Annotated in this window: 56 protein-coding genes (1 of these 56 running past the window's edge); 19 read left to right on the plus strand and 37 right to left on the minus strand. The window is 73.4% G+C overall.

Annotated features, from left to right (window positions below; all coding sequences use genetic code 11):
* Positions 1 to 161: transposase (locus ACGF0J_RS36550; RefSeq protein ID WP_393153741.1), on the minus strand; the 161-nt coding region annotated here is incomplete at its 3' end.
* Between the two features lie 154 nt (positions 162 to 315).
* Between ACGF0J_RS36550 and ACGF0J_RS36555 the strand changes: the two genes are divergently transcribed.
* A complete protein-coding gene (locus tag ACGF0J_RS36555) occupies positions 316 to 894 on the plus strand; it encodes a hypothetical protein (protein ID WP_393153624.1) in 579 nt (192 codons plus the stop codon).
* 14 nt (positions 895 to 908) lie between these two features.
* On the opposite strand, the gene ACGF0J_RS36560 is transcribed toward ACGF0J_RS36555, so the two are convergent.
* Positions 909 to 1,850 carry a LysR family transcriptional regulator gene (locus ACGF0J_RS36560; protein ID WP_393153626.1) on the minus strand — a complete coding sequence of 314 codons (942 nt, stop codon included), beginning with the start codon at positions 1,848 to 1,850 and terminating at the stop codon, positions 909 to 911.
* A 72-nt stretch (positions 1,851 to 1,922) separates the two neighbouring features.
* Here ACGF0J_RS36560 and ACGF0J_RS36565 point away from each other — a divergent pair, with 72 nt between their 5' ends.
* Positions 1,923 to 2,174, plus strand: coding sequence for a hypothetical protein (locus ACGF0J_RS36565; protein ID WP_393153628.1), 252 nt, complete (start codon positions 1,923 to 1,925; stop codon positions 2,172 to 2,174).
* Entirely contained in the window at positions 2,171 to 2,818 is a 648-nt protein-coding gene (locus ACGF0J_RS36570) for a cyclase family protein (RefSeq protein WP_393153630.1), read from the plus strand. Before ACGF0J_RS36565 ends, ACGF0J_RS36570 begins: the two co-directional genes overlap by 4 nt.
* Before the next feature lie 14 nt (positions 2,819 to 2,832).
* Here ACGF0J_RS36570 and ACGF0J_RS36575 read toward each other — a convergent pair whose 3' ends face one another.
* Positions 2,833 to 3,009, minus strand: a complete 177-nt coding sequence (locus ACGF0J_RS36575; RefSeq protein ID WP_393153751.1) for a hypothetical protein — start codon at positions 3,007 to 3,009, stop codon at positions 2,833 to 2,835.
* Between the two features lie 32 nt (positions 3,010 to 3,041).
* Here ACGF0J_RS36575 and map point away from each other — a divergent pair, with 32 nt between their 5' ends.
* The gene (gene map / locus ACGF0J_RS36580) at positions 3,042 to 3,890 is read left to right on the plus strand and encodes a type I methionyl aminopeptidase (RefSeq protein ID WP_393153632.1); all 849 of its coding nucleotides are present in this window, start codon (positions 3,042 to 3,044) and stop codon (positions 3,888 to 3,890) included.
* A 59-nt stretch (positions 3,891 to 3,949) separates the two neighbouring features.
* On the opposite strand, the gene ACGF0J_RS36585 is transcribed toward map, so the two are convergent.
* The 5 genes from ACGF0J_RS36585 to ACGF0J_RS36605 form a co-directional block, all read right to left on the minus strand.
* Positions 3,950 to 4,339, minus strand: coding sequence for a sensor histidine kinase (locus tag ACGF0J_RS36585; RefSeq protein ID WP_393153634.1), 390 nt, complete (start codon positions 4,337 to 4,339; stop codon positions 3,950 to 3,952).
* A gap of 203 nt (positions 4,340 to 4,542) precedes the next feature.
* Positions 4,543 to 6,555: a cytochrome c oxidase assembly protein gene (locus tag ACGF0J_RS36590; RefSeq protein WP_393153636.1), complete on the minus strand. Its 2,013-nt coding sequence runs from the start codon at positions 6,553 to 6,555 to the stop codon at positions 4,543 to 4,545.
* A complete protein-coding gene (locus tag ACGF0J_RS36595) occupies positions 6,552 to 7,181 on the minus strand; it encodes a copper resistance protein CopC (RefSeq protein WP_393153638.1) in 630 nt (209 codons plus the stop codon). The genes ACGF0J_RS36590 and ACGF0J_RS36595 overlap by 4 nt, the downstream gene beginning before the upstream one ends.
* Before the next feature lie 44 nt (positions 7,182 to 7,225).
* The gene (locus ACGF0J_RS36600; RefSeq protein WP_393153743.1) at positions 7,226 to 8,569 is read right to left on the minus strand and encodes a helix-turn-helix domain-containing protein; all 1,344 of its coding nucleotides are present in this window, start codon (positions 8,567 to 8,569) and stop codon (positions 7,226 to 7,228) included.
* A 276-nt stretch (positions 8,570 to 8,845) separates the two neighbouring features.
* Entirely contained in the window at positions 8,846 to 10,471 is a 1,626-nt protein-coding gene (locus tag ACGF0J_RS36605; protein WP_393153640.1) for a PucR family transcriptional regulator, read from the minus strand.
* 93 nt (positions 10,472 to 10,564) lie between these two features.
* Between ACGF0J_RS36605 and ACGF0J_RS36610 the strand changes: the two genes are divergently transcribed.
* Together ACGF0J_RS36610 and ACGF0J_RS36615 are read left to right on the plus strand one after the other, a co-directional pair.
* Positions 10,565 to 12,739, plus strand: coding sequence for a molybdopterin cofactor-binding domain-containing protein (locus ACGF0J_RS36610; RefSeq protein WP_393153642.1), 2,175 nt, complete (start codon positions 10,565 to 10,567; stop codon positions 12,737 to 12,739).
* A gap of 135 nt (positions 12,740 to 12,874) precedes the next feature.
* Positions 12,875 to 13,105, plus strand: a complete 231-nt coding sequence (locus ACGF0J_RS36615) for an EF-hand domain-containing protein (protein ID WP_393153644.1) — start codon at positions 12,875 to 12,877, stop codon at positions 13,103 to 13,105.
* A gap of 29 nt (positions 13,106 to 13,134) precedes the next feature.
* On the opposite strand, the gene ACGF0J_RS36620 is transcribed toward ACGF0J_RS36615, so the two are convergent.
* Positions 13,135 to 14,109, minus strand: a complete 975-nt coding sequence (locus tag ACGF0J_RS36620; protein WP_393153646.1) for an excalibur calcium-binding domain-containing protein — start codon at positions 14,107 to 14,109, stop codon at positions 13,135 to 13,137.
* A gap of 185 nt (positions 14,110 to 14,294) precedes the next feature.
* On the opposite strand from ACGF0J_RS36620, the gene ald reads away from it, so the two are divergent.
* The gene (ald, locus tag ACGF0J_RS36625; RefSeq protein WP_393153648.1) at positions 14,295 to 15,419 is read left to right on the plus strand and encodes an alanine dehydrogenase; all 1,125 of its coding nucleotides are present in this window, start codon (positions 14,295 to 14,297) and stop codon (positions 15,417 to 15,419) included.
* 4 nt (positions 15,420 to 15,423) lie between these two features.
* On the opposite strand, the gene ACGF0J_RS36630 is transcribed toward ald, so the two are convergent.
* Positions 15,424 to 16,125: a DUF3105 domain-containing protein gene (locus tag ACGF0J_RS36630; protein WP_393153650.1), complete on the minus strand. Its 702-nt coding sequence runs from the start codon at positions 16,123 to 16,125 to the stop codon at positions 15,424 to 15,426.
* A 131-nt stretch (positions 16,126 to 16,256) separates the two neighbouring features.
* On the opposite strand from ACGF0J_RS36630, the gene ACGF0J_RS36635 reads away from it, so the two are divergent.
* Together ACGF0J_RS36635 and ACGF0J_RS36640 are read left to right on the plus strand one after the other, a co-directional pair.
* Positions 16,257 to 16,889: a DUF305 domain-containing protein gene (locus tag ACGF0J_RS36635; protein WP_393153652.1), complete on the plus strand. Its 633-nt coding sequence runs from the start codon at positions 16,257 to 16,259 to the stop codon at positions 16,887 to 16,889.
* 1 nt (position 16,890) lies between these two features.
* Positions 16,891 to 18,306, plus strand: coding sequence for a phytoene desaturase family protein (locus tag ACGF0J_RS36640; RefSeq protein WP_393153654.1), 1,416 nt, complete (start codon positions 16,891 to 16,893; stop codon positions 18,304 to 18,306).
* 22 nt (positions 18,307 to 18,328) lie between these two features.
* Here ACGF0J_RS36640 and ACGF0J_RS36645 read toward each other — a convergent pair whose 3' ends face one another.
* From ACGF0J_RS36645 to ACGF0J_RS36680, 8 genes are all read right to left on the minus strand, one after another.
* Positions 18,329 to 20,329, minus strand: a complete 2,001-nt coding sequence (locus tag ACGF0J_RS36645) for a beta-galactosidase (protein WP_393153656.1) — start codon at positions 20,327 to 20,329, stop codon at positions 18,329 to 18,331.
* Positions 20,330 to 20,544: 215 nt separating this feature from the next.
* On the minus strand, positions 20,545 to 21,585 hold the full coding sequence (locus ACGF0J_RS36650; RefSeq protein WP_393153658.1) for a LacI family DNA-binding transcriptional regulator: 1,041 nt from the start codon (positions 21,583 to 21,585) through the stop codon (positions 20,545 to 20,547).
* 190 nt (positions 21,586 to 21,775) lie between these two features.
* Complete coding sequence (locus tag ACGF0J_RS36655) at positions 21,776 to 22,837, minus strand: threonine aldolase family protein (RefSeq protein ID WP_393153660.1); 1,062 nt, start codon at positions 22,835 to 22,837, stop codon at positions 21,776 to 21,778.
* A complete protein-coding gene (locus tag ACGF0J_RS36660) occupies positions 22,819 to 23,448 on the minus strand; it encodes an SDR family NAD(P)-dependent oxidoreductase (RefSeq protein WP_393153662.1) in 630 nt (209 codons plus the stop codon). Before ACGF0J_RS36660 ends, ACGF0J_RS36655 begins: the two co-directional genes overlap by 19 nt.
* Positions 23,445 to 25,511 carry a DUF6421 family protein gene (locus tag ACGF0J_RS36665; RefSeq protein WP_393153664.1) on the minus strand — a complete coding sequence of 689 codons (2,067 nt, stop codon included), beginning with the start codon at positions 25,509 to 25,511 and terminating at the stop codon, positions 23,445 to 23,447. The genes ACGF0J_RS36660 and ACGF0J_RS36665 overlap by 4 nt, the downstream gene beginning before the upstream one ends.
* A gap of 87 nt (positions 25,512 to 25,598) precedes the next feature.
* Entirely contained in the window at positions 25,599 to 26,255 is a 657-nt protein-coding gene (locus ACGF0J_RS36670) for a response regulator (RefSeq protein ID WP_393153666.1), read from the minus strand.
* Between the two features lie 87 nt (positions 26,256 to 26,342).
* On the minus strand, positions 26,343 to 27,851 hold the full coding sequence (locus ACGF0J_RS36675; RefSeq protein ID WP_393153668.1) for a serine/threonine protein kinase: 1,509 nt from the start codon (positions 27,849 to 27,851) through the stop codon (positions 26,343 to 26,345).
* The gene (locus ACGF0J_RS36680) at positions 27,851 to 29,356 is read right to left on the minus strand and encodes a hypothetical protein (RefSeq protein WP_393153670.1); all 1,506 of its coding nucleotides are present in this window, start codon (positions 29,354 to 29,356) and stop codon (positions 27,851 to 27,853) included. The genes ACGF0J_RS36675 and ACGF0J_RS36680 overlap by 1 nt, the downstream gene beginning before the upstream one ends.
* A 108-nt stretch (positions 29,357 to 29,464) precedes the next feature.
* On the opposite strand from ACGF0J_RS36680, the gene ACGF0J_RS36685 reads away from it, so the two are divergent.
* Both ACGF0J_RS36685 and ACGF0J_RS36690 read left to right on the plus strand, forming a co-directional pair.
* Positions 29,465 to 31,510, plus strand: coding sequence for a hydantoinase/oxoprolinase family protein (locus ACGF0J_RS36685; RefSeq protein ID WP_393153672.1), 2,046 nt, complete (start codon positions 29,465 to 29,467; stop codon positions 31,508 to 31,510).
* On the plus strand, positions 31,503 to 33,188 hold the full coding sequence (locus ACGF0J_RS36690; protein WP_393153674.1) for a hydantoinase B/oxoprolinase family protein: 1,686 nt from the start codon (positions 31,503 to 31,505) through the stop codon (positions 33,186 to 33,188). The genes ACGF0J_RS36685 and ACGF0J_RS36690 overlap by 8 nt, the downstream gene beginning before the upstream one ends.
* Here the strand turns inward: ACGF0J_RS36690 and ACGF0J_RS36695 are convergent.
* From ACGF0J_RS36695 to ACGF0J_RS36740, 10 genes are all read right to left on the minus strand, one after another.
* Positions 33,185 to 33,760, minus strand: coding sequence for a Uma2 family endonuclease (locus ACGF0J_RS36695; RefSeq protein ID WP_393153676.1), 576 nt, complete (start codon positions 33,758 to 33,760; stop codon positions 33,185 to 33,187). The two genes, ACGF0J_RS36690 and ACGF0J_RS36695, sit on opposite strands and share 4 nt — an antisense overlap.
* A gap of 158 nt (positions 33,761 to 33,918) precedes the next feature.
* On the minus strand, positions 33,919 to 34,545 hold the full coding sequence (locus ACGF0J_RS36700) for a Uma2 family endonuclease (protein WP_393153678.1): 627 nt from the start codon (positions 34,543 to 34,545) through the stop codon (positions 33,919 to 33,921).
* Positions 34,546 to 34,571: 26 nt separating this feature from the next.
* The gene (locus ACGF0J_RS36705) at positions 34,572 to 35,213 is read right to left on the minus strand and encodes an adenosylcobinamide amidohydrolase (protein ID WP_393153680.1); all 642 of its coding nucleotides are present in this window, start codon (positions 35,211 to 35,213) and stop codon (positions 34,572 to 34,574) included.
* Positions 35,210 to 35,983, minus strand: coding sequence for an ABC transporter ATP-binding protein (locus ACGF0J_RS36710; RefSeq protein ID WP_393153682.1), 774 nt, complete (start codon positions 35,981 to 35,983; stop codon positions 35,210 to 35,212). The genes ACGF0J_RS36705 and ACGF0J_RS36710 overlap by 4 nt, the downstream gene beginning before the upstream one ends.
* The gene (locus ACGF0J_RS36715) at positions 35,980 to 37,173 is read right to left on the minus strand and encodes a FecCD family ABC transporter permease (RefSeq protein ID WP_393153684.1); all 1,194 of its coding nucleotides are present in this window, start codon (positions 37,171 to 37,173) and stop codon (positions 35,980 to 35,982) included. The genes ACGF0J_RS36710 and ACGF0J_RS36715 overlap by 4 nt, the downstream gene beginning before the upstream one ends.
* Positions 37,173 to 38,141: an ABC transporter substrate-binding protein gene (locus ACGF0J_RS36720; protein WP_393153686.1), complete on the minus strand. Its 969-nt coding sequence runs from the start codon at positions 38,139 to 38,141 to the stop codon at positions 37,173 to 37,175. Before ACGF0J_RS36720 ends, ACGF0J_RS36715 begins: the two co-directional genes overlap by 1 nt.
* Positions 38,142 to 38,352: 211 nt before the next feature.
* Positions 38,353 to 39,213: a Gfo/Idh/MocA family protein gene (locus ACGF0J_RS36725; RefSeq protein WP_393153688.1), complete on the minus strand. Its 861-nt coding sequence runs from the start codon at positions 39,211 to 39,213 to the stop codon at positions 38,353 to 38,355.
* A 139-nt stretch (positions 39,214 to 39,352) separates the two neighbouring features.
* Complete coding sequence (locus ACGF0J_RS36730; RefSeq protein ID WP_393153690.1) at positions 39,353 to 40,546, minus strand: cytochrome P450; 1,194 nt, start codon at positions 40,544 to 40,546, stop codon at positions 39,353 to 39,355.
* The gene (locus tag ACGF0J_RS36735) at positions 40,543 to 41,499 is read right to left on the minus strand and encodes a phosphotriesterase (RefSeq protein ID WP_393153692.1); all 957 of its coding nucleotides are present in this window, start codon (positions 41,497 to 41,499) and stop codon (positions 40,543 to 40,545) included. Before ACGF0J_RS36735 ends, ACGF0J_RS36730 begins: the two co-directional genes overlap by 4 nt.
* On the minus strand, positions 41,484 to 42,260 hold the full coding sequence (locus tag ACGF0J_RS36740) for a phytanoyl-CoA dioxygenase family protein (protein ID WP_393153694.1): 777 nt from the start codon (positions 42,258 to 42,260) through the stop codon (positions 41,484 to 41,486). The genes ACGF0J_RS36735 and ACGF0J_RS36740 overlap by 16 nt, the downstream gene beginning before the upstream one ends.
* 85 nt (positions 42,261 to 42,345) lie before the next feature.
* Here ACGF0J_RS36740 and ACGF0J_RS36745 point away from each other — a divergent pair, with 85 nt between their 5' ends.
* Together ACGF0J_RS36745 and ACGF0J_RS36750 are read left to right on the plus strand one after the other, a co-directional pair.
* The gene (locus ACGF0J_RS36745) at positions 42,346 to 43,260 is read left to right on the plus strand and encodes a TIGR03621 family F420-dependent LLM class oxidoreductase (protein WP_393153696.1); all 915 of its coding nucleotides are present in this window, start codon (positions 42,346 to 42,348) and stop codon (positions 43,258 to 43,260) included.
* A gap of 37 nt (positions 43,261 to 43,297) precedes the next feature.
* Positions 43,298 to 43,888 (plus strand): histidine phosphatase family protein, encoded by a 591-nt coding sequence (locus ACGF0J_RS36750; protein WP_393153698.1) that lies wholly within the window; start codon positions 43,298 to 43,300, stop codon positions 43,886 to 43,888.
* Here ACGF0J_RS36750 and ACGF0J_RS36755 read toward each other — a convergent pair.
* The 4 genes from ACGF0J_RS36755 to ACGF0J_RS36770 form a co-directional block, all read right to left on the minus strand.
* Positions 43,875 to 44,648 carry a hypothetical protein gene (locus ACGF0J_RS36755; protein ID WP_393153699.1) on the minus strand — a complete coding sequence of 258 codons (774 nt, stop codon included), beginning with the start codon at positions 44,646 to 44,648 and terminating at the stop codon, positions 43,875 to 43,877. The genes ACGF0J_RS36750 and ACGF0J_RS36755 overlap by 14 nt on opposite strands.
* A gap of 51 nt (positions 44,649 to 44,699) precedes the next feature.
* Positions 44,700 to 44,966, minus strand: a complete 267-nt coding sequence (locus tag ACGF0J_RS36760) for a hypothetical protein (protein ID WP_393153700.1) — start codon at positions 44,964 to 44,966, stop codon at positions 44,700 to 44,702.
* Positions 44,967 to 45,054: 88 nt separating this feature from the next.
* Positions 45,055 to 45,291 (minus strand): DUF397 domain-containing protein, encoded by a 237-nt coding sequence (locus ACGF0J_RS36765; RefSeq protein WP_101783248.1) that lies wholly within the window; start codon positions 45,289 to 45,291, stop codon positions 45,055 to 45,057.
* The gene (locus tag ACGF0J_RS36770; RefSeq protein ID WP_393153745.1) at positions 45,292 to 46,113 is read right to left on the minus strand and encodes a helix-turn-helix domain-containing protein; all 822 of its coding nucleotides are present in this window, start codon (positions 46,111 to 46,113) and stop codon (positions 45,292 to 45,294) included.
* A 231-nt stretch (positions 46,114 to 46,344) separates the two neighbouring features.
* On the opposite strand from ACGF0J_RS36770, the gene ACGF0J_RS36775 reads away from it, so the two are divergent.
* Positions 46,345 to 46,839: an ATP-binding protein gene (locus tag ACGF0J_RS36775; RefSeq protein WP_393153701.1), complete on the plus strand. Its 495-nt coding sequence runs from the start codon at positions 46,345 to 46,347 to the stop codon at positions 46,837 to 46,839.
* Positions 46,840 to 46,917: 78 nt separating this feature from the next.
* Positions 46,918 to 49,341 carry a helicase-associated domain-containing protein gene (locus ACGF0J_RS36780; RefSeq protein ID WP_393153702.1) on the plus strand — a complete coding sequence of 808 codons (2,424 nt, stop codon included), beginning with the start codon at positions 46,918 to 46,920 and terminating at the stop codon, positions 49,339 to 49,341.
* A 97-nt stretch (positions 49,342 to 49,438) separates the two neighbouring features.
* Here the strand turns inward: ACGF0J_RS36780 and ACGF0J_RS36785 are convergent, their stop codons facing one another.
* Positions 49,439 to 50,692 (minus strand): ArgE/DapE family deacylase, encoded by a 1,254-nt coding sequence (locus ACGF0J_RS36785; protein WP_393153703.1) that lies wholly within the window; start codon positions 50,690 to 50,692, stop codon positions 49,439 to 49,441.
* A 122-nt stretch (positions 50,693 to 50,814) separates the two neighbouring features.
* On the opposite strand from ACGF0J_RS36785, the gene ACGF0J_RS36790 reads away from it, so the two are divergent.
* Positions 50,815 to 51,135: a GroES family chaperonin gene (locus ACGF0J_RS36790; protein ID WP_393153704.1), complete on the plus strand. Its 321-nt coding sequence runs from the start codon at positions 50,815 to 50,817 to the stop codon at positions 51,133 to 51,135.
* On the opposite strand, the gene ACGF0J_RS36795 is transcribed toward ACGF0J_RS36790, so the two are convergent.
* Positions 51,136 to 51,591 carry a TIGR02611 family protein gene (locus ACGF0J_RS36795; RefSeq protein ID WP_393153705.1) on the minus strand — a complete coding sequence of 152 codons (456 nt, stop codon included), beginning with the start codon at positions 51,589 to 51,591 and terminating at the stop codon, positions 51,136 to 51,138.
* Between the two features lie 162 nt (positions 51,592 to 51,753).
* Here ACGF0J_RS36795 and ACGF0J_RS36800 point away from each other — a divergent pair, with 162 nt between their 5' ends.
* A complete protein-coding gene (locus ACGF0J_RS36800) occupies positions 51,754 to 52,650 on the plus strand; it encodes an aryldialkylphosphatase (protein ID WP_393153706.1) in 897 nt (298 codons plus the stop codon).
* 14 nt (positions 52,651 to 52,664) lie between these two features.
* On the plus strand, positions 52,665 to 53,267 hold the full coding sequence (locus tag ACGF0J_RS36805; protein ID WP_393153707.1) for an AAA family ATPase: 603 nt from the start codon (positions 52,665 to 52,667) through the stop codon (positions 53,265 to 53,267).
* Here ACGF0J_RS36805 and ACGF0J_RS36810 read toward each other — a convergent pair.
* Both ACGF0J_RS36810 and ACGF0J_RS36815 read right to left on the minus strand, forming a co-directional pair.
* On the minus strand, positions 53,264 to 53,500 hold the full coding sequence (locus tag ACGF0J_RS36810) for a hypothetical protein (protein WP_393153708.1): 237 nt from the start codon (positions 53,498 to 53,500) through the stop codon (positions 53,264 to 53,266). The genes ACGF0J_RS36805 and ACGF0J_RS36810 overlap by 4 nt on opposite strands.
* Entirely contained in the window at positions 53,500 to 53,715 is a 216-nt protein-coding gene (locus ACGF0J_RS36815; protein ID WP_393153709.1) for a DUF6158 family protein, read from the minus strand. Before ACGF0J_RS36815 ends, ACGF0J_RS36810 begins: the two co-directional genes overlap by 1 nt.
* Before the next feature lie 104 nt (positions 53,716 to 53,819).
* On the opposite strand from ACGF0J_RS36815, the gene ACGF0J_RS36820 reads away from it, so the two are divergent.
* Positions 53,820 to 54,752, plus strand: coding sequence for a LysR family transcriptional regulator (locus ACGF0J_RS36820; RefSeq protein ID WP_393153711.1), 933 nt, complete (start codon positions 53,820 to 53,822; stop codon positions 54,750 to 54,752).
* Here ACGF0J_RS36820 and ACGF0J_RS36825 read toward each other — a convergent pair.
* A protein-coding gene (locus ACGF0J_RS36825) for a histidine phosphatase family protein (RefSeq protein WP_393153713.1) crosses the window boundary here: on the minus strand, positions 54,721 to 55,214 show its 3' portion. It continues 133 nt past the right edge of the window; 494 of the gene's 627 nt are visible here — the last part of the coding sequence; its start codon lies off the right edge, out of view; its stop codon occupies positions 54,721 to 54,723. The two genes, ACGF0J_RS36820 and ACGF0J_RS36825, sit on opposite strands and share 32 nt — an antisense overlap.

The raw sequence follows: 55,214 nt of genomic DNA on the forward strand, positions 1-55,214 counted from the left end.
ACGATCTCCCAGCCGTGCTCGCCGGCCTTGGCGCGGATCAGCTCCTCCAGGCCGGTCTTCACCCGCCCGCCGAGGACCGGGCGGCGGTACTTCGGGCACCGCACGACGTGGTACCCGAGGTCGTACGCCGCGCCGGGGGAGGTGCGCACCTGACGAGCCACACGATCACTATCCCAGCGTCATATATCTAACGCACGATGAACGGAGACCTCTGATGCCCGAATCTGACAGGTCAGGGCACGCTCGGGCCTTGACGGCCCCCCCACTCCCGACTCCCCCGACGGCTCAAGCCGCCGGTCCCCTCGGGAGGCTCTGATGGACGCCGGCGCGGTCGCCCTCCTCCGCGAGGTGCTCGCCGAAACGGGGTGGCTCGACCGCACCCGCGAGCTCGGCCAGGCGCTGCGGGCCACCCGATCCCCCGGTGGGCTGCTGGTGGTGGGCACGCCGGACGACGAGCCGTGGCACCTGACCGCGCACCTCGGCGACGAGGCCCGGCTGTCCGGCCTGCCGCAGCTCGCCCCCACGCTGGTCCGCTGGCGACCGCCCCCCGGCGCGCCCGCCCACCTGGGGGTGGGGATCGACCGGATCCAGCGGGCGGGGCGCGGGGAGACGCTGTTCGTGGTGGCCGAGCGGCAGGCGCCGGTGCCGCTGCTAGAACGGGTGGACGACGCCCGCCGTACGGGGGCGACGGTTCTGGCGCTGGAGGGCGCGGACGCGGAGCTGGCGGGGCTGGCGCACGACGCCATCGCGGTGCCGCCGGGCTCGCCGGTCACCTTCGACGGGGCCCAGCACCTGGTCAGCGCCGCCGCCGGCGAGCTGCCCCGGCAGCCGGGCCTGCGCGAGCGGCTCGCCGTCCTCCTGGAACGGCTGACCGGCCCGCGCGTGCACGACTAGGCCGGCGCGTCCGGTCAGGCGGGTGAGAGGTGGCCCTTCAGCGAGGCTTCCAGCGCGGCGGTGGCGTCCTCGATGGCGCTGATCATGACCGCCTGCACCGGGTCGGGCTCGCCCGACCGGGTCCGGCTGACGCGGGTCACGGCGTCGAGGCGGCGCGCCCCCACCTCGCGCAGCTCGCTCACCCGCACCTCACCCTCCGGCACGTCGAGCAGGGCCAGCGTCGGCACGATCGCCACCCCGTGCCCCGCCGCGACCAGCGCCAGCGTCGGGCCGAACTCCGTGATGACGTGCACTTTGCGCGGCTCGAAGCCGTGCAGCGCGGCCAGCCGGTCCAGCGCCTGGCCGCACGCCTGGTCGGGCTCGCTCGCCACCCAGGGGACGTCGGCCAGGTCGGCGACGGAACGGGGCGGGTCGGGCCAGTCGGGCGGCACCACGATGCGGTACTCGTCGACGTACAGGGGGCGGGTCGCCAGTGACGGCTGCGCCAGCACGGGCAGGCTCATGTCCCGCTCGGTGATGAGCACGTCCACGGCGCCGAGCCGCAGCTCCTGCAGGGCGGGCTGGCCGTACACCTCGTGGATGACGGGGGTGATCTTCGGGTGGCGGGTGGCCAGGTCGCGCAGCGCGGGCACCAGCATGTGCCTGATCACCGTGGGGAAGGCGGCGATCCGGACGGGGCCGGCCAGCCGCTCGGTGAAGCGGGTCAGCTCGCGCCGGGCCTCGGCCAGCTCCTCCTCGACCCGCTCGGCGTAGCCCGCCAGGACCCGGCCCGCTGGGGTGAGGGAGACGCGGCGCTGGGAGCGGTCGATGAGGGCGAGCCCGACCTCGCGTTCGAGCTGGGCGAGCTGCTGGGAGACGGCGGAGGGGGTCAGGAAGAGGGCCTCGGCCGCGCGCATCACCCCGCCGCGGCGGGCGACCTCGTGCAGCACCCGCAGCCGCCTGGGGTCGATGTCCATATAGGTGAGCTTACGCCATGATTTAGATGTCTTTAATTGCGCTTTAGCGGCTGGCATTCGGACAATGAGCTCATGAACCTCCTCCTCGACGCCGTCGGCTGGATCGGCGCGGGCCTGCTCGTGCTCGGCTACGGCATGGTCTCCACCGGGCGCATGTCCGGCGACAGGGCGTCCTACCAGGTCGTCAACCTCGTCGGCTCGGTCGCCCTCATGGCCAACAGCGCCTACAACGACGCCTGGCCGTCGGCCGGGCTCAACCTCGTCTGGGCCGGCATCGGCGTCGTGTCCCTGGTCAAGCTGACCCGCATGGGAGTCGCCCGATGATCGTGGAGCTGAGCCACCGCATCACGCCGGGGATGATCACCTACCCGGGCGTGCCTGGACCGGTGCTGGGCACGCATCTGAGCCGCGAGGAGTCTCGGCACGTGTACGCGCCGGGCACGGAGTTCGAGATCGGCCTGATCACGCTGGCGGCCAACACCGGCACCTATCTGGACACGCCCCACCACCGCTACGCGGGCGGCGCCGACCTGTCGCAGGTGCCGATCGACCGGCTCGCCGACCTGCCGGGCCTCGTGGTGCGGGCGACGGACCGGGACGGCAGGCAGGTGCGGATCGACGACCGGCTCGACGTCCGCGGCCGGGCTGTGCTGATCCACACGGGGTGGGACCGCCACTTCGGCGCCGAGGCGTACCGGCGCGACCATCCGTACCTCGCGCCCGAGTCGGCCGGCCTGCTGGCCGAACGGGGCGCGGCGCTGGTCGGCATCGACTCGCTGAACATCGACGACACGCCGCCGCACGGCGAGCGGCCGGCGCACACGATCCTGCTCGGCGCCGGCATCCCGCTGGTCGAGCACCTGACAGGGCTGGCCGGGCTGCCCGACGAGGGCTTCAGGTTCCACGCCGCCCCGCCGATGGTGGCGGGCATGGGCACCTTCCCCGTACGGGCGTACGCGGTCGTCTGACAAGCGCCTGCGGGTCAGTCGTCGTCGAGGTCGGCCTCCTCCCAGGCTTTGTTGCGGTCGGCCGCCCGCTGCAGGGCGCCGGCGGCCTCCTGCTCGGTCGGATAGGGCCCCATGCGGTCCTTGTTGGGGCAGCCCTGGTCGGGCTCGACGCGCATGTGCTTGAGGCAGAACCACCACTGGCCATCGCTCACGGGGCTTATTCTGCCCCGTACACTCGTGTTTCATGACGACACTGCTCCAGCCAGGGCGAGTCTCGCCCGTGCGCAAGGTCCCCGCCCACATCGAGCGGCCGGAGTACGTCGGAAAGAAGCGCCCGAAGACGGGCGAGTCCGACGTGAAGACCCCGGAGACCATCGAGCGGATGCGCGTCGCGGGCAGGATCGCCGGACAGGCCCTCGAAGAGGTCGGCAGGCACGTCCGGCCGGGTGTCACCACCGACGAGCTCGACCGGATCGGCCACGAGTTCCTCCTCGACCACGGCGCCTACCCGAGCACGCTCGGCTACAAGGGCTACCCCAAGTCGCTGTGCACCTCGATCAACGAGGTCATCTGCCACGGCATCCCCGACGACACCGTGCTGCGCGACGGCGACATCGTCAACGTCGACATCACCGCCTACATCGGCGGCGTCCACGGTGACACCGACGCGACGTTCCTGGTCGGCGAGGTGGACGAGGAGTCACGGCTGCTGGTGGAGCGCACCCGCGAGGCCATGATGCGGGCCATCAGGGCGGTCGCGCCGGGCCGGCAGCTCAACGTGGTGGGCCGGGTCATCGAGGCCTACGCCAAACGCTTCGGCTACGGGGTGGTGCGCGACTTCACCGGGCACGGCATCGGCACGACGTTCCACTCGGGGCTGATGGTCCCGCACTACGACGACCCGTCGCTCGTCGTCGAGCTGGTGCCGGGCATGACGTTCACGATCGAGCCGATGCTGACACTCGGGACGATCGAGTACGAGATCTGGCCCGACAACTGGACGGCCGTCACCAGGGACCGCAAGCGCACCGCCCAGTTCGAGCACACGATCGTGGTCACCGAGACCGGCAGCGAGATCCTCACCCTGCCGTAGAGCCGGGCCGTGTCCGGTCAGCCGTGTCCGGTCAGCCGTGTCCGGTCAGCCGTGTCCGGTCAGCCGGGCCGGGCCACCACGCCGGTCACGGTGGAGCCCTCGCCGGGCACGCTGTTGATCGACAGGGTGCCGCCCACGGCGTCGAACGCGGCCCGCATCCGGTCGATGCCGGGCCCCGTCCGCTCCAGGTTGAACCCCCGGCCGTGGTCGCTCACCGTCATGCGCAGCCCGCCACGGCCGACGGTCACCGCGATCGACACGGTGCTCGCGCCGCTGTGGTGCTCGACGTTGGCGAGGGCCTCGTCCAGCACCGTGAGCACCGCCCTGGCGATGGGCGCCGGCGCGTCGGAGGCGGGCAGCGCCCAGATCTCGACGCGGATGCCAGTGCGCCCCGACCACTGGGCCAGCTTGCTTTCGAGCGTCTCGGCGAGGTTTCCCCCCTCACGCATGCGGGTCTCTTCCGCCAACTGTTCTCGCCTTCCCGGGCACCCCGGACCCTCGCCGCTTCCCCTGCGGCGCTCCCACGGTGTGCGCAACCCCCCTCAGGTCATGCACCCACCACTGCGAGGGTGATGCCCTTCTCCCCTTGCGGCAAGGCTACCCGTCGGGTTCGGGCCACGCGGCGCGAAGATAGATTGCCGTGACCGAACGGCTACTCGCCCTTGTCGGCAGCCCGGTCGGCGGCCCGGTCGGCGGCCCGGTCGGCGCGGTTGAGCCGGGCCAGGTAGGCGTTGTAGGTGTCGAGTTCCTGGTTGCCGCCTCCGCGGTCGGCCTTGCGGTCATCGCGCCGGGCCTTGCGGTCCTCGTCGCGGTACCACTGGACGGCGATGGCGAGCAGCACCATCAGCGTCGGGATCTCGCCGAACCCCCACGCGATCGCGCCGCCGTTCTGCTGCTCCTCCAGCAGCGGCCCACCCCAGGTGCGGCCGAGCTGGTCGTAGTACACGGTGGCGATGACGGAGCCGGTCATCATGAGCGCGACGCCGAAGAAGGCGTGGAACGGCATGGTGACGAAGAGGGTGAGCAGCTTGCCCACGTACGGCAGGCGGTGCGGCGCCGGGTCCACTCCGATGATCACCCAGAAGAACAGCGAGCCGCTGATGAGAAAGTGCGACGTCATCCAGAGGTGGCCGAGGTGCTCCTGCATGGCCTCGCCGAACAGCGGCGTGAAGTACAGCGCGTACGTCGAGGAGATGAAGATCGCGGTGGCGACCACGGGGTGGCCTAGAACCCGGGCGAACCGGCTGTGCAGGATGGTCGTCAGCCACTCGCGCGGCCCCCGGTCGCCGCGCCGGGCCGCGGGCTTCAGCGCGCGCAGCGCGAGGGTGACCGGGCCGCCCAGCACCAGCAGGATCGGCACGATCATGGACAGGGTCATGTGCTCGATCATGTGCACGTCGAACATGACCTTCGCGTAGCGGGCCAGGCCGCTCTGCGTGGCGACGACGAGGATGGCCACGCCGGCGAACCAGGAGGCGGTGCGACCCCACGGCCACGAGTCGCCGCGGCGGCGGAGCCTGACCACCCCGGCCGCGTAGAGGCCGCCGAGGACGGCGGCGACCACCGCGAAGAACAGGTCGAGCCACCACAGGGACAGGATGTTGGCCGCCGAGATCGGCGGCGGCACCGGGTAGCCGAGCAGTTCGAAGGCGCGGTCGGCGGGGATGCTGGCGGGCGGCGGCTCGGTGCGCGAGAGGGCGACCGCCAGGCCGACGGTGGCGACCATCAGCAGCGCCTCGCCACCCGCCAGCCGGGTGAACGCGCCTGGCGCGCCCTTGGCCAGGGCGGTGATCGTGCGCTCGCGGTGCCACCAGCCGGCGTAGCCGAGCAGCACGAACGCGATGGCCTTGGCGACGACGAGCACGCCGTAGGCCGACGTCCACAGGTCGGACAGGCTGGTCAGCCGGGCCAGCACGCTGAACACCCCGGAGACGCCCACCCCCACGTAACACCACAGGGCGAGGCGGGAGAAACGGGCTGCGGCGATGTCGAGCTGCGGCGCGCCGCGCACGGCGTGCAGCGCGAGCACGACGAGCCCGCCGACCCACAGCGCCAGCGTGACCACGTGCAGCGACACGGCGTCGGTGGCGAGCCCGTGGTTGGGCGAGGAGGAGGCGTGCCCGGTCAGGGTCGGCGGCAGCAGCGTCACCACCGAGAACGCCAGCAGCCCGAGGGCCGCGCCCGCCGTGATGGAGCTGCGCGCGAACAGCGCGATCGCCAGGCCGAACAGCACCACGAGCGTCAGTGCGACGCCCTGCTCGGTCTGGGTGGCGTAGCTGTTGAGGTAGGCGCCGTTGAGCAGCACCTCGCTGACCGGGACGGCGGCGGTGTCGGACATGCCGAACACGAGCGTCGAGAACGCCGTGACCGACCAGGCCAGGCCCGTCCAGGAGGCGGCCCGGACGTAGCCGGTCGCGCTCTTGCCGAGCACGCCCTTGTCGCCGGGCAGCAGGATGGCGGCCATGGCCAGCAGGCCGACGGTGAGGACGCCGGCCAGGTCCATGCCGAGCTTGGACAGCGGCAGGCCCCAGCGGGTCAGCACCCCGGCGTCGGGCAGTCCGGGGATGATGCGGGGAAAGGCCGCGCCACCGGCGATCATGGCGATGACCAGGCCGGCGATCGCCGCGCCTGCCGAGGCGAGCGCCAGACGCGCGGCCCTCGTCACGTTCGCTTCTTCCGCATGCTGAGCACGAGGCCGATGCCGATGCCGGCCAGGGCGCCGACCACGACGAGCAGCCAGACGGGGAAGCTCGCGCCGGTGCCCGGCTGCTGCGCCGCCGCCTCCGTCGCGGCGACCGTGCCGCTCTGCGCGGTCGGCTCGCCGGTGGCCGCCCCGGAGGCACCAGTGGTCGGCCCAGTGGTCGGCTCGGCGCTGGGGGCCGCGCTGTCGGCGGCGGGCGAGCTGTCCGAAGGAGTGGCGGACGGGGTGGCGCCCTTGACGGTGAACGGGATCTCACCCTCGATCGGGTGACCGTCGGAGGAGACGACCCGGTAGGCGATGGTGTACTTGCCGTCGGGCAGCGCGCCCTTGAGCTCCTGCGTCACCTCGGCCCCGTCGAGTGCGGGCTTGCCGAGCTGGTGCTGCTCGTCTCCGGGGCCGCGCACGATCACGAAGGGCATGCGGACCTTGGCGGTGAACTCCAGCGTCACCTTCTCCACGGTCTTGACCGTGGTGCCCTTGGCCGGATCGCTGCTCTTGAGCGAGTCGTGCGCCAGAGCCGGTCCGGCGGTGCCGAGCAGGAACAGGGCGGCGAGGATCGCGGTGATCGCCGCGAGAGGGGATCTGTTCATGACACCCCCAAGGCTACCCACGCCACCGCCCGGTCCCTCCTCCGCTACAGCCCCACGCAGGCGAGCGCGCGCCGGTAGGCCTCCGTCGCGCCGTCGGCGTCGCCGAGCTGCTCCATCGTCTCGGCCGCGGCGTACCAGGTGCCGGCCTCGCGGCGGGAGTCGGGCAGCGGCGTCAGCCAGTCGCGGACCGCGGCCAGCTCGCGCCCGGCGTCGTCGGGCCTGCCCAGGCCGGCGTAGGCGCGGCTCAGCAGCAGGTGGGCCTCGGCCTCCTGGGCCCGGGCCGTGGCGGGCAGCAGCTCCCGCGCGGCGCGGCCGTGGCCGACGGCCCGCTCGAACGCGCCCGCCACCAGCTCGGCGCGGGCCAGCTCCACCCGGGTGTTGGCCTTGTCGAGGGTGCTCGCCGACGTCTGCGCCAGCTCCTCCTCGGCCCGCAGCAGCAGGCCGCGCACCTCGTCGACGGCCTCGGGACGGACGCGCAGTTTCAGGCTGGCGTACGCGACACGGGTGCGGGCCAGGTTGCGGGGCTGGCCGTTCTCCGACTGGATGGCCAGGGCCCGCTCGACGAAGGCCAGCGACTCCTCGCCGTGGCCGGTGCTCTCGGCCACGGCGGCGGCGTTCCAGCAGGCGGCGACGATCGCCCGCGGCGTGCCCAGCATGTCGGCCGCGTTGAGCAGCTCGGCGGCGAACTGGCGGGCGCGCAACAGGTCGCCGCTGAGGAGGTAGGCGCCGAGCAGGGTCGCGCCCAGCTCGACCAGCCCGTCGGTCCAGGTGGGCCGGGCCGGGCCGCCGAGGACGGACTCGCCCACCTTGACGGCGTCGCTGAGCCGGTCGCTCAGCCGGTAGACGCGGCACAGGGCGATGGCGATGTCGATCTGCCGGTCGGGGCCGGGGTCCTCGGTCTGCAGCCGGCGGAGCATGGCGATCGCCTCGTCCAGCTCTCCGCACGCCTCCAGCGCCAGCGCCAGCCCGTACTGCGTGTCTTGACGGAGTGCTGTCAGGCCTGCCAGGTTATGGTTCGCCAGCAGCTCGGCGAACCGGGTGCGGGCCTCCTGGACCTCACCGTTCTCCAGGGCCATCCGCGCGTAGCCGAGGGAGAGCTCGATGTCCTCCATCTGCTCGGCGGTCACGCCGTTGAGGAGGTAGGAGAGCGAACAGTCGAGCTTCTGGGCCAGAAGTTCGAGCACGGCCGGGGTCGGAGTACGCTTGCCACTCTCGATCAAGGAAACGTAGCTGTCCGACAACTCGGGGTGTGCCAGCTGTGCCTGCGACAGGCCCCGTTGCCGCCTTACCGTCTTGATGCGGAGTCCGATCAGGTCAGATGTGGTCACAGCTCCCGCTCCCTGAGATGATGATGTCCGATTAACCCAAAGGCGAGGGAGAACCCCCATGCGCAGGCGCATCGCCCTGTCCCTACTTGCTGCCTTGCTGACGGCGAGTGTGACCGTCGGAGGCAATGCTACGGCGGCGGCAGCCGACTCGTCTCCATCCAGCTCAAGTGGAATCTTCGCGACTTTCGACACGCCTCTGTGCTGCTAGTCACGGCGCCGTCGGCGCACTGACGGCGCGCGCGTCATCCCGCACGTCCGGGCCGGTGCCGCCGACTCCGCACACCGGCGGCGCCGGCGTTCGGGGCCACGGGCGGCCGCCGAGACCGGGCGCCTCCCTCATCCGGCCCGCAGGGCCAGGAAGAAGTCCACCCGGTCCGCCATGGCCGACAGGTCGCGGCCGGTCAGCTCCTCCACCCGCCTGATCCGATAGCGCACCGTGTTGACGTGCACGTGCAGCAGCGCCGCGCAGGCGTTCCAGGAGCCCGCGCAGTCGAGGTAGGTGTCCAGCGTCCGCACCAGGTCCGACTGGTGGCGCCGGTCGTAGTCGAACAGCGGCGCGAGCATCCGGTCGGCGAACGAGCGGCGCACGTCCCCCGGCGCCGTGGCGAGCAGCAGCGCGTGCGTGGAGATCTCGTCGCTGGTGACCACGAACTCCGCGCCGCTCCCGGCAGCCGCCCCGCCCCGTGCTACTCCGCCCCGTGCCGCCCCACCCGGTGGCACCCCGCCCCGTGCCGCCCCACCCGGTGCCGCCCCGCCGGCCGCCCGGCCCGCGGGGGTGGCGGCGTCGGCGCGGGCCTCGGCCAGCCGCCGGGCGTGGCCGGCCTCCTCGATGCCCCCCTTGAGCGCCGCCGCGCCGGTCAGCGCGCCGCTGAGCCCCGCCAGCAGCCGGGTGCCCGGCAGCGCCGCCAGCGCCCGGGCTCCCCGGCGCAGCCGCTGCGCCAGCCCGCCGGCCGTCAGGCCGCGCAGCGGCACCAGCGCCACCGCCGCGCCGCCGGTGCCCGCCGCCACGACCTCCAGGTCCAGCAGCTCCTCCACCACCTGGCCGCCGAGCGTTCCGGGGTCGAGTCCCCGCGTGGCGTCCGGCCCGGCCAGGGTCGCGCTCACCACCGCGTACGGCTCGGCGGCGTCGACGCCGCAGGTGCGCAGCCGGGCGTTCAGCCCGGCCGGGTCGGTGTCCGCGAGCGCGGCCGCGACGAGCTCGCCCGCCAGCCGCCGCTCCACCCGGCGCCCCTCCTCCATCCGGCTGCGTTCGAGGGTCACGCAGGCGGCCAGCTCGTAGCCGAGGTCGGCCCGGCCCATCAGGTCGCCGTCGCAGGCCAGGACCCAGCCCGCGACGCGATGGCCGCGCCCGACGCCGAACAGCGTGTGCCGGCCGGCCCGGCAGGGCAGCCGGGGGGCGGTCAGGTAGGCGCGGGCCAGCCGTTCCGCCTCGCCGGCCGAGCCCGCGATCACCCGGCCGGTGGCCGACAGCACCGCGCCCGTGACGCCCAGTTCGGCGGCGGTCGTCGCGAACAGCTCCGGCAGGCCGCCGCCCTCGGCGACGGCGGCGACGAGGCGGCGGTGGCGGCCGAGCGCGTCGCGCACGTCGCCCGGCAGGAGCCCGGCCGGGCCGCGGGCGGCCAGGTCGGCGAGAGTGCGGAAGGACACCTCGGTGGGCACCTCCAGCAGGGTCAGCCCGGCGTCGGCGCAGGCGGCCACCAGGTCGTCGGGGACGTGGCCGAGCCATGCCTGGCCGGCGCCGACGGCGGACACCCCGGCCGCGACGAGCGCGGCGACGAACCGGGCCGAGTCGGCCGGCCCGTGCCGCCACAGCAGCCCGGTGAGCACCAGCTCCCCGCCCGCCAGGTAGCGGCCGGGGTCGGGCAGGTCGGTGATGTGAACGGTGTCGAACTCCCGGCCGGGATCGCCGGTGAGCAGGCGCAGACCCAGCTCCTCGACGGCCAGCAGGTCATGGATGCGCACTTGGAGGAATATACAACTTCGCAGGTCGACTGCGGACGGTGATTTCACTTCCCGCGCATAGGAGGCCCCCGGCGGCGGTGCTCTACTCGAAGGGTGACGGAGACGGCGAGCAGGACGGCGCGCGAGGAGCGGACGCTGGGCGTCGGGGCGAGCGCGCGGCGTCCCGACGCGACGCTGAAGGTGACGGGCGAGTTCGCCTACGCCTCCGACCTGTGGCTCGACGGCATGGTGTGGGGCGTGACGCTGCGCAGCCCGCACCCGTCGGCGTGGATCAGGTCGATCGACATCGGGCCGGCGCTGGCCGTGCCGGGCGTGCGGGCCGTGCTGACGCACGAGGACGTCCCGGGCGAGAAGTACTACGGCCTGGAGCTGAAGGACCAGCCCGTGCTGGCCGTCGACCAGGTGCGCTACCAGGGTGAGCCGGTGGCGCTGGTGGCGGCCGACCATCCGGAGACGGCCCGCCGGGCCGCGGCGGCGATCGTGGTGGACTACGAGCCGCGGGAGGCGGTGACCGACCCCCGCGCGTCCCGCGACGTCGTCAGGTACCAGCCGGTGCGGGTCGGCGACACCTTCGAGGCCGACGTCGTGGTGACCGGCGAGTACGAGGTCGGGATGCAGGACCAGGCGTTCCTCGGGCCGGAGTCGGGCCTCGCCGTCCCGGCCGAGGACGGCGGCGTGGACCTGTTCATCGCCACCCAGTGGCTGCACGTGGACCGTGACCAGCTCGCGCCGTGCCTCGCGCTGCCGCCGGAGAAGGTGCGGCTGACGCTGTCAGGGGTGGGCGGCGCGTTCGGCGCCCGCGAGGACCTGTCCATGCAGGTGCACGCCTGCATGCTGGCGCTGCGCCTGAACCGCCCGGTCAAGATCGTGTACGGCCGTGAGGAGTCGTTCTTCGGGCACGTGCACCGGCACCCGGCCCGGATGCGCTACGAGCACGGCGCCACCCGCGACGGACGGCTGGTCTACGTCAAGGCCGACATCCTGCTCGACGGCGGCGCCTACTGCTCCTCCTCCCCCGCCGTCGTGGGCAACGCGGCGTCCCTGGGCGCCGGGCCGTACGTGGTGCCGAACGTGCGGGTGGACGCGACGGGCGTCTACACCAACAATCCGCCGTGCGGCGCCATGCGCGGCTTCGGCGCGGTGCAGGCGTGTTACGCGTACGAGTCGCAGATGGACCGGCTGGCCGCCGCGTGCGGCCTGTCACCCGTGGAGATCCGCGTCCGCAACGCCGTCTCGCAGGGCTCGGCGCTCATCACCGGTCAGGTCATCGACTCCCCGGCGCCGCTCGCCGGGATGCTGCGCGAGCTGGAGGCCATGCCGCTGCCCCCGCCCCGCTCGGGCGCCGACCTGCGGTCGCTGCCCGGCGGGGTGTCGCAGACCACCCACGGCGAGTCCGTACGGCGCGGCGTCGGCTACGGCGTCGGCATCAAGAACATCTGCTTCTCCGAGGGCTTCGACGACTACTCGACGGCCCGGGTCCGCGCTGAGCTGGTCGCCGGCCGGCCGCACGTCACCGTGCACACCGCGGCGGCCGAGGTGGGCCAGGGGCTGGTGACCGTCCAGGCGCAGATCGCCAGGACGGAGCTGGGCGTCGAGCACGTGACCGTGGCGACGGCCGACACCTCGGTCGGCTCGGCGGGCTCGTCGTCGGCCTCGCGCCAGTCGTACGTCACGGGCGGCGCGGTCCGGGCCGCCTGCCGGGCGGTCCTGGCGCGCTTCGAGGGGTTGCCGGCGCGGGAGGCGCTGGAGAAGTTCGGCCCGATCGAGGAGACGCGCGAGTACCGGCACCGGCCCACCCGGCCGATGCACCCCGAGACCGGGCAGGGCGACTCGCACACCCAGCTCGCCCTGTGCGTGCACCGGGCCGTGGTGGACGTGGACGTGGAGCTGGGCCTGGTCAAGGTGGTCGAGCTGGCGGCCGTCCAGGACGTCGGCCGCATCCTGAACCCGCAGCAGCTCGAAGGGCAGATCCACGGCGGCTCGGCGCAGGGGCTCGGGCTGGCGCTGATGGAGGAGATCCGGGTGCGCGACGGCCGGGTGCTGAACCCGTCGTTCACCGACTACCTGATCCCGACCGTCCTCGACATGCCGCCGATGACGCTGAAGATCCTGGAGAACCCCGACCCGGCGGCGCCGTACGGGCTGCGCGGCGCCGGCGAGCCGCCCACGCTGTCGTCCACGCCCGCGATCGCCGCGGCGGTGCGGGCGGCGACCGGGCGCGAGTTGACGCGCGTTCCGATCAGACCAGAAGATATCGCCTTGGCGTGAGACGTCCGGTCCGGCAGGCCGGGCACTGCGCGCCCGACACTGACCAGACCCGCCCGACGATCCGCGGATCGCGGGCGCGGGGCGAGCGGGCCGGGGAGCCCGGTCCGGTGAGCCCGTGACCAGGGGGAGGCACCGATGGACGCGCGCGAAGCGGCCAAGGCGGAGTTCGAGCGGTACGACAGCGACGGCGACGGCCTGTTGTCCGCGTCGGAGATCAGGCAGGTGAACCAGGCGCTCGGCGGCCAGGGCGTGACGGACGCGGAGATCGAGGCGTTCATCGCGGCGGCCGACAGTGACGGCGACGGCCGGATCGGGCTGGACGAGTTCGTCGCCCTGGTGGGCGGCGGCAAGCACGAACGCGGCTGAGCCAGGAGCCCGCGGCCCGGGGCGGCGGTTCAGCGGAGGTCGGCGGTGTTGCAGGCGACGCCGTTGCCGTCGAGGTCCTGGTACCAGGCGTACTCGGGGTGGCGTCCCCGGGTGTAGGGGCCGCGACCGGCGGCCACGGCCTCCTTGCAGGAGGCGTACCTCGGGTCGCCGCCCGTCGTGGAGCCGGGGCCGCCCGAGACCGGCGTCGTGCCGCCGGGCGTGCCCGGCTGGCCCGTGCCGGGCTGCCCCGTGCCGGGCTGGCCCGTGCCCGGCTGGCCTGTGGGGTCGAGCGGGTTGGGGGCGCCGGTCGGGTTCAGGGGGTCGGGGGCGCCGGTGCCCGGCAGGCCCGTGCCCGGCAGGCCCGTGCCCGGGTCGCCGGTGGCGGGCCCGGTCGGAGCCGGGTCGCCGGTGGGCTGACCGGTGCCCGCGGCGGAGCCCAGCAGGCGGGCGACGAGCGTTTCGGCGTCCTGCCGGGTGAAGCCCGCGATGCTGAGGCTGTCGCCGTCCATGCTCTGGGTGACCACCGGGGTGGCGATGACGGTCTTGGGCACGAGGACGACCGCGAGCTGCCGCTGCTCCTGCACCATCTCGTCGATGAGCCGCACGACCTTCTCCTTGAAGGCCGGCGCGATCGCGATGCGCACGGAGTAGGTGCCGTCCTTCTCGCGCACCGGCTCGATCCGCTGCACGGCGCCGACCGTGACCCCGTCCTCCAGCAGGTAGCAGGTGGACTGCTGCTCGTCGAGGACGGCCTCCGCACCGGGACAAGGGGCGGGCAAAGTCTCCCTGACCGGGGCGAAATGGACGGCCGTGGGCAGCCGCTGCGGCGGCGCCGCGCCGAGCAGCGGGGTGTCGGGGCTGCGGGTCATGAGAACGGCGACGGTGCCGAGCACGCCGGCCACGACGACCACCAGGACGAGCGAGACGATCAGCACGATGGTGGTGAGCCTGCTGGCCTGAGGCTTCCCCGGCGGGCCAGGGGGCTGCTCCTCCGGCTTGTCCATCCCCATCCTGCCTTGACGACGACGACCCCATCCTGACGTTCGGGCTGCCGGTGAGCTTATCGAGGACGGGGCTTGGCGAGGTAATCAGCCGAATAATCCTCGCCTTTCCGCGATACAGGGGCAGGATGGGAGGAAGAAGGACTGGACACGACAGTTCCACCCGTCCGTCCCACCGGGAGTAGATCATGAAGGTCGGCGTTCCACGCGAGGTCAAGGACAACGAGTATCGGGTGGCGCTCACCCCGGCGGGCGTCCTCGAACTGGTGCGCCACGGCCACCAGGTCTTCGTCGAGCGCGACGCGGGCACCGGCTCGTCCATCCCGGACCACGACTTCCAGGCGGCCGGCGCCGTCATCGTCGACGACGCCGACGAGGTGTGGGCCATGGGCGACCTGATCCTCAAGGTCAAGGAGCCGGTGGCGGAGGAGTACCACCGGATGCGCAAGGGGCAGGTGCTGTTCACCTACCTGCACCTGGCGGCGTCCCGGCCGTGCACCGCGGCCATGCTGGACTCGGGGGTCACCGGCATCGCCTACGAGACCGTCCAGACGGCGGGCGGCGCGCTGCCGCTGCTGGCGCCCATGTCGGAGGTGGCGGGCCGGCTCGCCCCGCAGGTGGGCGCGTACCACCTCATGCGGTCCGGCGGCGGCAGGGGCGTGCTGATGGGCGGCGTGTCCGGGGTCCGGGCCGCCAACGTCGTGGTGATCGGCGCGGGCGTGTCCGGGATGAACGCGGCGGCCATCGCGCTCGGCATGCAGGCCGAGGTGCTGCTGCTCGACCGCAACATCGACAAGCTGCGCCAGGCGGACGTCGTCTACCAGGGCCACTGCCAGACCCTCGCCTCCAACACGCTGGAGATCGAGCGCGCGGTGCTGGAGGCCGACCTCGTCATCGGCGCGGTGCTGGTGCCGGGCGCGCGGGCCCCCAAGCTGGTGACCAACGACCTGGTGAGCCGGATGAAGCCGGGCTCGGTGCTGGTGGACGTCTCGATCGACCAGGGCGGCTGCTTCGAGGACTCGCGGCCCACCACGCACGCCGATCCGACCTACCGGGTGCACGAGTCGGTGTTCTACTGCGTGGCCAACATGCCCGGCGCCGTGCCGCACACCTCGACCTTCGCGCTGACGAACGTCACGCTGCCGTACGCGCTGGCCATCGCCGACCTCGGCTGGCGGCGGGCGCTGGCCGAGGACACGGCGCTGGCGCGCGGGCTGAGCACCCACGAGGGGCACCTGACCAGCCGGCCGGTGGCCGAGGCGCACCGCCTGGAGTGGGTGCCGATCGAGGAGGTGCTCGCCCGCGCCGCGTGACGGGCTACTGCTGCGACTGGCTCGGGCTCGGGGTGGCGTTCTGCATCGGCTGCTGGCCGGTCGGCTCCGGCGGGAGCGGCGACTGGTCGGCCGTGGTGACGATGGCGTCCTGGCCGCCGCAGGTCGCGCCGGGCTCCGGGGTGTCCGGACCGTTCTGGTACTTCTTGATGAACGCGCCCAGCTTGGGGTCCTCGGGGTTGTCGAGCTTGAGCTGGTGCCCCCACGAGGAGACCACGATGGGCGAGGACAGGCCGGGGAACGGGCTCACCAGCATGTAGTCCTGCTGGCCGGTCGAGGTGGCCACCTTCTTCAGCGCGTCGACCTGCGCCTTGGGCAGGTCGGGCCGGTAGGTGATCCAGATGGCGCCGTGCTCCAGCGAGTGCACCGCGTGCTCGCTGTGGATGGGCTTGTCGTAGACGGCGCACTGCTGCCAGTAGTTGTTGTGCTCGCCGCCGACGGGCGGAGTCTCCTTGTACGAGACCGTCTTCCAGACGTGCTGGCCGGCCTCGTAGGAGTAGTTGGACACGGCCTCAAGGGAGGTCTCCCGGGCCTGCTTGACCAGGTAGAACCCGACCAGCCCGACGAGCAGCACGATGACGAGGCCGCCGGCCCCCCACATCAGGAACGCCATCCGGCGCTCCTTGCGCTTCTGCTCGGCGCGCATCTTCTGCAGGTGCTCGCGCCTCGCCTGCGCCTTCTCCTTCATCGTTCCTCCATCGGCGGTCCAACTGCGGTAACCCTATGCCCTCAGGGCGTATGCGGAGAATAAGACGTCTCAGCCGAAAGATCACGGCTTCGCACGGGGTGGACGCCGGGGGTGGGTACGCTGGAGACGCCATGGAGAACCCCGGGAGATCCGCCAAGCCGTTCGCCGCGGCGGCCGTCGTGGTCGTCGTCGCCGCGGCGCTGTTCCTCGTGTTCGGCCGCGGTGGCACGCCGGGCGACGCCTCGCCGGAGGCCGGGTTCGCCCGCGACATGGCCACCCACCACGCCCAGGCCGTCGAGATGTCGTTCATCATCAGGGACAAGAGCGAGTCGCGGGAGATCCGCAGCCTGGCGTTCGACATCATCAACACGCAGGCCAACCAGCGGGGCATGTTCCTCGGCTGGCTGCAGCAGTGGGGGCTGTCGCCCGTCGGCGAGCAGCGGCCGATGGCGTGGATGACCGGACACGGCCACGGCGGCACCCCCGCCGAGCCGGGCGTGATGCCGGGCATGGCCACGGCCGCCGAGCTGACCAGGCTCAAGGAGCTGCGCGGCACCCAGGCCGAGGTGCTGTTCCTGCAGCTGATGACCCGCCACCACGAGGGCGGCGTGCAGATGGCCGAGGGCCTGCTGAAGCTGTCCGACCGCGAGGAGGTGGCCGGCATGGCCCGCAAGATCGTCACCGGCCAGGCGGGCGAGATCAAGCTGATGACCGACATGCTCCGGCATCGGGCGGCACAGCCGCTCCCGTCCCTGCTCAAGTGAGATGAACGCCGACGCGGTGGTCGTCGGGTCGGGCCCGAACGGGCTCGTCGCGGCGGTCCTGCTGGCCGAGGCCGGGCTGCGGGTGACGCTGCTGGAGGCCGCCGACGGGTTCGGCGGAGGGCTGCGCTCGGCGGAGCTGACGCTGCCCGGCCGGGTGCACGACCTGGGCGCGACCGTGATGGCGCTCGCCCTGGCCTCGCCGGCGTTCCGCGAGTTGGGCGTCGAGCGGCTGGTGGAGTTCGCGCATCCCGCCGTGGCCGCCGCGCATCCGCTCGACGACCGGCCGGCCGTGCTCGTCCACCGCGACGCGGCTCGCACCGCCGCGGGGCTGGGCGCCGACGGCGCGGCGTGGCTGGCCGGGCCGGGGGCGACGGCCCGCGCCGGGGCCCCGCTGACGGACCTGCTGCTGAAGCCCCTCGGCCCCTGGGACGCCGACCCGCGCGCGTTCGCCGCGGCCGCCCGGTTCGGGCTGGGCGGCGTGCTGCCCGCCACCACCTACGCCAGGCGGATGTTCCGCACGGTGGAGGGCCGCGCGGTGTTCGCCGGCATGGCCGCGCACTCGCTGCTCGACCTGCGCTCCCCCGTCACCGCCGGGTACGGCCTGCTGCTGTCGGCCCTGGCCCACCAGGTGGGCTGGCCGCTGGTCAGGGGCGGCTCGCAGGCGCTGGCCGACGCCCTGGTGGCCAGGCTGCTGGCGGCGGGCGGTGAGGCGGTGAGCGGTCACCGGGTGCGCGGCCTGAAGGAGCTCGACGCGCCGACCGTGGTCCTCGACGTGACCCCGCGGCAGTTGCTGGGGCTGGCGGAGCTGCCGCCGCGCTACCGTGACCGGCTGCGGCGCTTCCGCTACGGGCCCGGCGTGTTCAAGGTGGACTGGGCGCTCGACGGGCCGGTGCCGTGGCGCGATCCCGCCGTCGCCGCCGCCGGGACCGTGCATCTCGGGGGCACGCTGGAGGAGATCGCGCTCAGCGAGGCGGAGACGGCCCGTGGGCGGCACTCGCCTCGCCCGTACGTGCTGCTCGTGCAGCCGTACGCGGCCGACCCGACGCGCGGCGGGCACACCCTGTGGGCCTACTGCCACGTCCCGAACGGCTCGCGGGTGGACATGACGGGCGCCATCGAGGATCAGATCGACCGGTACGCGCCCGGGTTCCGCGACCGGGTGCTGGCCCGGCACGTGATGGGGCCGGCCGCTCTGGAGGCGATCAACCCCAACCTGGTCGGCGGCGACATCGGGGGCGGGCTGGCCGCGCTGTCGCAGTTCGTGCGGCGGCCGGTGTGGTCGCCCGCGCCGTGGCGCACGCCGCTGCCGGGCGTCTTCCTGTGCTCGGCGTCCACCCCGCCCGGGGCGGGCGCGCACGGCATGGGCGGCTGGCAGGCCGCCCGCCTCGCCCTGGACCACCACCGCCGCCGCGCCTAGCTTCCCCGGCCCGGCCCGCGCGCTACGGGGTGCCGGCGCGCAGGACGGTGACGCCCCACGGCGGGAGCGTGACGGTGCCGGCCGGCTCGGCCGCCGGGTCCAGCGCGCCGACCCAGTCGCCGCCGACGGTGACGTCCTGCTTGCCGTCGGTGTGGTTGAGCAGGATGAGGAACGCGCGCCCCGCGCCGGTGCGCAGGCTCGCCTGGACTCCGGCGGGCAGCCCCTCCACCACGGGCCGCACTCCCGCATCGGCCAGGGCCAGGCCGAGCACGGCGCGCATGGTCGCCTCGTCCAGCCGGGTCGGCAGGTAGCGGGCGACGCCCTCGCCGAAGGCGTGCCGGGTGGCCGCGGGCCGCCCCTCCCAGCCGGGCGCGTCGAAGAGCAGCTCGGCCTCGGCCCCGGTCAGCCGCAGGTCCTCCCGCCACAGGTCGGCGGTCCCGGCCACGCCGTCCAGCGCGCCGCCGCCCCGCACCGGGAACGTCTCGCCTTCGGCGGCCGGCCAGAACTCCTCGGTCCGCACCCCGAGGACGTCACGCAGCGGGCCCGGGTAGCCGCCCAGGTGGACCCGGTCGTACTCGTCCACGATGCCGCTGAAGAACGAGACGACCAGCGCGCCGCCGCCGCGCACGTACGCGGTGAGCCGCTCGGCGTCCTCCTCGCGCAGGAGGTAGAGGTTGGACGCGACGACCAGGGAGTAGCCGCTCAGGTCGGCCGACGGCGGCACGACGTCCACGCCCACGCCGAGGTCGAACAGCGGGCGGTAGTGGTCGAGCAGCCGGTCCTGCTGCCGCACCGCGTCGGAGGGGTGGGAGTCGAGCTCCAGGGCCCACCAGCTGTTCCAGTCGAGGAGCAGCGCCGCCTGGTTGCGCACCCGGGTGCCGGGCAGGTCGGGCAGCGCGGCGAGCTCCCGGCCGAGCGCCGCGATCTCGCGGTGCACCCTGCTGTCGGCTCCGGCGTGCGGCACCATGCCGGAGTGGAACTTCTCCGCGCCGCCGCGTGACTGCCGCCACTGGAAGTACAGGACCGCGTCGGCGCCGTGGGCCACCGCCTGCCAGCTCCACAGCCGCATCTGGCCCGGCTGCTTGACGGCGTTCCTGGCGCGCCAGTTGACGGCGCTCGGGGCCTGCTCCATGAGGATCCACGGGTCCCCGCCGCGGGCGCCGCGCATGGTGTCGTACACCAGGCCCGGGAACAGGTGGGGGCGCTCGTCGAACGGGTCGGGGTAGGAGTCGACCGAGACGACGTCCAGCCGGGGCGCCCAGTCGAAGACGTCCACGGCCTTGAGGCCGAGCAGGAAGTTCGTGGTGATCGGGACCTCGGGTGTGACCCGGCGCAGGATGGCGGCCTCGGTCTCGAAGCAGCCGCGCAGCGCCTCGTTGCTGAAGCGCAGGTAGTCGAGCTGCTGGGCGGGATTGGGGTAGGTGGGGGCGACGCGGGGCGGGCGGACGTGGTCGAAGGTGGCGTAGCGCTGCGACCAGAAGTCGGTGGACCAGGCGTCGTTGAGCGCGTCCACGTCGCCGGCGTACCGCTCGCGCAGCCAGCGCCGGAAGTCGTCGGCGGAGACGTCGCAGTAGCAGGCGGGGATGTGGCAGCCGTACTCGTTGCCGACGTGCCACAGGCCGAGCGCGGGGTGGCCGCGGTAGTGGGCGGCCAGCCGCTCCACCAGGGCGGCGGCGCGTTCGCGGTAGACGGGGCTGGACGGGCAGAAGTGCTGGCGGCCGCCGGGGCCGAGCACGGTGCCGTCGGCGGTGACCGGCAGGATCTCCGGGTGTTCGTGGGCGAGCCACGGCGGCGGTGAGGCGGTCATGGTGGCGAGGTCGGCGGTGATCCCGTGGGCGTGCAGGTCGTCCATGACCCGGTCGAAGAACGAGAAGTCGTAGGCGTCGCGGGCGGGTTCGACGCGGGCCCAGGCGAAGACGCCGATGGTGACGAGGTTGACGCCGGCCTCGCCCATGAGGCGCAGGTCCTCGGCGCGGGTCTCGGCGGGCCACTGCTCGGGGTTGTAGTCGCCGCCGAAGGCCACACCGCCGAGTCGGCGCCAGAGCCTGTCCGCCGGCCGGCCGGCGGCCGCGCGGTCGCGGGAGGCACTGTCAGGAAGTGCGGGGTCGTGGGGTGCGGGGTCGTGGGGTGCGGGGTCTTGGGGTGGGGCGTTCATCGTCGGCGCGGCGGGCCCGGGCGTGGCGCGGGCGCGCCGCTCCTCCTTTCGCTGGCCTGTCGGGGTGGTGCGGAACGGGCTGGTCAGAGGGGCGGCGTGCCGGTGCTCTCCCGGACCACGAGCCGCGGCGGCACGAGGACGGCGGAGTCCGGTGTGGAACCCGTCCGGATGCGGTCGATCAGGAGGGACACGATGCGCTCCGCCACCATGTCGAAGTCCTGGCGGACGGTGGTCAGCGGCGGGGAGAGGAAGGCGGCCTCGTCGAGGCCGTCGAAGCCGGCGACGCTGACGTCCTCGGGGACGCGCCGCCCGGCCTGGGCCAGCGCGCGCAGCACGCCGATGGCCGTCTGGTCGTTGCCGGCGAAGACCGCGGTCACGCCGGGCTGCCGGGCCAGGTGGCGGCCGGCCTCGTGGCCGCCCGCGGCGCTCCAGTCGCCGTACAGGACCGGCGGCACGGCGGCCCCGGCCTCCTTGAGCGTGGCGTGCCAGGACTCGGCTCGGCGGCGGGCGGCGTAGGAGTCGTCGGGGCCGCAGACGTGCCAGACGGTCTCGTGGCCCAGGTCGAGCAGGTGGCGGGTGACGAGCCGGGCGCCGAGTTCCTGGTCGGTGTCGACCATGGCGTGGTGGCGGCCGGTGTCGCCGCCGGCCACCACGACGGGGACGCCGGGCGGCAGGCGCAGCGCCGGGGTGTCGAGGATCTGCGCCTCGATGAGCACGATGCCGTCGACGGCCTGCATGGTGAGCCGGCCGAACGCCTCGTGCACGGCCCGCTCGGTCTGCGTCTCGACGGCGACCATGTTGACGGTGTAGCCGGCGCGCTGGGCCGCTCGGGTGACGGCCTCGACGGTGCGGGCGTTGCCGAAGGCGCCGAGACCGAAACTGATCAGGCCGAGGGTGCGGAACTGGCCGGTGACCAGGGCGCGGGCGGCGGTGTTGGGCCGGTAGCCGAGCACGCGCATGGCCGACAGGACCCGCTGCCGGGTCTCCTCCTCGACGTTGCTGCGGTTGTTGGCGACGCGGGAGACGGTCTGGTTGGACACCCCTGCCAGCGCCGCGACGTCGGCCATGGAGGGCCGTCTGGGCGAGCGCCGCGCGCCCGCCTGCGGAGTCCCTTCTGCTGTCACCTGCCTGATGTTCACGTAAACATGACTGCTCGTCAACGGTCCAGGGGTTTTTATCGCGTTTGTACCGTTTTGTCACCGCAAGGGCGCCGAAAGAGAGCGGCTAGCTGTGTTCACGCGAACATCGAACGGCCCGAAACGACGGAGCGGCCGGTCCTGGGCGGTGTGCCCCGGACCGGCCGCCCCGCACGGGTCAGGCCAGCTCCTCCGCCAGGGCGGCGGCGAAGGCGTCGACGTCCTCCTCGGTGGTGTCGAAGGCGCACATCCAGCGCACCTCGCCCGTCGCCGCGTTCCAGACGTAGAAGCGGAAGCGCTTCTGCAGCCGCTCGGTCACCTCGCCGGGCAGGATCGCGAAGACCGCGTTGGCCTGCACCGGGCGCGGCACCTCGACGCCGGGCAGGCCGCGCACCGCCTCGGCCAGCCGCCGGCCCATGGCGTTGGCCTGCCGCGCGTTGCGCAGCCACAGGTCGCCCGACAGCAGCGCCTCGAACTGGGCCGAGACGAACCTCATCTTCGACGACAGCTGCATGAACGTCTTGCGCAGGTAGTCGACGCCCGTCGCGGCCTCGGGGTCGAGCACGACGACGGCCTCGCCGTACAGCATGCCGATCTTGGTGCCGCCGAACGAGAGCACGTCCACGCCCGCGTCGGTGGTCAGCGCCCGCATCGGCACGTCGAGGGCGGCGGCGGCGTTGGTGAGCCGCGAGCCGTCGAGGTGCACCCGCAGGCCCAGGCCGTGGGCGTGGGCGCAGATCGCGGCCACCTCGTCCGGCGTGTAGACGGTGCCCAGCTCGGTGGTGTTGGAGATGGACACCACGCGCGGCTGAGGCCGGTGCACGTCGCCGAACCCCCACGCCTGGCGGTCGATCAGCTCGGGGGTGAGCTTGCCGTCGGGCGTGGGAACGGTCAGCAGCTTGATGCCGCCCGCCACCTCGGGCGCGCCGCCCTCGTCGGTGTGGATGTGGGCGGTCTCGGCGCAGATGACCGCCTCCCAGGGGGCGGTCATGGCGCGCAGCGAGACGACGTTGGCGGCGGTGCCGTTGAACACCGGCCAGGCGTGCGCCCGCTCGCCGAAGTGCCGCCGGAAGACGTCCTGCAGCGCCTCGGTGTAGACGTCCTCGCCGTAGGCGATCTGGTGGCCGCCGTTGGCCTCGGCGATGGCGGCCAGGATCTCGGGGTGCACGCCGGCGTAGTTGTCGCTGGCGAACGCCTTGAGTGCGGGGTCGTGCCTGACGATCACTGCGTGAGGTCCCATCGGATGCCGTTGACGTCGTCGGCCGGCCGGTCGTACAGCTCGCCGATCGCCCGGGCCAGGTCGCGCACGTCGGTGAACCCGGGGAAGCGCCCCTCGGGGTTGGCCGCCCGCATGGCGTCGTTGACCAGGGCCTTGACGACGAGGATGGTGGCGGCGCTGCCGGTGCCGCGCAGGGCGTCGGCCAGCGACAGCGTCCACGCCTCGGCCGCGGCCTTGGCGGCGGAGTAGGCGGCCCCGCCCGCCGTGGGCCGCTCGGCCGCCTTGGCGGAGACGATCACGAAGCGGCCGTTCGGGCTGCGCCGAAGCTGCGGCTCGAAGGCCAGCGAGACGTGCTGCAGCGTGCGGATCAGCAGGTCGTGCAGCAGGTCCCAGTCGCCGAGGTCGGTGTCGGCGAACGACTTGCCGCCGCGCCAGCCGCCGACCAGGTGCACCACGCCGTCGACGCCGCCGTGCTCCTTCTCGATCCGCGCGGCGAGGTCCTGGACGGCCGCGCGGTCGAGCAGGTCCACGTCGTCCTTGTCGACCGCGATGACCGTGTCGCCCCGCTCGCGGAAGTGCTCGGACACGGCCTGGCCGGTGGGACCGCCGCCGCCCGTCACCAGAATGATCATCCGCGGATCCCCCTCGTCGACTCGACCACGTCGGCCAGCTTACGGCGCAGCGCCTCGTAGAACATGCTCAGGGGGAACTCGTCCGGCAGGACCGCGTCCACCTTGGCCTTCTGCTCCTCCGGCAGCGCCTCGACGCCCTTGGCCCAGGTGGAGGCCGGGTGCGGCTCGACGTAGGCGCCGACCAGCTCGTAGGCGGCCAGCCAGTGGGCCAGCTTGGAGCGGTCGATGCTGTCGCGGTAGAGCTTCTCGACCTCGCCCCGCAGGTCGGCCACGCCGTCCGCGACCCGCTCCCAGTCGATGGCGAGCCGGTTGTCGGTCCAGCGGACGATGTCGTTGCGGTGCAGGTAGGCGAACAGGAGCTGCCCGCCGAGCCCGTCGTAGTTGCGCACCCGCTCACCGGTGATGGGGAAGCGGAACAGCCGGTCGAACAGGATCGCGTGCTGGACGTAGCGGGCGTACGGCACGCCCTGCTCCTCCAGCTTCACGGCCTCGCCGTACGCGGTCAGGTCGCAGCGCAGCTCCTCCAGCGAGTACAGCCAGTACGGCATCCGCTGCTTGATCATGAACGGGTCGAACGGCAGGTCGCCGTGGCTGTGGGTGCGGTCGTGCACCAGGTCCCACAGCACGAAGGTGTCCTGGGCGAGCTGCTGCGACTCCAGCAGCCGGGCGGCGTCCGGGGGCAGGTCGAGCCGGAGGGTGGCCGTGGCGGCCGTGGAGACGGTCCGGAACCGGGCGGCCTCGCGGTCGGCGAAGATGCCGCCCCAGGTGAAGCGCCCGGGCGCCTGCCGGACGGCGACGGTCTCGGGGAACAGCACGGCCGAGTGGGTGTCGTAGCCGGAGGTGAAGTCCTCGAACGCGATCGGCACGAACATGGGGTTGTCGTAGCCGCCGGCCTCCACCCGGGCCAGCCAGTCGGGCCAGATGGTGCGCAGCCAGACCGCCTCCAGGTTGCGGGCGGGGTTGCCGTTCTGGGTGTACATGGGGAACACCACCAGGTGCTCCAGGCCGTCGACGCGCTGGGTGTCGGGGTGGAAGAGGTTCAGCGAGTCGAGGAAGTCGGGGACGTCGAGGTCACGGCCGGCCCACGCGGCGAGGTCGGCGCGCACGGCGTCCAGGTAGGCGGCGTCGTGCGGGAAGTACGGCGCCAGCTCGCCGACCTTGGCGGAGATCGCGCCGACGAGTTCCTTGGCCCGCTCCTTGCCCTCGGGGACGGAGCCGTCCTTGACCTGCAGCGGGCGCAGCTCCTCGACGGCCGCCTTCAGCTCGGCGAACAGGGCGGCCTTGGCGCCGCCGTCGGCGCCCGGCGCGGCGGAGGCCTGGACGGGGACGCGGGCGGCCCAGGTGACGACGTTGCCCCAGAGCCGGCGGTGGTCGTGGTCGTCGAGGGAGTCGTCGCCGAACAGGTCGGAGTCGGCGAAGACGACGACGCGGCCCGCGCCGTGGCGCAGGGCGACGGCCAGGGGGGCGTTCGCCGGGGCGGCGTCCGGCCCGGTGGCGAACAGGACGGTCGCGTCCTCGCCGGGGGTCAGCACGCCGGAGCGGTAGAAGCAGGCGCTCTTGACGCCGGCCAGCAGCCCGTCGGTGGTGGCCGGGCGGGCGACGACCCACGTGGCGACGTCGCGGTGGGCGTTGCGGGGGTCGCGGACGGTGGTGTGCTCCACGCCGACGCCGAACGGGGCGAGCAGGTCGGCCAGGTTGTTGCCGTACTTGTCCTGTTCCTCCTCGGCGAGCACGACGAGCCCGCCGCCGCCGGCGACGAAGTCGCGGACGGCCGCGATCTCGGCGGCGGAGAAGACGGGGTCGCCGAGGCCGGTGGTGCGCTCCCAGCGCTCCCCCGCCGGGTGCGCGATGACGAGCACGTCCTGCCCGGCGAGCGTCTCGGCGGTGAGCGGGCCGCCGGTGTGGGCGGTCACCGTGTGCCCCAGGTGCCGCAGCAGCGCGGCGGCACGGGCGTAGCTGTTGTCGTCGGGGTGGGCGGCGTTGATGGCCTCGGCCACCTCTCGCCGGATCGTCCACGACTCGCTGTGCGCCTCGTCGAACAGGACCCTCGGGAAAGCCTGCATGAAAGATCTCCTGTAACTCCCGCGTTCTAACGGAAAATATACACACAGGTCAGCCGAAAACCCCAAAAAGGGTCCACAGGATGAGATTCACGTCACTCCGGGTCGCACCACCCCGGTCTCGTACGCGAAGACGACGGCCTGCGCCCGGTCGCGCAGGCCGAGCTTCATCAGCACCCGGGCCACGTGCGTCTTGACCGTGGCCTCGCCGACGTACAGCTCGGCCGCGATCTCGGCGTTGGTGATGCCGCGCGCCAGCAGCCGCAGCACCTCCAGCTCGCGCGGCGTCAGCCCGGCCAGCAGGGGCGAGGGCGCCGGCTCGCGCCGGCCGGCGAAGGTGGCGATCACCCGGCTGGTCACGGCCGGGTCGAGCAGCGCGTCGCCCGCGTGCACCACCCTGATCGCCTCGATGAGCTGCTCCGGCGGCGACACCTTCAACAGGAAGCCGCTGGTGCCGGCCCGCAGGGCCGCGTAGAGGTTCTCGTCGCTGTCGAACGTGGTCAGCGTGATCACCTTCGGCGGCGAAGGGGTGTCGAGCAGCTCCCTGGCCGCCGACAGTCCGTCCAGGCGCGGCATCGAGATGTCCATGAGGACGATGTCCGGCCGGGTGCGCCGGGCCACGATGATCGCCTCACGCCCGTCGGCGGCCTCGCCGACCACCTCCATGCCGGGCTCGGTCTCGACGATCATGCGCAGGCCGGCCCTGATCATCGCCTGGTCGTCCACGATGACGATGCGTATTCCCACAGGCGGAGCGTAGACAACGCCGGAGGCGTTGAACACCCAGGTCAAGCCGTACGCAAGTCACTTACAAGAGCGTCGGCAGCCGGCGGGTCACGACAGCCGCACGCTCTGCCGGACCCGCGCCTGGGTGGCGTCGTCACAGGTGTTCCTGGCACAGAAGTAGAGCAGCAGCAACGGCTTGGGCTCGCGCTCCACGACGTAGCCGACGAAACCCAGCCGGGCGCCGCTGTCGCGGTCGGTCAGCGAGCCGAGGTAGCGCGTGGCCGGGGCGTCGCCCGCCTGCTCGGGCACCGGGCCGCTCACCTCGATCCGGCCGGGCAGCAGCCCTTCGAGCATCGCCTTCATCTGCGTGTCGGTCGCGGTGGTGCTGAGGGTGTCGGACACCTGCACGTAGACGCCCGTGGCGGCGTCGGGGTCGTCGATGATGATCGGCGCCACGTTCGTCCAGTCGGCGCCCGCACCCGAGACGAACAGCGACTCGAAGTCCGCGGCCCGCGGCGAGGCCAGCGCGAACAGGTCCTCGTGGGTGCGCACGGTCCAGCCGGCCGGGTACTCGAAGCTGAGGGGCGCGGCCGGGGTGCTCCCGTAGCGGGCCCACGACTCGCCGCGCTGGCTGACCACCACGAGGACGACCAGGGCGAGCGCCGCCACGGCGGCGGTGACGCCGGCGGCGATGACCGGCAGCCGGCCCCGGGCCGTGCGGCCCGCCCCCCTGCGGCGGGCCGGGAAGGCCGCCGCGACGGGGACGTCCTCGGGCAGCCCGCCGCCGATCGCCTCCCGCAGCGCGGCGACGAACGCCGAGCAGCTCGGGTAGCGCTCCTCGGGCGGCTTGGCCAGCGCCCTGGCCATGACCGCGTCGACCTCCGGCGGCAGCTCCGGCCGCATCCGCGACAGCGGCGTGGGCTGCTCGGCCAGGTGCGCCCAGAGCAGCGCGATGTCGTTGTCGCGCTGAAAGGGCAGCCTCCCGGCCAGCGCCTCGTAGACGACGCAGGCCAGGGCGTACTGGTCGGCCCGGCCGTCGATGTGCTCCTTGTTGATCTGCTCGGGCGACATGTAGCGGGGCGTGCCGATGAACTGGTCGGTCTGCGTCAGCCCGGAGATGGACGTGCGGTGCTTGGTGATGCCGAAGTCGGTGAGGTAGACGTGGTCGCCGGCCAGCAGGATGTTGGCCGGCTTGACGTCGCGGTGGATCAGGTCGTGCGCGTGGGCGGCGTCGAGCGCGGCGGCCACCTGGGCGAAGATCTGGTTGGCCTGGCCCAGCGGCAGCGGGCCCCGGTCGTAGATGAGGCGGCGCAGGTCGAGCCCGTCGACGTAGCGCATCGCGATGTAGAGGACGCCGTCGGCGTCGGTGTTGGCCTCGTAGATGGGGATGATGTTGGGATGCTCGATGCTGGCGACCGTCCTGGACTCCAGGATGAACCGCTGCCGGAAGCGGTCGTCGACGCTGAGCACCGGGTTGAGGATCTTCAGGGCCACGCGGCGGCTGAGCCGGGGGTCGAGCGCCAGGTAGACGACGGCCATGCCGCCCTTGCCGACGATGTCCTCGATGAAGTAGCCGGCCACCTCCTGGCCGACGAGCGATCTGTCGTTCGCGTGCATCACGTCTCGCTGGGGTGACCGCAGTAGCCGCAGAACCGGTGGGCCTGGCCCAGCCGCATCCCGCACGCGGTGCAGTACGCGATCGAGGCTTCCGGCGGGGAGCCGAGAGCGGCCGGCGCCTGCTTCTGCCGCGGGATCACCGCGAACGGCTGGGAGCGGCGCACGACCACCGTCTGGCTGGCGCCCTCGTCGAGCGGCAGGCCCGCCGGCGAGGGTTGCGTGGTGGCGGACGGCGGCGGGACCGGTTCGGGCTCGGCGGCCCGGCCCCGCCGCCAGAGCACGAACGCCCCCAGGGCGGCCACCACGAACAGCACCGCGGCGGCCACGATGAACGGCCACAGCGGTGTCGGGCCGTCCGCGGGCGCGGCGGCCTTGCGGGCGCCCAGGTCCTCGGGGCCGCCGCGCTTGGCCAGCGACTCCTTCAGCAGCGCGGCGGCGACCACGTTGCCCGGGTAGAGCTCCAGGACGCGCTGGAAGCCGGGCGCCGCCTCGGTGTGGTACTTGGTGTGGTAGCGGGTGAGCGCGGCCTCGAACGCGGCGTCGATGGCGCCCCGGCGCGGGGCGATCCCGGCCTTGGTCAGGGCTCCGGTGATCTCCCGGACACCGATCATCCTGGCGGCCTTGCCTCCGCCGATGAGCATGCCGACGACGTGGCCGTCCTTGTCGCCGATCACGGGGGCGCCGCGCATGCCGCGGTCGGCCAGGCCGGCCAGCTTGACGGGCTCGTCCACCTTCTTGTCGGGGTCGGCGAACGGCCTGCCGGTCTCGCCGGACCCGCCGCCCCTGCCCAGGTGGGCGATCTCCACCGTGTACGGCACGTCGGGTCCGGGCCGGCCGAGGAAACCGGCCACGCCGGCCGGCGCGCCGGCGGCCTCGGGCACCTTGTCGGCGAGCGGCGCGGTGGGCAGGCCGACGCTGCCGACGACGCGGCTGGACGTCATGAGCACGGCGGGGCTGTCGGGCCGCGGCCCGGCCTTGACCAGGTCCGCCTTGAGTCCCTTGGGGTCGGCGGGCGAGACGTTGGGGAAGACGGTGATGTCGGTGGTGACGTCGATGATGCAGGTGGCCCGTGACGACAGGGGCGGATAGCACTGCTTGAGGTGCCGGTCGAGCACGTCGTCCTTGAGGGAGTGCCGCTCGAAGTCGGCCGGGATGCGCACGTCGTGGTGCTCGGCGAAGATCCTGTTGGCGGCGTGGACGGCCACGTCCTGCTCGCTCTTGACGACCCGGGTGAGGGTGACGATCGCGCCCTCGGGGCTGACCACGGTGCCCGTGCCGACGCCGATGGGCACGTCGTAGGAGCGTTCGACGTGGACGAGGTCGCCGACGTGGTCGAGGAGGGTGATGTCGACGCGGGCCTTGGCCTCGACGCGCACCACGGCGGGGGTCACCAGGTCGGTGATGCCGCTCGGGTGCTCGTGCGCCGCCACCGGCAGGGCGACGAGAGCCAGGGTCACGGTCAGGGCGAGCGCCGCTCCGCCGGCCAGAGCTGTGAGACGCGCCATCGCCGCTCCCGGTTTCGCAAGGGATATCACAAGAGTCCCAATCACGTGCCGTAAGTTCAAGAGACGGTAATGTAGACAAGCGCTTGCTCAAGTGCCTAACGTACGCAGATGGGGTACGCGATCGGCGTGGACGTCGGCGGGACCTTCACCGACGTCGTCCTGCGCCGCCCTTCGGGCGCGGTGACCGTGGCCAAGTGTCTGAGCACCCACGACGACCCCATCGCGGGGATAGCGACGGGCGTTACGCGGGTGCTCACCGGCCTCGACCCGGCGCTCGTCACCCGCGTGGTCCACGCGACCACACTGGCCACGAACGCGGTGCTCGAACGCCGGGGCGCGCGCGTCGCCTTCGTCACCACGCGCGGGTTCCGGTCGGTCGTCCCGCTGGGCCGCTACGCCCGGGTCGAGGAGGACCGCTACGACCTGCGCTTCACGCCGCCGCCCCCGCCGGTGGACCCGGCCGACTGCTTCGAGGTGGTCGAGCGGGTCTCGGCGCGCGGCGAGGTCCTGACCCCCCTCGACCCCGCGTCCGTACGGCGGGCGGCCCGCGAGATCGCCCGGCGCGGCATCACCTCGGCGGCCGTCTGCCTGCTGCACTCCTACGCCAACCCCGACCACGAGCGCCGGGCCGCGGCGATCCTGCGCGAATCGGTGCCGGACGTCGTCGTCTCGTCGGAGGTGTGGCCGGAGATCCGCGAGTACGAGCGGGCCACCACGACCATCATGTCCGCCTACGTGGGGCCGCTCATGGCCGCGTACCTGTCCCGGCTGCGCGACCGGCTGGCCGAACTGGGGGTGCGGGCGCCGGTGCACGTCATGGAGTCGGCCGGCGGCGTCGTTTCGGCCGAGCGGGCCGCCCGCCGGGCGGTCGCCACGATCGAGTCGGGACCCGCGGCGGGGGTGCTGGCCGCGGCGGGCACCGGCCTGCCGGACGTGATCTCGTTCGACATGGGCGGCACCACGGCCAAGGCGTGCGCGGTGCGGGGTGGCCGGCCGGAGATCACGCACGAGTTCCACGTGGGCGGCAAGGGCAGCTTCGGCGGCCGCCGGGCCGGGACCGGGGTGCCGATCAAGACGCCCGCCATCGACCTGGCCGAGGTGGGCGCGGGCGGCGGCAGCATCGCCTGGCTGGACGCGGCCGGGGCGCTGCGGGTGGGCCCGCGCTCGGCCGGCTCCTCCCCCGGCCCCGCCTGCTACGGCCTCGGCGGCGCCGACCCGACCGTCACCGACGCGAACCTCGTGCTCGGCTACCTCGGCTCGGCGTCCATCCCGCTGTCGCCGCCCCTCGCCGACAAGGCCCTGGACCGGCTGGCCGGGCCGCTCGGCGTCTCCCGGGCCGAGGCGGCGCTCGCCGTGCACACGATCGTCAACGCCGCGATGGCCTCGGCCGTGCACGTGGTCACCGTGCAGCGGGGCATCGACCCGCGGGGCTTCGCCCTGGTGGCGTTCGGCGGGGCCGGGCCGATGCACGCGGCGCGGGTCGCCGGCCGGTTCGGCATCGGCCGGGTCGTGGTGCCGGCGCACTGCGGGGTGGCGTCGGCGGCGGGGCTGCTGACCGGCGCGCTGTCGGCCGACCGGGTGCTGTCGCGGCTCGGGGCCGCCGACCCGGCCGGACTCCTCGACGCGCTGGCGCGGGAGGCGGCCGGCGACCTGGGGGTGACGCCGGCCGATCCAGGGGTGCGGGTGGAGCGGTCGGTGGACGTCCGGTTCCGCGGGCAGTCGCACGAGCTGACGGTGCCGTGGAGCGCGTCGCCGCGGGTGCTGGAGTCACGGTTCCTCGCCCGGTACGCCCGGGTGTACGGGGTCGAGCAGCGGGGCGAGGTGGAGCTCGTCGGCTACCGCGTCCGCGTCACCCTTCCCCCGCCCGCCGCTCCGCCGAGCCCGGCCGGGCCGATGGACCCGGACCCACGGGCGGTGGCCACGCGGCCGGCGTACTTCCCGGAGCTGGGCGGCTACGCCGACGTCCCCGTGCACACGCGGGCCACCCTCGCGGCCCTGTCAGCCGTCCCGTCAAGCATCCCGTCAGCGAGTCTGCCCGGCCCCGCCATCGTCGAGGACCCGGAGTCCACGATCGTCGTGCCGCCCGGCTGGACCGCCTCCCCCGGCCCCGCCGGGGCCGTCCACCTGCTGTGCGAGGAGGCGCCGCGTGCCTGACACGCTGACCGCCGAGGTGCTGCGCAACGCGCTCGTCGTGGCCGCGGAGGAGGCCGGCATCGTCGTGGTGCGCTCGGCGTACTCCACGTTCATAGTCGAGGGCTCCGACGCCTCCGCCGCCATCCTGGACGCCCGCGGCCGGCTGATCGCGCAGTCCGTGGCCACCACGCTGATGAACAGCATGGCGCTCCGGGCCGCCCTGCCCGAGCTGCTCGCGGACGTCCCGCCCGGCGCGATGCGGCCCGGCGAGGTGTACGCGCTCAACGACGCCTACCGCGGCGGCGTGCACACCAACGACCTGCTGGTCTACCGGCCGGTGTTCGTCGGCGGCGTCCCCACCTACTTCACCGCGACCATGATCCACGTCTCGGACCTGGGAGGGCTGTCCGCCGGCGGCATGGCGCCGCTGGCCACGGACGTCTTCCTCGAAGGACTCCAGCTCCCGCCCGTCCGCCTGGCCACCGCCGCCGGGCTCGAACCCGCCGTCGAGGCGATCCTGCGGGCCAACAGCCGCACCCCGGACAAGGTCATGGGGGACGTGCGGGCGCTGGTCGCCGGCACGGCCGTGGCCGCCGCCCGGCTGGGCGCGCTCCTCGGCGAGTACGGCGAGGCCGGCCTGGCCGCCGGGATCGAGGACTACCTGGACCACACCGAGGCGATGACCCGGGCGGCGCTGGCCGAGCTGCCCCGGGGCCGGTTCGAGGCGGCGTACCCGATCGACGACGACGGGATCACACCCGGCGTCGCGCACCACGTGCGGGTGGCCGTGACGGTGGGCGACGGCGGCGTGGTGCTGGACTTCGCCGGGACCGGCCCGCAGGTTCCGGCGGCGATCAACGCCTCGGCGTCCCAGTCGCTGGCGGCGGCCGTGTTCGCGGTGCGCTGCTTCCTCGACCCGGCGCTGCCCATGAACGACGGCTGCCTGCGCGCGCTCGACGTGCGGCTGCCGGAGGGTTCGCTGCTCGACGCCCGTTCGCCGCACCCGTGCGGCGGCCGGTACGTGCCCGTCTACGCGGCCATGGAGGCCGTCTTCCAGGCGCTGTCGGACGCCGTGCCGGAACGGGCCATCGCGGCCAGCGGCATCCTGCAGCCGTTCTCGATCGCCGCCGTGGGCGCGCCGTACTGGATCCACCTCGCCTACGACTTCGGCGGGGTGGGAGCGCGGCGGGGACTCGACGGGCCGGACGCGACGGGCGTGCACTTCGGCATCGGCCGCAACTCGGTGCCGCAGGCCGAGCCGGTGGAGAGCCGCTGCCCGCTCGTGGTGGAGTCGGTCGAGACGATCCCCGACTCGGGCGGCCCGGGCCGGTGGCGGGGCGGGCTCGGCTCACGCACGGTCCACCGGTTCCTGGCCGACTGCCACGTCACCACGCGGGGCGACCGGCTGCGGCTGGCCCCGCCGGGCCGCGACGGCGGGCTGCCGGGCCGCGTGGGCGGCTTCCTCAAGCGTCACCGGGACGGCCGGCTGGAACGACTCCCGTCCAAGGTGAACAACGTCCGCTTCGCGGCGGGCGAGGCGTTCGTGGTGGAGACGACGGGCGGCGGCGGCATCGGCCCGCCCGGGGAGCGCGATCTCGGGGCTGTGGCGGCGGACCTGGCGGCGGGCCGCGTCACCCGGCGAGGTGCCGAGGAGGACTACGGCGTCCGGACGGCGCCGGACGGCTCACTCAGCCGCTAGGCGATCAGATCGGCGGGGTCGAGGCTGACGGTGTACGGCTGCTGCAGGGTGACGACGGTTCCGGCCTTGTGGGCGACCGGTGGCCCGTAGGTCTTGCCGTCGAGCTCGTAGACGTGGAGAGCGGGGCCTTCGGCCAGCTCGATCCGCCAGTAGGAGGGGATGCCGCCCGCCGCGTAGGCACTCGCCTTGAGGGCTCTGTCGCGCCCCTGCGTGCTCGGGCTCACCACTTCTACCGCCAGCCGGACATCGCCGGGCGAGAACATCAGCGGCACGGACTCCACGGACGCCTTCGGCACCACCACGATGTCGGGAATGTAGTAGTCCCTGTCGCTCACCCTCAGATTCACGGTCGTGAGCGGCACCAGGTCGGGCGGGCTCGCTCGTCGCAGCACGTAGAGCATCTCCGTGATGGCGAGCTGGTGCAGGGGGGTGGGGGCAGGGCTCACCAGAAGGCTCCCGTTGAAGAGCTCATAGCGATTCCCGTCGTCGGGGAACTTGAGCAGGTCGTCGACAGTGAAGGGTGGCACGCCGGGAAGGACCGTGCGCCCGGTGGTCGGTTCGGTCGTCGCCATCGCGGTCACCTGCTCATTGTCGCGGATCTCGCCTTCGCCCACATGCTACTTCCCCGCATTCGTGACCGTCAGTCACGGACGTGCCACTCATCGACGCCACGGTGGACGGCCGCGTGGACGGCCCGGGCGAGGCGTTCGTGGTGCGCCGGACGGCTCGCTCAGCCGCGACGGCTGAGCAGGGCGGCCGGGTCGAAGGTGACGGGGTACGGCTGCTGCAGAGCGACGACCGTGCCCGCCTTGTGCGCGGCAGGGCGGCCGTAGGTCTTGCCGTCGAGCTCGTAGACGTAGACGGTCGGACCCTCGTCCATCTCGACCCGCCAATACACGGGGATGCCGGCCTCCGCGTAGACGTTGGTCTTGAAGCCCCTGTCGCGCGCCTGCGTGCCGGGGCTGACCACCTCCACAGCGAGGCGGACATCGCGCGGCGCGAACATCAGGGGCACCGCCTCCGTCCGCTCGACCGGGACGACCACCAGGTCGGGGATGTAGTAGTCGACATCGCTCACCCGCAGGTTGACGGCCCCCAGCGGCTCCAGGTGGGGCGGCGCCGCGTCTTCCAGGATGCGCTCAAGCCTGCGGATCACACGCTGATGCAGGGGGGCGGGGGAAGGGCTCACCAGAAGGCTCCCGTTGAAGAGCTCATAGCGATTCCCGTCGTCGGGGAACTTGAGCAGGTCGTCGACAGTGAAGGGTGGCACGCCGGGAAGGACCGTGCGCCCGGTGGTCGGTTCGGTCGTCGCCATCGCGGTCACCTGCTCATTGTCGCGGATCTCGCCTTCGCCCACATGCTACTTCCCCGCATTCGTGACCGTCAGTCACGGACGTGCCACTCCTCGGCGCCACGGCGGACGGCCGCGTGGACCGCGCGGGCGAGGCGGGAGCCCCAGGTGGAGCGGGGCCCGGCGAACGGCTCCTGCGGCCCGTCCGCGCGCACCGCCACGCAGACCGCGTCCGAGGCGGTGCCCGTGCCCGGGTAGCCCACCTCCACCAGGGCCTGGGTCTTGGCCTCCGTCACCGTCATGACGGCGTTGACCAGGGCGGCGTCGGTCATCGCGACCGGTAAGGCGGCGATGATGTTGATCGTGCCCGGGCGGGGCGACAGCATGGGCGCGAGCTCCGGGTCGGCGGCGCCCTCGGGGGCTGCGGCCCAGGTGGGGACGCGCAGCCCGACCGTGGCCACCGCCCGCGCCCCCGCGTCCTCCGCCGTGACGTGACGGCCGACCTCGGCGGCCGTCATCATGCCCACGCCCTCCCCCGCGGGGGCCAGCGAGGCGAGGTGGTCGGCCGGGTCCATGCGCGCGTAGCCGGCGACGACCTGGGCGTTCAGCACCCAGGCGCGCGACCCGATGCCGCCGCCGAGGATCGCGGAGGAGATCATCCGCCAGCCCGGCCCGAACTCCCACAGCAGCGCGCCCAGCCTGACGCCGTCCTCGACGCGGTGGGTGAGCTTCACGGTCCTCCCCTGACGAGCTGGACGACGGGCCGGCCGCCGGGGCCCGGCTCGACGGTGACCTGGGCGCCGAAGTGGGCGCCGACGAGGGCCTCGGTGAGCACCTGGCCGGGTTCGCCGGCGGCCACGGCCCGGCCCGCGGCGAGCAGGAGCAGCCGGTCGGCGTACAGGCCGGCGACGGTCAGGTCGTGCAGGGTGGTGACGACAGTCAGCCCGTCGGCGAGGCGCAGCCGGTCGAGGAGTTCGAGCACCTGCTGCTGGTGGCCGAGGTCGAGGGCGGTGGTGGGCTCGTCGAGGAGGAGCACCGGCGCCTGCTGGGCCAGCGCCCTGGCGAGGACGGCGCGCTGGCGCTCGCCGCCGGACAGCTCGCCGGCGCGGCGCGCCGCCAGGCCGGCCAGGTCGAGCCGGTCGAGCACGGAGGCGGTGATCTCCTTGTCCCGGCGGCTCTCCCGGCCCAGGTAGGGGATGTACGGGGTGCGGCCCAGCAGGGCGTACTCGAAGACGGTCATGTCGGGCGGCAGGGCGGGGTTCTGCGGCGCGTACGCCACGAGGCGGGCCCGCTCGCGCGGCCGGAGGGCGGCGGCCGGCCGGCCGTCGAGCGTGACCTCGCCGCGGTGGGCGACGAGACCCATGACGGCCTTGACGAGGGTGGACTTGCCGGCGCCGTTAGGGCCGATGACGGCCAGCCACTCGCCGTGCCGTACCCGCAGCCCGACCTCGGTGAGCACCTCGCGCCCGCCGAGGCGCACGGACAGGGCGGTGGTCTCGATCATGTGGCGGCCTGCCGGGTCATCCGCAGCACGGCGACGAAGAACGGCGCGCCGACGAACATGGTCACGACGCCGATGGGCAGCTCGGCCGGGGCGAGGACGGTGCGCGCGATCAGGTCGGCGACGACGAGGAACGCCGCGCCGCCGACCAGCGACAGCGGCAGCACCAGCCGGTACGAGCCGCCGGCCAGCCGCCTGACCACGTGCGGCACGACGATGCCGACGAACCCGATGAGCCCGCTGACGGCGACGGCAGCGGCCGTGGCCAGCGAGGCGGCGAGCAGGACGGCGAAGCGGACCCGGCCGGCCCGCACGCCGAGGCTGGTGGCCTCCTCGTCGCCCACGGACAGCACGTCGAGCATCCTCCCGTGCAGGAGCAGCAGCACGGAGGAGACGGCGGCGTACGGCAGGACCAGCCAGAACTGCGCCCAGCCGCCGCCCACGTCGCCGAGGATCCAGGCGTAGATCCGCTGCAGCTCCTCGACCTTGAACTGTTGCACGAACGTCTGGATCGCGGTCAGGAACGAGGTGACGGCCACCCCGGCGAGGACGAGCGTGGCGGTGCCGCCGCCCGTGCCGCCGCCCGTGCCGCCCGCCCGGCCGGCGGTGTTGCCCAGCGCGTACGCCAGGAGCACCCCGCCGACGGCCCCGGCGAACGCGGCCACCGGGATGGTGGCGGCCGGGGCCGGCAGCAGCACGATCGTCACCGTGGCCGCCAGCCCGGCGCCGGCGGCGGCGCCCAGCAGGTACGGGTCGGCCAGCGGGTTGCGGAACACGCCCTGGTAGCCGGCCCCGGCCACCGCCAGCAGCCCGCCGACGACGGCCGCCACGAGAACTCGGGGCAGCCTGATCTCGTACAGCAGGCCCTGCTCGACCGGGGCCAGGCCGGAATCGGCGTGCACGAGCGGCAGCCAGTCGACGACCTGCAGCACCACCTGCCCGGGCGAGATGTCCGCGGCGCCGCCGAGCAGGCCGGCCACCATGCAGACGGCCAGCACCGCCAGCGCCCCGGCCACCCACAGCGGCCCGGCGGCGGACCGGCGCGCGAGCCCGCCGGGGGCGCCCCCGGGCGGGCGCCGGTCCACCGGCCGGGGAGCCGCCTCGAACGCCGCGTCGGACATGGCACCGGACACGGCGCCGGACACGGCGTCCGGCGCCGTTCCGGGCGCCGCGTCGGGCACGGACTCGGGCACTAGGAGCCGGACGCCTTGGCGACGGCCGCGCCGATCGCGTCGGCGAGGTCCACGACGCGCGGCCCCCAGCGCGAGGCGATGTCGTCGTCGAGCTGCACGACCCGGTCGTTCTTGAGTGCCGACAGGTTCTTCCAGCCGGGCCGCTTGGCCAGGGTGTCCTTGCTCTGCCCGCAGCACTTGACGTCGGCCAGGAAGATCAGGTCGGGGTCGGCCTGGGCGATGAACTCCGCCGACAGCTTGGGGTAGCCGCCGGCCGCGTCGGGCGCCTTGTCGGCGATGTTGGTGAGCCCGAACAGGTTGTAGATCTGGCCGATGAACGTGCCGGACGTCGCCGCGTACGGCGTCTGGTCCAGCTCGTGGTAGTAGGTCAGCTTGCCGTCCTTGGGGGCGGCGGCCGCGAGCTCGGCGAGTTTCGTCTTCATGCCGGCCACGAGTTCGTCGGCCTTGGCGCGGTTGCCGGTGGCGGCGCCGAGGTCGGCGATCTCGTCGTAGGCGTCGTCCAGCTTGGCGGGGGCCGGTTCCTGCAGGACGGGCACGTTGAGCTTGCCCAGCTCCGCGACGACCTTGTCGATGTCGTCGGAGACGATGACCAGGTCGGGTTTGTGGGCGACGATGGCCTCGACGTTCGGCTTGAAGCCCGACAGTGCGGTCTTGGGCGCCTGCGGAGGGTGGTTGGACTGGTCGTCCACGGCGATGACCTGGGGGCCGGCGCCGATCGCGAACAGGGTCTCGGTGTGGGTGGCCGAGAGGGAGACGATCCGCTCGGGCTTCTTGGTCAGGGTGACCTTGCCGTTGGCGGCCTCGACGGTGACCGGGAAGCCGGCCGGGGCGGCGGCGGAGGGGGCGGCGGAGGGGGCGGCGGAGGGGGCGGAAGACGAGGGCGCCGGGGAGCCGCTCTGGCCGCAACCGGCCAGAACGACGAGCGTTCCCAGCAGCGCGCCCGCGAAGGCCGTGCGTACGGGCCTCACGAGTAGTCCTTTCACACTGTCGGAACCGAGAGACCCGCGTATCGTGACGGATCACCCTTTTCCACGAGGGTTGATGACGTCGGCGCAGAGGCAGGCGACCTGGCTATGACAGTTGCGGGACAGCGCCGGACTCGCACCGGACTTCGCTGCAGCACTGCGCGTCGGACAAACGCTATCAATGCCCCGTACGCCGCGCGCGTCAAGGGGCGGCTCACCCGGAGCGGAGCTGGCTCTCGGCGTCGGCGATGATCCGCTGGAGCCGCAGGCCGCGGGCGGCGTCGAGCGGGTGGCCGCCGCCCTGCCGCACGGTGCGGGCGAACTCCTCGGCGACGACGGCCAGCGCGTCGTCACCGGACGGCCGGAGCACGGCGCTGCCGCCGCGGCCGTGGACGGCGAACGACGACGGCGGCGTGTCACCGGGCACGGTCATGCACAGCGACGCCTCGCTGACGGCGCCGCCCTCGTGGTCGAGCAGCAGGCCGGTCCAGCCGAGCGGGTGGCCGTGCGCGCGCACGCCGGTGACGGGGCCGAGCGCGGCGTCGAGCAGGTCCACCACGTGCGGTCCGACGTCGAGCAGCGCGCCGCGGTCCAGCCGCCACGGCGTGGCGAAGGGGTGGTCGCCGAGCAGCACGCCCGAGATGTTGGCGGCGTGACCGCCGAACGGCTCGATCTCGGCGCAGCGGGCCAGGAACTCCCGGGTGCCGGGGGTGTAGCGCAGGGTGAGCATCATTTGCGAGGCCACCCCGGCCTCGGCGATGGCGGCGGCCAGCCGTTCGGCGTTCGCCAGGGAGTCGGCGAGCGGCTTCTCCAGCAGCAGCGCCTTGCCCGCCCGTGCCGCGCGGACGGCGAGCTCGGCCTGGACGGCGGGCGGCACGCAGAACGCCACGGCCTCGCAGGCGTCGAACAGCTCCTCGACCCGTTCGAACACGGGCGCGCCGAGCCGGGCGGCCGCCTCGGGGCGGCGCGCCCAGACCCCGGCCAGCCGGGTGTGCGGGCCGGCGGCCAGCATGGGGGCGTGTGCCATCTCCGCCCACGGTCCCGCTCCGACCAGTCCCACCGCCACAGGTTCCACGTGCCCCCCTTGGTTCGTCGTCAGGGAAAGCTTGCGGCTTCTGGGACGAATGACGCAAATGCGGCGCTATCCGGTTGAGGCTCGCCGCCACCGGCGGAGGGCCCCAGCCGACACGTCGCAGGCGAGGGGCGGCGGCCCGTCACCATTCCACCGCCAGCGCGGCCAGGCCGCGGCCGACGATCGAGCGGCGGTAGGCGATCGGCGCGCCCGGAGCGAGCCGCAGGCCGGGCAGGCGGCGGCCGAGCACGTCGAGGGCGGTGCGTAGCTGGAGCCGGCCGAGCGCGGCGCCGACGCAGAAGTGGATGCCGTAGCCGAACACCAGGTGGGCGTCGGCGTTCGGCCGGTCGATGACGAACCGCTCCGGGTCGGCGAAGACGGTCTCGTCGTGGGCGGCCGAGTCGGTGGACAGCAGCACCAGCGCCCCGCGCGGGATCGTCACGCCGTGCAGCTCGACGTCGGTCGCGGCGTACCGGAACGAGCCCAGCGAGGCCCCGTCGATGCGCATGCACTCCTCCACGGCGTTCGGGACGAGCGCGGGCTCGACCGGCCACGCCTTCTCCCGCAGCAGCCGCAGCACCGCGTTGCCCAGTTGGTTGGGGACGGTGTCGTTGCCGCCGAGCAGGATGGTGGAGATCAGCTCCACCACCTCCCGGTGGGTCAGCTCGCCGCCGATGAGGGAGGTCATCAGCGAGGTGAAGTCGTCGCGGGGCCGCCGGGCCCGGTCGGCGACCAGCCGGTCCACGTAGTCGAGGTAGGCGAGGAAGCTGTCGGCCAGTTCCCGTTGCCGTCCGGGCGGCTGCGGCGACAGGAAGAGCTGGAACCAGTCCTTGACGTGCGCCTGCACGAACTCCTCGTCCGCCTCCGGCACGCCGATGAACCGGGCGGTGAGCTTGATCGACGGCTCGTGCCCGATCTCGCGGACGAAGTCGGCGGCGCCGCGCGGCCCGACCCGGTCCAGCAGGTCCTCGTTGAGCCGCCGGAAGCGCCGCTCCATCGCCGCGACGGCCCGTGGCGTGAAGGCCCGGGACACCGAGCGCCGCAGCCGGGTGTGGTCGGGCGGATCGACGTTGGCCACGAAGCTCGACAGGAACGAGCCGTGCTCGCCCAGCCTGTCGCGCGTCTCCCGGGTGAGGCCACGCGAGATCGTCAGCGACCCCTTCGAGGAGAACCGCCGTGGGTCGCCGTAGGCGGCGCGCACGTCGGCGTGCCGGGTCAGCACGTACGCGCCGAGATGCTCGCTGCGGAAGACCGGCCGCTCCCGGCGCAGCCCGGCCAGGAAGGCGTACGGCGCGGCGACGTGCCAGTCGGAGCCGACGTCGAAGTCCTCGATCATGACAGGACCCTCCGGGGGTTGGCCACGAGCATCTGGTGGACCTGCTCCTCGGTGACGCCGCGCCTGCGCAGCTCGGGCAGGACGTCGCGGGAGACGTGCAGCAGGTGGTAGCCGGGGTGGCGGCGGCGCACCACCTCGGCGTCGAAGCGGTCGTTGAAGCAGTAGGAGTCGTGCCCCAGCACCATCCGGTCGGCGTGCCCGCGCGCGCACATCTCGGCCACGATCGCCACCCGGTCCTCGAACGGGCTGATGGTGTCGATGCCGAAGCGGTCCATGCCGAGGTAGGAGCCGCCCGCGACCAGCTCCTCCAGGTAGGCGACGTCGGTGGAGTCGCCCGCGTGGCCGATGACGACCCTGGTCAGGTCCACGCCGAGCGAGGCGAGCAGCCGCTGCTGCTCCAGGCCGCCCCGGGTGCCGCTGTGCGAGTGGGTGGTGATGGGCGCTCCGGTCTCCAGGTGGGCCTCGGCCACGGCCCGGAAGACGCGTTCGCAGCCCGGCGTCATGCCCGCGCGGTCGGTGGCGCACTTCAGCATGGCGGCCTTCACGCCGGTCCGGCCGATGCCCTGGGTGAGGTCGCGGACGAAGAACTCGGCCAGCCGGTCGGGCCCGCCGAACAGCGAGCCTGGCCCCCGGTTGGCGAAGTAGGGCGGCAGCGCGTCGTAGGTGTACAGGCCGGTGGCGGCCACGATGTTCACGCTGGTCAGCTCGGCCACCCGCTGCACCGCCGGCACGTACCTGCCGAGCCCGACGACGGTGAGGTCCACGATGGTGTCGACGCCCTCGGCCTTCAGCGCCTCCAGCTTGGCCGCCGCCTCCCGGGCCCTGGCCTCCTCGTCCCAGCCCTCGGGGATGTCGGGCCAGTTCCACAGGATCTCCGGGCTCAGGCCGAAGACGTGCTCGTGCATGAGCGTCGCGCCCAGGTCCGCGACGGGCCCTGTCACGGTCTCGGGCACGGGAACCTCGGGTGCTCGAACGGCTCGTTGACCCGCAGGCCGAGCCCGTCGGTCTGCGGGTACGGGGTGCCGGTGTAGCGGGCGTCGGCGTCGAAGTAGGTGACGGTGAACGACAGGCGGGGCGTGTCGCGACGGTTGGCGGGCGCGCCGTGCACGGTCAGCGCGTGGTGCGCGGTGGCGTCCCCGGCCGCCAGGTCGAGCGGCGGCGACAGCTCCAGTTCCGTCAGCCACGGGTGCTGGGTGAGCTGGTCGTCGCCGGGGCGGGTGAAGCTGCGCCCGAGCAGCCCGTGGCGGTGGGAGCCGCTGTAGAAGCGCAGCGAGCCCATGTCCGCCGGCACGTCGGCCAGCGCGAGCCAGACCGTCAGCATGGCCGAGCGGTCCATCGGCATCCAGGGGAAGTCCTGGTGGAACTCCGTCGCGCCGTGCTCGCCGTGCTCGCCGGGCTCCTTCACCAGCAGGTTCGTCACCTGGACGCGGACCGCTCGCACCCCGCGCAGCAGCCGGGCGGCGTTGCCGCCCATCCGGGGGTGCAGCGCCAGCGCGCGGAACGCCGCGTCGGTCTCGGCGATGTCGCGTGCCTGGCCGAACGCCCGGTCGACGAGCGTGGCGCGGGCCCGCTCCCGCTCGCGCAGGCGGCCGGTCGCCCGTTCGCGCAGCGCGGTGACCGTCTCGGGTGCGACCAGCGCGGGCAGCCGGGCCCACCCGTGGGCGTGGAAGAAGGCCACCTCGTCGTCGGTGACCTGGCGCACCGGGATGTCCATGGCGACAGTGTGGCATCTCAACCAAGCGCTTGGTAAGACGTCGGACGTACACTCTGCCCAAGCGCTTGGTCGAGAGGGAGGTCCGGTGGTGCGGCGGTTCAGGTTCGGCGCGGTGGTCCGGCACGCGGCGTCCGGCACGGAGTGGGCCGAGAAGGCCAGGCGGCTGGAGGACGCCGGCTTCGACGTGCTGCTGGTGCCCGACCACCTCGTCGGCACGCGCTTCGCGCCCGTGGCGGCGCTGACGGCGGCGGCCTGCGCGACGACCCGGCTGCGGGTCGGGACGATGGTGTTCGCCAACGACTTCCGGCACCCCGCCGTACTGGCCAAGGAGGCGGCCACGCTCGACCTGCTGTCCGGCGGGCGGCTGGAGCTCGGCATCGGCACCGGCTGGATGGCCGCCGACTACGCCTCGGCCGGGCTGCGGCTGGACCCGCCCGGAGTGCGGGTCGGGCGCCTGGCCGAGGCGCTGGCCGTGCTGAAGGGGCTCTGGGGAGACGGCCCGTTCACCTTCGACGGCGCCCACTACCGCGTACGCGACCTGGACCAGCGGCCCCGGCCCGCGCAGCGGCCGCATCCCCCGCTGCTGCTGGGCGGGGGCGGCCCCCGGATGCTGCGCCTCGCGGCGCGCGAGGCGGACATCGTCCACCTGACGATGCGGACAAAGAGGGACGGCAGCGGCCCCGACGAGCGCGACGGCGGCCTGGAGGCGTTCCTCGGCAAGCTCCGCACCGTCAGACAGGCGGCCGGCGACCGTTACGACCGGCTGGAACTCGGCACGAGCGTCATGCAGGCCGGCGAACTCAGGGCCGACGAGACGTGGAGCGCCGCCGACAGCGCCCGCCTGAACGGCACCCCCCAGGTGCTCCTCGGCACCCGCCGCGACATGCTGGACCGGCTCCGGCACTGGCGTGACGAGCACGGCGTCTCCTACTTCGTCATGCACTACGAACGCGACCTGGACGCCTTCACCCCGCTCGTCGAGGAGTTGGCCACCCCCTGATCGGCCGCGCCGCCGGGCGTACCGGGATGATGGGGGCATGGACGAGATGTTGCTCCTCAGGCACGGCGAGACCGAATGGAGCCGCACCGGCCGGCACACCGGGCGCACCGATGTGCCGCTGACCGCGCGCGGCGAGGAGCAGGCGCGCGCCCTGGCCCCGCTCGTCAAGGGCGTGCCGTTCGACCTGGTGCTCGCCTCGCCCGCGCAGCGCGCCCGCCGCACGGCGGAGCTGGCCGGGCTGCCGGAGCACGAGGTGGACCCCGACCTGTGGGAGTGGGACTACGGCGGCTACGAGGGCATCACCACGCCGGACATCCGCCGGACCCGGCCCGGCTGGTACCTGTGGCGCGACGGTGTGACACCGGGCGGCGAGCAGCATCCCGGCGAGTCGGCGGCGCAGGTGGGAGCACGCGCCGACCGGGTGATCGCCCGCGCCCGGGCGGCCGGCGGCCGGGTCGCGCTGGTGGCCCACGGGCACCTGCTGCGGGTCCTCGCGGCGCGCTGGCTCGGGCTGCCGGCCACGGACGGGCGGCTGTTCAGGCTGGAGACGGGCACCTACTCGCGGCTCGGCTTCGAGCACGGCGAGCCGGTCGTCCTCACCTGGAACGCCCCCGTCAACGACTCCTGATCTCCGCTCCGGGGGCGCGGGGGGCCATCCGGCTGCCGGGGAAGGGCGCGAGCAGCGTCTCGCGCCACGGCCCGGCGAGGAAGTCGCGGGCCCTGTCGTCCCAGGCGAGCAGCCGCCCGTCGGGCCGCACCTCGTCGTCCAGTCCGAGTGCGGCGTCGCGGGCGCGCCGGGCGGCCAGGTGGTCGTCCAGCGAGACCGCCCACAGGGTGACGGCCTCGGTGTCGCAGTACAGCACCTCGTACAGCCCGGCCAGCCGGTGCCCGTGCTCGGCGAGCACGGGCGCGCGCTCGGCGCGCACCGCCTCCAGGTAGCCGGGGGCGGCGCCGGGCCGCACGGTCGCGCTCTCGAAGACGTAGAACTCGGCCGGCGCGACCTCGGCCGGCGCCGGGGTGCCGCGCACGGCGCCGAGCGGCCGGGAGAACGCCGAGAAGCGCAGGTCGTCGATGTCCGACAGGAACAGCCGGTCGTCCACGCCCCGGTAGATGTCCATCATCTGCCGCCAGCCGCCGTCCCAGCCGCCGTGGCACTCCCACAGCGTGACGACCTTGAACTGCGGATGGCCGGTGATGCCGACGGCGTAGAACGCACCGGCGAGGTCGATGTCGCGGGACCGGATCGACATGCCGGAGGTCAGCGCGGGCGTCTCCCTGGTCTCGTCCTCGCGCTTGTAGCGGGTCAGCCAGGTCAGGTACTCCAGGGGGCGGCGGGAGTTCATCGGCCGGAAGTCGACCTCTTCGAGAAGGAATATCCCGCGTCGCACCGCGCCTCCCTGAACCAAGCGATTGCTCGGCTATGGAGCGTAGCACAGCGGTCAGGAAAGCCCCTCGACCGGCTGCGGGCCCCGCCCGGTCAGCCACTCCAGCACCCGCCGGTGCCCGGAGGCGGCGTCCTCGAAGTGCCCCCAGTGCCAGTAGCGGGGATGGTCGCGCACACCCGTCACCCAGGTGCGGTAGGAGACCGCCCCGGCGGAGCCGCCCGCGCCGGCGGGCGCGACGCCGTAGGTGCGGATCACGACCTTGCCGCCCGGCGCGAAGAGCACGTCGTCGGCGACCGGGTAGAGAGTCATCTGGTCGAGCATGGAGCCGATCATGCCGACCCGGCGAGGCGAGACGATTACGCCTCCGGCGCGCCCCTGTTAAGGGGACGCGCCGGAGGTGAACAGGCTGTTACACCATCAGGCCGTCGAACTCCCCGTCCTTCACCCCGAGCACCAGGGCCCGGATCTCGTCCCGGGTGTAGATCAGGGCGGGCCCGTCGGGGAACCGGGAGTTGCGCACCGCCACGCCACCGTCGGGGAGCTCGGCGAGCTCCACGCAGTTGCCCTGCGAGTTGCTGTAGCGGCTCTTGCGCCAGGCGACCTGCTTGAGGTCGGTCGCGGGCATGCCGTTGTAGGTCTGCTTCATCTACATCTTTCTGAGAAGACCGCCGATGAGCTCGACGGTGCCCCCGGGCGTGGTGCTCTCCACGCATAACTGCTCCATGGCCGTGAGGTACGGATCGACGTCCTCACGCTTGTCCAGGTACAGGGCACCCCAGAGCTGCTCGACATAGACAACGTCCGACAGGTCGGACTCCGGAAACCGCAAGATGCTGAACGCGCCCCCTTCAGCGGCGTGCATGCCGAACCTGAAGGGCATCACCTGCAGGGTGATGTTGGGCAGGGCAGCGACTTCCAGCAGGTGCTGGAGCTGCCGGTACATGACCTCTCGCCCGCCGATGATCCGCTTGAGCGTCGCCTCGTCGATGACCGCCCACAGCCGCGGGCCGTCCTTCTGGGTGAGGCGCTCCTGGCGCTGCATGCGCAGATGCACGCGGCGCTCGATCTCCTCCGGAGTGTCATCGGGGTTGCCGAGCTGGAACACCGCACGCGCGTAGTCCGCCGTCTGCAGCAGGCCGGGCACGAACTGCACCTCATAGGTGCGGATCAGGCTCGCGGCCTCTTCCAACCCCACGTACGTGCTGAACCACGACGGCAGGACGGCCGAATACTTGTGCCACCACCCGGGGGTGTTGGCCTCGCGGACCATCTCCAGGAGGGCTCGGCGCTCGGCGTCGTCGCTGACGCCGTACAGGGTGAGCAGGTCCTCCACGTCACGTGTCTTGAACCCGACACGGCCGAGCTCCATACGGCTGATCTTGGACTCGGACGCCCGGATGTGGAATCCGGCCTGGTCGCGGGTGAGACGCTTGGCCTCACGCAGACGCCTCAGGCTGGCGCCGAGCATGATGCGCCGAACGGTCGAACCAGAACCGGGCGGATCGAGGGACACGCGCTGCTCCTTGGTTGTTTCCTTAACTCATAGTCTGTCACTTCACGGCCGAAAGATCATGGGCCGCGGCCAAGATCCCCTTTCCCGCCACTTTGACCATTTGAGGGAAACCGTAGCGCCTGCACGCATCCTCTGCACGTGCATTCGCTCTTGCACCTGCACGAGAGTGTGACGCAGAATGATCTAGTGCAATCCACCCTGGCGCCCGGCCAATGGACCACGTTCGACTGGTGGCCCCCTCTCGGCTGGTGGCCGGAGGCGGCACGAGACCTGCTGGTCCCCGGCCCGTCCGCGAGCGCCACGTTCGTCCTCCCCCCGACGCCCGCCTCCGTGCACGCCGCACGCAGCTTCACCGCCGGCGCGCTGGCCGCCTGGAAGCTGACGGAGCCGGCCGAGAACATGGAGCTCGTCATCTCCGAGCTCGCCACCAACGCCCTGCGGCACGGCCTGCACGCGGCCGAGTCGGGGCGGCGGCCCTCGGTGCACCTGTCCCTCGTCCGCCGGGGCCCCCTGGTCACCTGTGCGTTCACCGACCCCGCCTCGACGGTGCCGGCGCTGCGCTACCCGGGGCCGCTCGACGCCGGCGGGCTGGGCCTGCACATCGTCGATTCGCTCAGCCTGCGCTGGGGCTGGTCGGCACTCGCCCCCCAAGGGAAGATCGTCTGGGCAGTCCTCTCCTGACGGTCGGTGATCTGCACTACCGTGGATGGCCATGGCTCACGGTGAGTCCCCCGCGCGACCCCATGAGAGTGCGTACCGATGGATGATCACCTGCTCGGCTGGCTGCGGACCCTCGACGAAAACAGGCTCGGACGGATCCTCACCAACCGGCCCGACGCCATCGCACCGCCGTGGCCACGGCGGCTCGACATGCTCGCCCAGCGGCTGGGCAGCGGGTTCGCCGTGATGGAGGCGCTGCGCGGGCTCCCCTCGCCCTGCCTGGAGCTGGCGCAGGCCTGCCTGGTCGTGCGGCCCGCCACCCCCGAACGGGTGGCGGCGCTGCTCGGTGCGCCGCTCGACGAGGTGACCCCGTGGCTGGACCGGCTCTGTGACCACGCACTGGCCTGGCCGGACGCCGACGGCGTGCTCCACCTGGCGGAGGCCGTGTCACGCTGGTGGTCGGCTCCCCTCGGCCTCGGCGAGCCGCTCGACCACTACCTCAACTCCTGGACCGTAAGTAACGACATGGTGCGCACGCTGGCCCGGGGCCTCGGCATCCCGTCGCAGGGCAACAAGCGCCGCGTCATCGCCCGGGCCGGCGAGGTGCTCGCCGACCCCGCCCACCTGACCGCGTTGCTGCGCCACGCCCCCGAGGGCACCCGCGAGCTGCTCGACCTGTTCGCCTGGGACGGCCCGGCGCGCGACGTCGACGGCGGCCGGTTCGTCGTCCCCGGCACTCCGGAGAAGTGGAGCGCCGACCGCGGGCTGCTCTACCGGCCGAGCTGGCACGTCGCCGAGATGCCGCGCGAGGTCGCCCTGGCGCTGCGCGGACCCGGCTACCACGCGCCCTTCACACCGGAGGCGCCCGAGGTGGCCACGATCCCCGTAGACCCCGAAGAGGTCGACCACCTCATGACGCTGGCCGCCCCGCACGCGGTCGAGCGGTGCGCGGCACTGCTCGACAACACCTCCAAGACGCCGCTGCCGCTGCTCAAGACCGGCGGCGTGGGCGTGCGCGAGGTGCGCCGCGTGGCCAAGGAGACCGGCTGCGACGAGGACGAGACCCGGCTGCTGCTGGAGATCTGCGCGGTGGCCCGCCTGCTCGCCTGGGACGAGGAGTCGGGGGGCATGGTGCCGACCGAACGCTTCGACCGCTGGCGGCTCGACGAGGGGTCGGCCCGGCTGCGCGTGCTGCTGTCGGCGTGGTGGCGGATGGAGCGCTCGTCGCTGCGCCGGATCGACGGCAAGTACGGCACGGTGCTCGGCGACGACCGGGGCGGCGCCGACGTGGCCCGCGTCCGCCGGGCCGTGCTGACGGTGCTCGCCCACCTGCCCTCCGGCACGGCCCTGTCCAGCGTCGGCGCCGACCGCGACAGCCTGGTGCGCCACGTCCACTGGTGCGCCCCGATGCTGGACCGCGCGCTGCTCGCCGAATGCGCCCCGGCGGTGCTGGAGGAGGCGCGCCTGCTGGGGCTGCTCGGCAACGACGCGCTCACCGACCTCGGCCGGGCGCTGGCCGGGCTGGCCGACCGGGCCGGCGACGAGAACGACGACTCCGTGCCGGTGGTGGAGCACGATCCGATGCTCGTGGAGGCGTCCACCCGGGCGCTGGCCAGCGTCCGGCGAAGCGCCCTGTTCGGTCCCGACCTGACCGCCGTGGTGACCGGACCGCCGGCGGCGGAGCTGGCCGCGCTGCTCGACCGGGTGGCCGAGCGCGAGTCACGGGGCGCCGCGTCGGTGTGGCGGTTCACGCCCGAGAGCGTGCGCGGCGCGCTCGACCTCGGCTACGAGGCCGGCGAACTGCTGGAGGAGCTCGCCGCGGTCGGCACGGTCCCGCAGGCCCTCGACTACCTCGTGCACGACGTGGCCCGGCGGCACGGCGAGGTGACGGTGCGCACCGTCGGCTGCGTCGTGCAGGCGTCCGACCCGGGACTGCTCGCCGAGATCGCCGCGCACCGGCGGCTGGCCCGGCTGGGGCTGCGCCTGCTCGCGCCCACGGTGCTGGTCGGCGCGGCCGACGCCGAGCGCACCCTGGCCGCGCTGCGCGACAACGGCTTCTCACCGGTGGCCGTGGCCGACACCGGAGAGATCGCGATCCGGCGCACCCGGCCCGAGGAGCCGCGCGGCGGCGCGGGCGGCCGGCTCGTGCTGCTGCCGGGCGGGCAGGTGGCCGAGCTGTCCGAGACCGCGGACGCGCTGCCGCACGGGGTCGCCGAGCCGGCGCCCGACCCGTACGAGCACGCCCGCCGCCTCGTCGCAGCCGGTCAGGCGGCCGATCAGGCCGGCCGCACCTGGGCCGTCATCGGGCGGATGGCCACCCGGCTGCCCACCGCCCAGCAGTCGCTGCTCGGCTTCGTCGTCGACCGGGGCGTACGCGCCGCCATCACGCTGACCGGCGGCCTGACCGCCACCATCAGTCACGGCGAGCTGCGCGGCGCCGCCCTCGACGCGTGGTGCGAGGAGGCGGGCGACTACCTGGAGTTCCCGCTAGCGGAGATCGTCGAGGTCAGGGGCGCTCACTAGCCTTCTTCAGGTTGGCGACCAGCTCCTCCAGGGAGGCCGCGTAGCACCGGCCGGTTCTCCGAGCCCTTCAGCAGCACCGGCCGGTTCTCTGCGCCCTTCAGCTGACGCCGCAGCGGCGCACCGCGAGCAGGGCCAGGGCGCGGGTCACCTCGCGCAGCTCGCCGAGGCTCACCTGCTCGCGCGGCGCGTGCGCGTACCGGACGTCGCCGGGCCCGTAGTGCAGCGTCGGGATGCCGCCCGCCGCGTACAGCCGCAGGTCGCTCCCGTACGGCGCGGCGGCCTCGCGCGGCGAGGTGCCGCAGACATCGGCGACGGCCCGGTTCATCTCCCCCAGCAGCGGATGCCCCGCGGGCAGCCGCCCGCTGGCGAACTGCCCGCCCGGCCAGGTCACGACCGGCGGGTGGTCGCGCAGCCACGGGCTGGCCACGCCCAGCACCGCCTCCTCGAACGCGGCCCGCGCCGCGGCCGGGTCCTCGTCCAGCCGGACGCCCATCCTTCCCTCGGCCACGAGCAGGTCGGGCACGCTGCTCGCCCAGTCGCCGGCGCGCACGGTGCCGATCTCGATCGGGTACGGCAGGACGTTGTCGCCGAACACGGTCGGCACGTCGCGGTTGCGCTCCTCCTCCAGCCGCCTGATCTCCTCGAACACCGGCCAGAACACCTCGACGGCGTTGACCCCCTCCAGGCGGGCCCCGCCGTGCGCGGCCAGCCCCTCGATCTCCAGCCGGAACGTCAGCGCGCCCGCGTTGGCGGTGATCACGGCGCCGCTGGTCGGCTCGGTGATCACGGCCGCCTCGGCGGTGTGACCCCGGGCCAGCGTGGCGAACGCGCCCAGCCCGCCGTCCTCCTCGCTGACCACGCAGTGCACGGCGAGCGGCCGGGCGAGCCGTACGCCGGAGCGCCTGATCGCCCGCACCACGGCGAGGTTGGCGGCCAGGCCGGCCTTCATGTCGCAGGCGCCCCTGCCGTGCAGGACGTCGCCGGTGATCCGCGCGGCGAACGGGTCGCCGCCCTCCCACTTGGCCAGGTCGCCGACCGGCACGACGTCCACGTGACCCTGCAGCGCCAGCGCGGGCACGCCCGCTCCCGCGGTGACCCCGACGACGCCGTACGCCTCGGTGCGGGGAGCCTCGGTGGCGGGGCAGTCGTCGCGCCGTCGGAGACCGTCGAGGTCGATCTTCCAGACGTCCACGTCCAGGTCGGCCTCGGTGAGCATGCGGGCCAGGCGGTGCTGCAGCTCCGACTCGGCGTCGGTGCCGGTGATGCTGGGCACCCGGACGGTCTCGGCCAGCAGGGCGACGGTGTCGGCCTCGTCGATGGCGTCGAGGACCCTGGCTTCCACGTCGTGCATGGGGTCAGCCTCTCACGGCGTGCCTCTGGGTGGTGATCGGCGGCGACCCGGGTCCGGCGCGTACGGCGCGTCCGGCGCGTACGGCAGGGCGACGGCGTCGCGGCGGATCGTAAACTTGACCCGTGGAACAGCCCAAGTTCGAGATTCAGATGCTGCACGACCGCGTGATGATCCGCCTGGAGCAGAATGCCGAGGAGCGGCGCAGCGGCTCGGGGATCGTCATCCCGGCCACGGTCAAGCTGGCCAACCGGCTGGCCTGGGGCGAGGTATGCGGCGTCGGGTCCAACGTGCGCTCGGTCAAGGTGGGCGACAAGGTGCTGCTCAACCCTGAGGACCAGTTCGAGGTGGAGCTGCACGCGCAGACCTACCTCGTCATGCGCGAGCGCGACCTGCACGCCGTGGCCACCCAGGAGACCGACCACGGCACGGGGCTCTACCTGTGATCAGACGAACCGCTGGGCGTACATGAGCAGGTCGATGCCGAGGGTTTTCATCCCGAAGTAGACGATGGCGGTCGCCGCGCACACCGTCACGACGAGCACGATGATCCGCACCGTCCAGCCCTGCCGCTTGTACCACTCGGTCCAGGCGTGCAGCATGCGCTTGCCGAACTCCAGCACCCGGTGCGCCCAGTGGAACTCGGTGGCCAGCACGGCCAGGCCCGCGAACACCACGAGCCAGCCCGGGCCGGGGAACGGCACCATGATGAGCCCGCCGACCACCATGATCGTGCCGATGACCCCGATCACGATCTTGAGGGTGAGCGCCCCCGTGCGGGTGGATCGGATGCCGTCGAGCCAGCCGTGCAGGCCGGTGCGGCGCCGTGGCATGCCGGACCGCCCCGCGGCCTCGTCCTTGACCACGTCGGCGTCCCCTGTGTCGGAATCTTGGATCGGCACGGTACCCCCGGACGTTCGATGTGCTTCCCAAGAATACGGCCCATCCGCCGGGCGAGGACGGCCAGAAGGGTCATGACCCGCAAACTCGGACACAAGTAAAATCTGATGCTCAAATCTGCGGATACCTCCACCGATCGGTTAATGTCTCCTATGCCCGAGGTCATGCTTCGCACCGTCACCGGCCCCGTCCGCGCCGCCTCCGTCGAGGGTGCCGTCCTCCCCCACGAGCACCTGCGCACCGACATGCGCTGGGCGGTCGGCATCGACTCCGACCCGCACCGATGGCTCGACGAGGAGCACACCGTCACCGCCGAGCTGCACGAGGTACGCCAGTCCGAGGGGCTGAACCTCGTCGTCGACCTGACCTCCGCCGGGATGGGCCGCGACGCCGCCGCCCTGGCGCGCGTCGCCGCGGCGAGCCGGGTACCGGTGATCGCCGGGACGGGCCTGTTCGCCGAGCCGTTCACCGAGATCCGCGACGCGGACGTGGACACGCTCACCGCGACGCTCATGCGGGAGATCTCCGACGGCCTCGACGGGACCGGGGTGTTCCCCGGCGTGATCGGCGAAGTCGGCTGCTGGGCGGCCGCACCGACGCCCGCCGAGGAGCGCGCGCTCGTCGCCGCCGCCCGCGCGTCGGTGGCCACCCGCCTGCCGGTCGCCACCCACGGCCGCGACGGCCTCGGCATGCTGGAGCTCCTGCTGGGCAACGGGGTGCCGGGCACGCGGGTGAGCGTCGGCTACGCGGGCGCCGACGTGCCCACCGCGCGCAAGATCGCCGAAGCGGGCGCGTACGTGAGCGTGACCGCGCTCGGCGCGGGCGTGGAGCGGGCCGCGAGGATCGCCCTCGACCTCGTCGAGGAGGGCCACGCCGAGCGGCTGCTGCTCAGCACCGGCCTGAGCCGGATCGCCCAGGTCACCAAGTACGGCGGGCCCGGCTACGGGCTGCTGTTCCGTGAGCTGCTGCCCCGCCTGCGCGAGGCCGGCGCCGGCGAGGACGTCATCCGGCTGATCACGCACGACAACCCGCTGCGCTGGCTGACCAGCGGCTACGCCTGACGCGCACGGGCACCGTGAACACGCGCCCCGGCACGGTGTGGGTGGTCAGCGGGCCGCCGGGCGCCGGCAAGTCCACCGTCGCGGCCGAACTGCTCGCCCGCCTGTCGCCCGTGCCCGCCCTGCTCGACAAGGACACCGTCTACGGCGACTTCGTCGCCGCGGTCCTCGCGGGCCACGGCAGGCCGTACAGCGAACGCGAGGGCCCCTGGTACGACCAGCATGTCAAGCGGCACGAGTACGCCGGGCTGACCCGGCTCGCCCGGCAGATCCGCGGCCACGGGTGTCCGGTGCTGCTCGACGGACCGTTCACCGGGCAGGTCCACGCGGCGGAGCGGTGGGCCGGATGGGTGGCGGAGCTGGGCGGCCCGCCGGTGCGCCTGCTGTGGGTGCGCTCGGACGGCGAGACGCTGCGCGAGCGGCTGCGGAGGCGCGGGCTCGACAGGGACGCGGGCAAGCTGGCGGCCTTCGACGCGTTCCTGGAGGCGATCATGGTGGACGTGCCGCCCGCCGTGCCCCATCTGGAGATCGACAACCGGCGCGGCGCCCCGTCCCCGGCCGCCCAGCTCACCGCGGCGGGCATCCCCCCGCGGCGTGAACCCCGGCGGACCGGCTCCTAGTACTCCAGCCCGAAGGTGTGCGGGCCCAGACCGAACCTGTCGCCCTTCGGCACCACGTACCCCTGCTCGATGAGCGTGGTCAGGCTCCGCCGTACGTCGTCCTCCCCCAGCCCGGTCGCGCGGACCAGCGCGCCGAGCTCCGCGGGATCCCCGCCCACCGCGTCCGAGGCGACCGCCTCGTACACGTGGATGTCGACGTCCGACAGGGCCTGCACGTCGTGGTCGCGGGCCATCAGCGCTGCCTCGCTCCCTCGCGCAGGCGGCCGGGATCCACGTCGCGCTCGGGACAGCGGCGCAGGTACTCGCTCTCCAGCTCGTTCGTCCGCGATGTGTGCCGCGCCAGCGCGTCGTCCGAGCCGTGCAGCAGGGTGTCGGTCCGGGTCGCGTGCAGTTGCCGCAGCTCACGCAGCAGGTCGTCGTCGTCCAGGTCTCTCGGATCAATGCCCATCGTCGTCATGGGAACCCCCTACCCCGGAAGGAGCTCGACAATATCAGTCACATTTCCTGACATAAGGCATTGTCGGGCGGGAAAGACCGCCTTACCTTCCGGTTATGGACCTTGAGCTCAGGCACCTCAGAATCGTCCGCGCGATCGCGGACGCGGGAAGTGTGAGCAAGGCCGCCGCTCTGCTCGGGCTGGCCCAGCCGGCCCTGACCGCCCAGCTCAAGCGCATCGAGAGGGCCCTTGGCGGCACCCTGTTCGAGCGCGACCGGCACGGCGCCCGGCCCACCCGCCTCGGCGAGCTGGTCATCGCCAGGGCCCGGGTGCTCCTGCCCGCCGCGCAGGAACTGCAGGACGAGGCGGCCCGGTTCGTCCACGCCCCCTCCCCGGGGGTCCGGATAGGCGCCACCCACGGGCCCATCCTCGGCGGCCTCGTCGACCGGCTCGCCACCGAACGTTCCGTCACCACGTACACGAGCTGGTCCGCACACGAACTGGTCAGCCGGGTGGAGCTCGGCCGCCTCGACTTCGCGCTCATCGGCGCCTGCGGCGACAGCGGCGCCCCCGCCGGAACGCTGCCGTGGGAGACCGTCAGCGTGGATCCCGTGTTCGTCCTGGTCAGCGAGCACCACCCGGCGGCCGCGGAGAAGGAGGTGGCGCTGGCCGACCTCGCGGACCAGCAGTGGGCGGTCACCCCCTGCGACGGCTGCTTCGCCGACTGTTTCGCCATCGCCTGCGCCCGTGCCGGGTTCACGCCGGGCACCATCTACGAGACCGACGTGTCCACCTGCATCCACCTCGCCCAGGTCGGCCGCGCCGTCGCGCTCTGCCAGGCCACCCACCAGCCCGCGGCGGGACTCGTCATGCTGCCGCTGGCCGGCACGCCACTGCGCTGGCGGCACCTCCTCGGCCGCCACCCCACCGCCGCCGACGCCGCCTGGGTGCTCTCCCAGGCCCGCCAGGCCCACGCCGAAGCGGTACGGCGCAGCCTCGTCTACAGCGACTGGCTGGTCAGGAACACCGGCTTCGGCACCGTGTCATGACCCCCCACCCCACCGGCCCCCACCCCAGCGTGTCGTACCCCAACCCGCATCGCCACCCAGCCTTCACCCCAGCAGGAACTCCCACCCCGGCCGCCACGCGAACGGCGCCCCCCACCAACTCCTCCAGCGGCACCCCGTCGAGCAGATACTGCAACGCCCACCGGTTCGCCGAGTGCGCGATCACCAGCACGGAACACCCCTGCCACTCCGCCCGCAACACCTCCTCCAGGAACGCCTCCGTCGCCGCCACCACCTCCCGGTAGCTCTGCCCGCCCGGCCACGGCCTGTCAATGTGCCGGCGCCGCAACTCCGCCACCTCACGCACCGGCCGCCCGTCATACACCCCATAACCGCACTCCCGCAACCGCGCGTCGAGCCTGACCTCCCTGCCACCCCCGAACGCGATCTCCGCCGTCTGCACCGCACGCCGCAGATCCGAGGCGTACACCACGTCCACGTCCC

This window comes from Nonomuraea sp. NPDC047897 (assembly GCF_043204415.1).
Taxonomy (GTDB): domain Bacteria; phylum Actinomycetota; class Actinomycetes; order Streptosporangiales; family Streptosporangiaceae; genus Nonomuraea.

Coding starts and splice junctions, on each gene's coding strand:
- ACGF0J_RS36555 (WP_393153624.1), top strand. CDS start 316: ATGGACGCCGGCGCGGTCGCCCTCCTCCGCGAGGTGCTCGCCGAAACG.
- ACGF0J_RS36560 (WP_393153626.1), bottom strand. CDS start 1,850: ATGGACATCGACCCCAGGCGGCTGCGGGTGCTGCACGAGGTCGCCCGC.
- ACGF0J_RS36565 (WP_393153628.1), top strand. CDS start 1,923: ATGAACCTCCTCCTCGACGCCGTCGGCTGGATCGGCGCGGGCCTGCTC.
- ACGF0J_RS36570 (WP_393153630.1), top strand. CDS start 2,171: ATGATCGTGGAGCTGAGCCACCGCATCACGCCGGGGATGATCACCTAC.
- map (WP_393153632.1), top strand. CDS start 3,042: ATGACGACACTGCTCCAGCCAGGGCGAGTCTCGCCCGTGCGCAAGGTC.
- ACGF0J_RS36585 (WP_393153634.1), bottom strand. CDS start 4,339: ATGCGTGAGGGGGGAAACCTCGCCGAGACGCTCGAAAGCAAGCTGGCC.
- ACGF0J_RS36595 (WP_393153638.1), bottom strand. CDS start 7,181: ATGAACAGATCCCCTCTCGCGGCGATCACCGCGATCCTCGCCGCCCTG.
- ACGF0J_RS36600 (WP_393153743.1), bottom strand. CDS start 8,569: ATGGGGGTTCTCCCTCGCCTTTGGGTTAATCGGACATCATCATCTCAG.
- ACGF0J_RS36615 (WP_393153644.1), top strand. CDS start 12,875: ATGGACGCGCGCGAAGCGGCCAAGGCGGAGTTCGAGCGGTACGACAGC.
- ACGF0J_RS36620 (WP_393153646.1), bottom strand. CDS start 14,109: ATGGACAAGCCGGAGGAGCAGCCCCCTGGCCCGCCGGGGAAGCCTCAG.
- ald (WP_393153648.1), top strand. CDS start 14,295: ATGAAGGTCGGCGTTCCACGCGAGGTCAAGGACAACGAGTATCGGGTG.
- ACGF0J_RS36630 (WP_393153650.1), bottom strand. CDS start 16,125: ATGAAGGAGAAGGCGCAGGCGAGGCGCGAGCACCTGCAGAAGATGCGC.
- ACGF0J_RS36635 (WP_393153652.1), top strand. CDS start 16,257: ATGGAGAACCCCGGGAGATCCGCCAAGCCGTTCGCCGCGGCGGCCGTC.
- ACGF0J_RS36640 (WP_393153654.1), top strand. CDS start 16,891: ATGAACGCCGACGCGGTGGTCGTCGGGTCGGGCCCGAACGGGCTCGTC.
- ACGF0J_RS36655 (WP_393153660.1), bottom strand. CDS start 22,837: ATGGGACCTCACGCAGTGATCGTCAGGCACGACCCCGCACTCAAGGCG.
- ACGF0J_RS36660 (WP_393153662.1), bottom strand. CDS start 23,448: ATGATCATTCTGGTGACGGGCGGCGGCGGTCCCACCGGCCAGGCCGTG.
- ACGF0J_RS36665 (WP_393153664.1), bottom strand. CDS start 25,511: ATGCAGGCTTTCCCGAGGGTCCTGTTCGACGAGGCGCACAGCGAGTCG.
- ACGF0J_RS36675 (WP_393153668.1), bottom strand. CDS start 27,851: ATGCACGCGAACGACAGATCGCTCGTCGGCCAGGAGGTGGCCGGCTAC.
- ACGF0J_RS36680 (WP_393153670.1), bottom strand. CDS start 29,356: ATGGCGCGTCTCACAGCTCTGGCCGGCGGAGCGGCGCTCGCCCTGACC.
- ACGF0J_RS36685 (WP_393153672.1), top strand. CDS start 29,465: ATGGGGTACGCGATCGGCGTGGACGTCGGCGGGACCTTCACCGACGTC.
- ACGF0J_RS36695 (WP_393153676.1), bottom strand. CDS start 33,760: ATGGCGACGACCGAACCGACCACCGGGCGCACGGTCCTTCCCGGCGTG.
- ACGF0J_RS36710 (WP_393153682.1), bottom strand. CDS start 35,983: ATGATCGAGACCACCGCCCTGTCCGTGCGCCTCGGCGGGCGCGAGGTG.
- ACGF0J_RS36730 (WP_393153690.1), bottom strand. CDS start 40,546: ATGATCGAGGACTTCGACGTCGGCTCCGACTGGCACGTCGCCGCGCCG.
- ACGF0J_RS36740 (WP_393153694.1), bottom strand. CDS start 42,260: ATGGACATCCCGGTGCGCCAGGTCACCGACGACGAGGTGGCCTTCTTC.
- ACGF0J_RS36750 (WP_393153698.1), top strand. CDS start 43,298: ATGGACGAGATGTTGCTCCTCAGGCACGGCGAGACCGAATGGAGCCGC.
- ACGF0J_RS36760 (WP_393153700.1), bottom strand. CDS start 44,966: ATGCTCGACCAGATGACTCTCTACCCGGTCGCCGACGACGTGCTCTTC.
- ACGF0J_RS36765 (WP_101783248.1), bottom strand. CDS start 45,291: ATGAAGCAGACCTACAACGGCATGCCCGCGACCGACCTCAAGCAGGTC.
- ACGF0J_RS36770 (WP_393153745.1), bottom strand. CDS start 46,113: ATGCTCGGCGCCAGCCTGAGGCGTCTGCGTGAGGCCAAGCGTCTCACC.
- ACGF0J_RS36780 (WP_393153702.1), top strand. CDS start 46,918: ATGGATGATCACCTGCTCGGCTGGCTGCGGACCCTCGACGAAAACAGG.
- ACGF0J_RS36785 (WP_393153703.1), bottom strand. CDS start 50,692: ATGCACGACGTGGAAGCCAGGGTCCTCGACGCCATCGACGAGGCCGAC.
- ACGF0J_RS36800 (WP_393153706.1), top strand. CDS start 51,754: ATGCTTCGCACCGTCACCGGCCCCGTCCGCGCCGCCTCCGTCGAGGGT.
- ACGF0J_RS36810 (WP_393153708.1), bottom strand. CDS start 53,500: ATGGCCCGCGACCACGACGTGCAGGCCCTGTCGGACGTCGACATCCAC.
- ACGF0J_RS36815 (WP_393153709.1), bottom strand. CDS start 53,715: ATGGGCATTGATCCGAGAGACCTGGACGACGACGACCTGCTGCGTGAG.
- ACGF0J_RS36820 (WP_393153711.1), top strand. CDS start 53,820: ATGGACCTTGAGCTCAGGCACCTCAGAATCGTCCGCGCGATCGCGGAC.